Source organism: Streptomyces sp. NPDC001714 (assembly GCF_042892755.1).
Taxonomy (GTDB): Bacteria; Actinomycetota; Actinomycetes; order Streptomycetales; family Streptomycetaceae; genus Streptomyces.
Genome location: NZ_JBIAUL010000022.1, coordinates 1 through 56,233 on the forward strand (window position 1 = coordinate 1; position 56,233 = coordinate 56,233).

Consider the following 56,233-nt stretch of genomic DNA (forward strand, 5'->3'; position numbering starts at 1 on the left):
CTGTGCCAGAAGATCCCGCGCCATCGACGCCATCTGCTCCGCGAACCGACCCCAGTCCACGCCGTCCTCCGCCACTCGTCACGTCCGGACAAGCCTCATACCCGGTCTCGGGCGAGACTCGCCACCACATCGCGGACGGATACCCGCGGCGGGCAGGAAGATGGCGCCAGGTGCTGCTGACTCGTCCTTGTGGCGGGGCGGACGACAGGCGAACGGACTGCCGAACCGGAGATCAAGTTGTTCGGGCCGGCAGTCCGAATGAAGTGCGGACGGGCCCCGGAGTCCTCCAGGGCCCTGTTTCAGGGGCCTCGCTGCCAGCCTTCGGCGGGTTGAGCCGCGCGAGCCGGGCGAGAGCCCCGCCTGCCTGGAATCAGCCGGCCAGGCGGCTGCGCAGCAGAGCCTTGCCCAGGTCTGCGCCCTTACGGCTGTCCGCCTGTGCCTTGGTGAACAACTCGACCAGTTGCTCGTCCTTCGCCCGCTCGGCGTCCTTGATGTAGGTGTCCAGCCGGAGGGCGTTCTCCAGGCAGCTCTCGACGTACCAGAGAAGGTTGTAGTCCTTGTCCTGGGTTCCGGTGATGCCTCCGGTCTCCGTGGCACTGGCCATCGTCGCATCACTCCATTCCGTGGTGTCGAAGCGGGCGCTTGGCCCGCCGGCATTGTCGTCCGGACCGGTCGAGTACCCCGGAGGGACACGACGCACCACGGGGAGCCGACCGACAACCTCGTCGGCGTTGCGGGGGACCTGACCGTTCAGCCGCCGTGGCCTGGCCGTCGAGGACCTGCTCACCGCCCACGACCCGGGTTTCACACCGGACCCCTTGGACACCCGGGACGAGAGGGGCAACGGGGACAGGACGGATGAACCGGACCTCAACAGGCCGGACTCAGAAGGAAGATGAACCGCCGTGACTGCGGAAGCCGGCGACCGAACCGCCGTTCGCCGACCCGAAACGGGCTGGGCGAAGGCACGCCGCCTGCGCGGGAAAGCCGTACGCACCTGTCTGCGCGCGACGCTCGACAACAGCGCGGGACGGTTGCGGCAGGGAGACGACTGGAACGTCGTACGGGGCGAGGACTGACCGCTTTCGCACGCGCACGCCGGTAGTGCTCTGTCACCAGCGCTCTGTCACCCTGTCGTGCGCACGGTCGGACGCCGGTTCCCGAACGGCGGCGGCACCCGACCGGGTGGACATCGCCCGGAGCGGCGGGAGGTCCCGTCCGAACAGGGAACCACTGTCAGCTGGGCGGGACCCACCCGGCCCGGACATGACCAGCGAGGGGCGGACAGACGATGGGGCATGGCGGAGACGCGATCGCGGAACTGATGACGGACCACCGGGAGGTCGAGGAGATGTTCGCCCGCATCCAGGCGATGCCGGCCGGCGGGCAGGAACTCCGTGACGTCGTGGACGAGGTCACCATCGAACTCGTACGGCATTCGATCGCCGAGGAGGAGTACCTCTACCCGGCGGTGCGCGAGCACATCGCAGGCGGCGACCGCATCGCGGACAAGGAGATCGCGGACCACGGCCGGGTCGAGAAGCTCCTCAAGGAGCTGGAGAAGAAGGACACCGACGACCCGAAGATGGGCCCGTTGCTGCAGCAGCTCATGGACGAGGTCTCGGCCCATGTCCAGGACGAGGAGGACAACCTCTTCCCCGCGCTGCGGCAGGCATGTACGGCGGAGACGCTGAACGACCTCGGGGACAAGATCCGCCGGGCCAAGTCCATGGCCCCGACCCGCCCGCATCCCTCGGCCCCAACCACCCCGCCCGCCAACAAGCTCCTGGCCCCGGGCGCCGGCCTGGTGGACCGGGCCCGCGACCTCATCACAGGCCGCGGCAAGTCCTGACCCCGCAGGAGCCGGTTGCGGGCCGGGCGGCTCCCGCCCGGGTTCCCGATCAGGAGTCCGGGCGCGCGGCGGGCCGTGACGAGGCTCAGTCTCTCTTCGGGTTCGGCTGAACACGCTGTGGGGTCCCAAGCGGGGCAGCGCGGCCCCGCGACACAGCTCGCGGGACCGAGCTGCCGGACACTGGCGAGCACGCTCCCGAGGGACCGACCGTGGCGGTGTCGGTCACTGGGCGTCCTTCTCGAACTCGGCGCGGTCGAAGCGGTGTCCGCGCCTGACGGTGTACGTGATGGTGCGCAGGTTGCCGATGTCCTGGAGGGGGTTCTCGTCCAGGACGGCGAAGTTGGCGAGTTTGCCGGGTTCGACGGTGCCCATGTCCGCCTCGGTGCCGGCGGCGCGGGCGCCGACGAGGGTGGCCGAGCGCAGGACGTCGGCGGCGGGGATGCCGCAGCGGTCGGCGAGGAAGGCGAGTTCGCCGTACAGGGCGGGGAAGGGGTCCCCGGGGTCGGTCTCGTGGTCGGTGCCGGTGCAGACCGCGACTCCGGCGCGGTACGCCTGGGCGGTGACGGCGGCGGCCAACTCGGCGTTGCGGGCGGCCCGTTCAATGGATTCGACGGTGTCGCCGCGGAGTTCGTCGCTGGTCCACATCGACGCGGTGGCGTCCAGGACCGTGCCCCGGCGGCGCATCTCTGCGAAGAGGGCAGCCAGTTGCGGGTCGTCGCCCGCAGCGAAACGGTCGTGGTCGACAGGCGGTTTGGTCTTGTAGCTGCTGAGGGGACCGATGGGGCCCTCGAAGGCGAGCAGGGTGACGTGGGAGACGCTGTCGACGCCCGCTGCGACGACCTCGCCGGGCGCGGCCGGGAAGACGGTGGCGTGCGCCCAGACGGCGATGCCCTGGCGGTGTGCCTCGGCGGTGACGGCTGCGACGGTCGCGGCGTCCAGGTCGGCGTAGACCTTGATCGCGGCGGCGTGGGTGCCGCGGGCGAGGGCGACGGCGATGGGCAGGTCGGTGTCGGGGGTGACGGCCTGCATCCAGGGGACGGCGCCGGGAACGGCGCCGCGGGAGACCTCGTGGGTGCGGGGGTCGTCGAAGAAGGAGGGCCCGGCCATGAGGGCGGCGTAGCGGATGTCCGGGCCGGGGATCTCGCCGACCAGGGTGGCCCGGGCGAGGTCGCCGATGTGGCGCAGGTCGTCGGCCATGTCGCGGACGGCGGTGACCCCGCTGTGCACCAGACGGCGGAGCACCGCTTCGGCGACGGGCCGGTCGGGCGGGGTGGCCAGGTGCTGGTGGGTGTCGATGAGGCCGGGGACGACGAACCGTCCGTCGAGGTCGACCCGGGGGGCGTCGGCGGCGTGCGGGGGCAGCGGGTCGGCGTCGTCGGCGACGGTGTGCAGGCGGGCGCCGTCGGTGACGATCGTGGTGTTCGGCCGCAGCGGGCCGCCAGTGCCGTCGAAGAGGGTGGCGCCGCGGTAGACCGTGACGGTTCCGGCGGGCGGAGCGGCCCAGGGGGTCGGGGCGCCCGGGGGCAGGTCGGTCATGGTCACCCTTCGGTCCGCTGGGCTTTGTTACGCTGTGCGTAACAGCTGTATCGTGTGGCGAAAACCCAGGTAACTGTACTCTGCAGCCGGCAGACCGGCGCAAGGGCCCGTACCGGACAGGACGCGCCGGGCCGCGGTCGTCGCGGTACCGGGGACGAGAGGGAAGAGCCACCGTCATGCCCGACGCATCCGTCGCCCCGGGGCCGCCCCGGTCGGCCGTGGACAAGGCCCTCGACCTGGTCGAGGCCGTTTCACGCGCGCCGCACCCCGTGCGGCTGACCGACCTCGCCGCCGAGGTCGGACTGCACCGCGCCACCGCCTACCGGATCCTGCTGGACCTGGTCCGGCGGGGCTGGGTACTGCGGGCCGGTGACCGCTATCTGCCGGGCGCCGCCGTGCTGCGGATGTCCGCGTCGGCCGCGGGCAACTCGCTGACCGCGCTGGCCCGTCCGGTGCTGGAGCGGTTGTCGGCCACGACCTCGATGATGGTCAACCTCCAGGTGCTGGAGGAGGGCGGCGGCCGGGTGATCGACGTGGTCAGACCCGAACGGCTCGCCATGATCAGCCATCTGCGCGGCGAACTGCTGCCCGTACGACGGTTCGCCGGGCCGCAGGCCCTGGTCGCCGCGCTCGAACCGGAGGCGCGCAAGCGGTGGTTGGGCAGGCTGCCCGGGGACGACCCGGACCTCACGGACCTCACGCGGGAGCTGGCCGAGGTGGCTCGGACCGGTGTCGCTGTGGAGCACGGCCGTAACGACAAGCTGGTGGCCTCCGTCAGCCGGGCGGTCGTGCCCGCCCCCGGGGCACCGGTGTGCGCACTGACGGTCGTGGGGCCGGAGTCTGAGTTCGACGGCCCGAAACTGGCCGCCGTGGAGCGGGAGTTGACCGCGGCCGCCGATGAACTGGTGGCGGCGCTGACCGTAGACGGAGCGGAGGCGGGCCGGTGAGCGGTGTGCTGGTGCTGGACCGCCGGCAGACGGCCGCCGCGCTGGAGCCGGCCGCCGTGCTCGAAGCGGTGGGCCGGGCGCTCGTCGCCGTCGCCCGTGGCGAGGTCTCCGTTCCGCCGCGGATCGCCGCCCTGACGCCGGCCGGCCTGCTGGGCGCGATGCCCGGGTACGTCACCGGGCTGGGCCTGGCCGCGAAGCTGGTGACCGTGACCGCGGATCCGTCCCACCCCGGACGGAGTTTCCACCGCGGGCTCGTGGTCCTGTTCGACGAGCACGACGGGCAGGCTCTCGCACTGGTGGACGCCGAGGCGCTGACCGAGGTCCGGACGGCGGCGTCCGCCACGCGGAGCGCGCTGGCCCTGGCCGCACGGCCGGGTCTGGAACGGGTGGCGGTGGTGGGGACGGGGGCGCAGGCGCGCGCCCAGTTGGCGTTGCTCGCCGCCGTCCGGCCGGAGGCGGAGGTCGCCGTGGCCGGCCGTGACCCGGTGCGGGCGGGTGAGGCGGCCGTGCTGTTCCCGGGTGCGCGGGTCGCCACGGGCATCGAGGACGCGGTGCGCACGGCCGACGTGGTGTTCTGCTGCACCGGCGCCACCGCTCCCGTCGTCCGCCGGGAGTGGCTCTCCCCGGGTACTCATGTCTCCTCGGTCGGCGGCTCGCACGGGCCCGAGCTGGACCCCGGCACGGTGCGGGACGCGGCCCTGTTCGCCGAGTGGACCGGCGCGGCCGCATCGCCGCCGCCGGCGGGCGCCCACGAACTCCAGGACCTGCCCCCGGGACGGCCCGTCACCCTCCTCGGCTCCGTCCTCGCCGGCGACCATCCGGGGCGGGACGGCGACACCGAGGCCCTCACGGTCTTCAAGTCCACCGGGCACGCGGCGCTGGACGTCGCGGCGGTCCGGGTGGCCTACGACGTGGCACGGGCGCGCGGGTCGGGGGTGCGGGTGGACCTGTGACGGACCGCCGGGACCGTCCTGCTTCGACAAGACTCTTTGTTTCACAGTACATCTAGATGCATAAAGCGGTTATGGACAACCGGATCGAAGAGCGGGCCGCCGACGGCCGACCGGGCGGCGAGGCTGGTCTCTCCGGGGCCCCGGAGCAACTGATGGCCGCCGTCGAGCAGTTGGTACGGCATGTACGGCACAGCGCCACCGCCGGTGGCCTGAGCACCGCCGCCTCCTCGGCGCTGGCCCGGCTGGGCCGGGAGGGTCCGCTGCGGCTGACCGAACTGGCCCGAGCCGAAGGCGTCTCACAGCCGGGGATGACCCAGCTCATCGGCCGGCTGGAGCGCGCGGGGCTGGTGGCACGGAACGCCGACAGCAAACCGACGGGCGGGGTGTCCTCGTGGAGATCACCGCGACCGGCCTCGACGTGTTCCGGCGGCGCCGCGCCGAACGCACCCATGCCCTGCAGGAGCTGATCGAGGAACTGACCGAGCCGGAACAACGGGCCGTACGGCTCGCCCTGCCCGCCCTGGCCCGCGCGATCGAGGAACGCCGGGCACGCGACTGAGGCGCCCGCGAACCTGCGCGCCGCCAGGAGCAACGCCCTCCGGCATCCGCCCCGTCCAGGCCATCCGTTCCCGTCCATTCCGGCCGTCCCGCCCATTCCGTCCGTCTCAGATTGGGCGAGTACATCGCGGACCTTCGGGCTCCGTTGGAGATCAGTCAGGAGCAGCTCGCCGACAAGACCGGCATCAGCCGGCGCACCATCCAGCGCATCGAATCCGGCGAAGGCGACCCGCGCTACAGCGAACTCATCCGCATCGCCGCCGCCCTCCGCGAAGACGTGGACGTGCTCATCAGCGGCCCACCAGAAGGCCCCGCCAGGCCGCCACAGGAGTAGCGGACGGACGGGGCCAGTCGGCCGCTGGTTCACACCGGCCAGGACGCCTCCGGTGAGTCCAGCCACGCCAGGTGCTCGCCATCCCACGTCACCGTGAGCCCGAACCGGTCGTAGTCAGGCTCGCCGAGATCCGGCCACCAGTGCAGGGCACTCTCAACTTCGTCCCACAGTCGGCGCGGTCCGGACTGCCAGACGTCTGTGTCCCCGATCTCGCGGAACATCACGCACGCCCAGGAGCGGTCGTCCAGCCCGTAGAACCAGACCGGCCGGTCGCCACCGCGGCTGGCGGCCGGCACCTGGTAGCAGTTGCGCACGTGCAGGCCGATGGCGAACGTCCGGGCGTCGAAACGGTTCTCGCCGAGCAGGTCGGCCTCCGTGACCTTCGTCGTCGACCGGTCAGCACTGGCGATGCCGCCGGCCGGGACGTAGACCGCGTGCCCGTCGAAGTGGCGCCGCTGCGCCCGGAGCTTCATGAACTCCGCGGCCCGCGTGAACCGGCCCTCGACACCGTGCTCGCTTCGGCAGAGCCGGGCGATGGCGTCCCCGTTGCTGTAGTCGGTGCCCCATGGGGACACGATCATCCCGTCGAGACGCAGCTGCTCCAGCCACGCTGCCGGGATGCGCCGCAGGCCGGCCGTGGCGATGATCCGGTCGTACGGTGCTCCGGCCGGGTCCCCGAGCGCGCCGTCCCGTGTGAGAACGGTGCCCAGCAGGTTGCGCGCACCAAGGCAGTCCCGGGCGGCGTCCGCCACCTTGGCATCGATCTCAATGCTGGTGACGTGGTCCGGGCCCAGGCGGTGCGCGAGCAGCCCGCAGTTCCACCCGGTGCCCGTACCGATCTCCAGCACCTTGTGCCCGGGCTCTACGACCAGGTCCGCCAGCATGCGGAAGACCACCGAGGGCATCGACGCCGACGAGGTCGACTCACCGTCGGGGCCCGTCCCGGCGCCGTCGTCCCACTGGGTGACGATCGGGATGTCCTCGTAGGCATACCGGTGCCACGTCTCCGGGTCCTTGCGCCGGTCGACCTCGACGGGCCGCCGGGCGTCCATGTCGAACGGCCAGATGACGTCAGGCAGGAAGCTGGCTCTCGGCACGGCTGCGAACGAGGGCTGCCAGTCGGGGAGCATGGCCCCAGCACTCAGGAGGTAGCGGGCCAGTCCGGCCCGCTCCTCCGACATGACGGTCTGCGCCATCAGCCGATGAACCGCGGGCCACCGTCGGGGGACGGCGGGTCGGACGGCCCTGGCCACGGCTCGCCGGGCAGGCCGTCGCCGTCGCCCTCTCCTCCGCCACCGTTCGCGAGGTGCTTCATCTCCATGCCGACTCCCTCGACGGTCCGTCTCATCGTGGCCCTTCCCGATGGGGTGAACTGTGACTCTCAGCGATAGTTGGCCAGTCTCAGTGCTACTTGGCCGCAAGGGTGCCCTGGTGGTTTGTCCTGGGCGCTCGCGCGGTCCCTAGAGGCTGTCGCCCCGGGTCACCTGGCAGGGGCTGACGGGCCGAGGGCCGGCAGTCTGTCCAGGTGCCGGGGGCGTAAGGGCGCGATAAAACGTAGGAGTGAGGGACGAGGGCACCCCTGATGAGGGTGCACGGCCACAGCATGTAGCGAGACCGGGGATCGACTACCAGGCGTTGTTCGCGGTCACCCCCAGCCCCTATATGGTGCTGGGCCCAGACCTGGTGATCGCCGACGTCAACGACGCGGCTTGCCGGGTGACCGGCCGCACCCGGGAGGATCTGCTCGGCCGATACCTCTTCGACGCCTTCCCTGAAAATCCGGCGGACCCGGGCGCTGAGGGGGTGCGGATTCTGCATGACTCCCTGCACCGCGTCTTGCGCACGAAGGAGACGGACGCGGTGGCGGTGCAGAAGTACGACATTCCCGTCGCCGACCAGCCGGGCATGTTCGAGGAGCGGTGGTGGTCCGCGATCAACACCCCAGTGCTCGGGCCGGACGGACAGGTGGCGTGGATCATCCACCGGGGGGAGGACGTGACCGAGTTCCTCCTCTCCCACCCCCGCCCGCGAGAAGGCAGGGTGTTCAGCAACATGGAGGCGATAGAGGCCGAACTGTTCGAGCGGGCGCGCGAACTCCAGCGGTTGAACGAGGAACTGCGCCAAGCCAACGCCCGGGACCGCCAGGTCGCCCTCACCTTGCAGGAGGCGATGCTCCGCTCGCCTCACCTGGCCCGGCACCGGGACACCGCGGTGCGCTACCTGCCCGCCGCCGGGTCACTGAACGTGTGCGGCGACTGGTACGAAGTGGTCGACCTGCCCGAGAACAGATTCGCCGTCGCGGTCGGCGACGTCGTCGGCCATGGCCTGGAGGCAGCCACCGTCATGGGCATGCTCCGTAGCGCACTGTCCGCCTCCATCCGCGCCGTGGACGGGCCAGCGAGGGCCTTGGACTGCCTCGGCCTGTATGCACGCTACGTGGAGGGCGCGCTGGCCACCACCGTCGTCCAAGCCGTCGTCGACAGCCACGCTCGCCGCATTACGTACAGCTGCGCCGGCCACCCGCCACCCGTGCTGGTCCACCCTGACGGCACCTACGACTTGCTCGATCAAGCCACCGACCCTCCGCTGGGCGCCCGCCCCGAACCCGTCCCCCGCCCTCAGGCCGACCTGACCTTCACTCCCGGCGACACCTTCGTGCTCTACACCGACGGCCTCATCGAACGCCGCGGCGAGGACATCGACGCCGGCCTCCAACGCCTCACCGACGCGCTCGCCCGCTATGCCCGCCACAGCCCCGAACACCTCGCCGACGCCCTGCTCGCGCACCTCGGCGTCAGCAGCGGCGCCCGCGACGACATCGCCCTGATCGTCCTCCGTCTATGACATGCACCACCAGCTGAGCGAAATAGGTGGCGAACCCCGCCAACGCGCCACATCGAAGTCGGGGCCCCGATCGCCAACTATCTCTGAGCAAAATGGCCAACCGCCATTGAGCGCCGACCGCCCACCAGCGCACTTTCCAGCCTCTCTAGCCACCTATCGCTGGGGGCCACAACCAGCACCTGTGCCGGTCAGCGATAGTTTGCCCGCGTAGCGCTGGGACAGCGCGGTACGGCTGGGGAACCCGGTCGCCGCCTGACGGTCGAAGTCGCCGCCCTTGGTAGTGCCGGAGGATGAGTGACTCACCTGCCCCTACATAAGGTGTGCGAATCTGACCGACGGCAGAGGCTAGGGAACGGGTGACGACGCGGGAGGCACGCGATGCGTGAGCACTACCACGAGGAACTGGAGTCGATCACTGATGGGCTCATAGAGATGGCGAACCTCGTCGGCTCGGCCATCGGCCGTGCCACCACCGCCCTCCTCGATGGCGATCTACAAGTCGCCGAGAACGTGATATCAGGTGATGCGGAGGTCGATGGTCTACAGCGCGACTTGGAGGACCGCGCGATCGCACTGTTGGCGCGGCAACAGCCGGTCGCCACAGACCTACGGATCGTGGTCACCTCTCTGCGTATGAGTGCCGATCTCGAACGGTCGGGAGATCTCGCCCAGCACGTGGCCAAGCTGGCCCGGCTGCGCTATCCCGATCGGGCGATTCCGCGTGACTTGCGCCGCACGATCCTGGAAATGGGCCAGCTTGCACAGCGTCTGATGGCCCAGACCGCCGAGGTGCTCATCACCCGCGACGTGGACGCGGCGCTTCAGATGGAGCGGGACGACGACCGCATGGATGAACTGCACCGTGCGATCTTCCAGCACCTTATGGACGACCGGTGGCATCACGGGGTCGAGACAGCGGTCGATACGACGCTTATAGGCCGCTACTACGAGCGCTTCGGCGATCACGCTGTGGCGGTAGCCCGACGTGTGGTCTTCCTCGTTACCGGTGAGCAGGCGGACGACCTGCTAACCGAACCGCCCACGATCGCCTGACCGATCCCAGGGCACTCGCGACGCAGGGAAACCCGGCTGGCATAGGGCTGGCCGGGCTCACGAACGGAGGCCCGGACCACATCACTGTTCCTGGGACCTCCGCGTTTCCAGGTTACGCCCGCTCCGGCTGGTTAAGCCTGCTCCCGACGATCGGCATGCCGCCGGATGACCGCAACCGCAGATCGGCCAAGTTGCTGCGCGGTCACCGATGTCCCGGCGTCAACAACACCCTCACCACACAGGCGGTGATGGTCGTCTCGCCGGTCGAGCGTCCCGTCGCCTCCTCCGCCTACGGCTTCCTGCGGTTCATCGGCGGCGGCCTGGCCCCGTACGTCGCCGGGAAGCTGGCCGACGCGACCGACCTCAGCGTGCCGTTCTACCTGGGCGCAGGCACCTTCCTGCTGGCGATCCCCGTGCTGGCCGGCGGGCACCGGCTGCTGCGGGACGCGGAGGCCCGCCTGGCCGAAGGCGAGCCGGCCGTCCCCACGCTCACACCCGTCGGGCGCCAGGCCTCGGCCGGCACGGGTCCGGTCGTCGTGGCCGTCGGCGCCCACCAGCAGGCCGCGGCCATCGTGGACGCCGCCGCCCGGCTCGCGCGGGACACCGGCAGCCCGTTGGAGGTGGTGCACGTCCAGCGGACCGCCGTCGTCGAGGAGCTGGCGGCGGACACCGAGACCCCCGACGAGGCCCGGGCCGCGGTCGTCGCCCATCTCGACCGGCTCGCCGCCCAGGGGTTCGCCGCCACCGGCCAGATCCTGGACAGCGTCGGCGACCACGCCGCCGCCGGCCGGGTCCTCGCCCGGCATGCCGCCGAGGTCCACGCCCGTGCCGTGGCCGTGGGCCGCTCACCGCGCGGGCCGCTCGCCCAGTTCGCCGACGGCAGCCTCACCACCGCGCTCGCCCACGCCGCGACCTGCACGGTCGTCCTGGTCGACCCGGCCGACGCGCCGCTTCCGCTGACCGCGTCGACACTCGTCGAGCTCCGCGAGCGGCCGGATGAGTACACCGAGCCCTGCTCCGTCGCCTCCCTGCGGCTGCCCGACGGAAGCGTCCGCGCGTGGGGCAGCGGCTGGGAGCCCGTCGAGCACCTTGCCGCCGGCCCCCGCCTGATCGACCTGCTCTCCGCGTCGTCAGCCACTCCCCCGCTCACCGATATGCCGTACGGCGGCGTCCATTTCGACCCGCTGGCCCGCACCGTCTCGCTCTGGGCGGTGCAGACCGTGGCCGGCGTCCACAACTGGCCGTTGCCGGGCTGGGAGGACTGGGTCCTGGACTTCCGCGGCGACGACCACACCCGGCAGGCCGGACTGCTGCCCGCGGACTTCCCCTTCCCGTCGCCGCCGCTCGCGGCCGCGCTCCGGAGGCTCGGCGACGACCTCAGCGCCCAACTGCCCGACATGAGCGTGCCCCTGGCCCGCGCCATGGGTGCCCCCGGCCCCGAGGGCACCACCCCCGTGGTGAACCCCGCTGCGCTGGTACCGCACGAACCGGCCGATCCCACCCCGGCCGAACTGGCCGCACTGCGTGGGGCGATCGATGCGCTGGTCACAGGGGCGGAGGTCGACTGACCCGGCTCGGCTCGGTTCTCCGGTCCGCGCCGAGTCATGTCATGTCATGTCATACCGAACCCGAACACGATGTCGGGCCAGTCCGTGTCAGGTGTCCCGTCGTCGAGCGCCTCACCGATCGTCCGCTCTTCGTATCTGAAGTGGGATTCCATGATCGCCGCCAGTCCGTCGAGTTCACGCCCGATCGCTTCCAGGGTGGGGCCACGCGGTTCGGCAGCCCGGTCGCCGAGTTCGCTCATCCGGGACAGGATCGAGGAGATCAGTGCATGGTCCTCGACGAGATTCGCGATCGTCGCGGCGAGATCCGGGCGTTCCCGGAGCAATTGGGCGAACATCCCGTTGTCCTCACCCTGATGGTGCGAGGTCAACGCGGTGCAGAAAGCCAGGCAATGGGTGAGCAGCACGTCGTCACCCAACGGCCGGTGTCTGAGACCTGTCCTGATCTCACGGATCTGGCGACGCAGTTCTTCATGCGCCAGCGCAAGTTGCCGGCTCAAGGCGACTGCACGGTCGCCGTCACGGGAAGCCATGGATGGCCGCCCCTTCGATTCCGCACCTCCATGCCTGACGCAGACCGTCACCGGCACGCGATGCTGCCGCCATCCGATCACGCGACGCCGTGGAACAGCAAGCAGGTTGCCCGGTCGGCCCAAGCACCACTGATCAGGAGCACGTACTCGGACACGGCACGGCCGGGTGTCGTGGAGTCACGGATGGAACCGCCAGCGGCCTTCAGAAATGACATCCACCTTGTCGTCCCTGACGCGAACGGCCGTCTCGTCGTCGATGAAGTAGATCGGGAAGTCCGCCCGTGCAGCGATGCGATCGGCCCAGGCGTCGTCCCGCTCGGGGAAATCCGGCGAGTAGAGGTGGGGCTTGAGGTACCAGTCGAAGAGGCCGAACGGCGGCTCCACGGTCGTCGCGCCGAGCACGTGGAGGTCCCTGGTGTCCCCGATGACGTCGGCGGAGTGTGCGGTGAGATGACGGCTGAAGATCATTGATCCGGCGCTGAGCCCCACATAGACCCGGCTCTCCAGCGCCTCCAGGAAGCCGTCGGCCAGGCCGTTGCCGGTGATGCTGCGCGCGAGGTGGTAGTGGCTGCCGCCCCCGACATAGATGACGTCGGCGTTGAGCAGTCGGTCCAGCACCATCTGCCGGGGCAGGCCGTTCAGCTCCAGGATGTCGAACTCCCGCCAGCCGAGGCCGTGCAGCCGGTTCAGGTCCGCGACGAGCCACCCGTGGTCCCCGGGCTCGGCGACGGATGCCGTGGGAACGTACACGACGTTCGCCGACCCGAACGGCTTTCCCAGCATGTCCCGCAGCGCATCCCGCAGCGTCTCGTTGCGCAGGCCACTCGCCGTCAGCAGAAAGTTCATCGGGTGAGCCAAGCACGACTGACGGGCTGGCGCAACGACTCCAGGATCTGCCGGAACTGTCATGGAACGGCTGCATCAGGAACAGGCACCCGGCTTGTTCTTCGGCCTCGGGCCGGCCTTGACGGTGCAGCCGGCGGGCCTGAGTGTGAGTGGCCGAATCGGGATGCGCCGTCCTGGTCGTGAGAAGGCCGCCCGGGTCATCCGAGCACCCGGAGGATCTGATCCCGGGGACGGATCTCGTTCAGGCCCCGGCGTCTGGTCTGTCGTGGCTGCGGACTGTCCCGGGTGTGGAGCGGCCGTCGTGTCGCGCTCTCCGCCGGCACGGCTCAACCCGCGACGGATCCGTACTTCGGTATCCCCTTGTGGCTCCAGATCGAGACCCGGCATGGGTGGATGTGGGCGTTCGACCTCGAGCATCCAGACCTGACCCGTCGTCTTGTCCAGGCGCCGCTGCGGGGACGAGCGCTCTGGTACGACATCGGGCAGACGATGACGATGGTGGCCCGCGTTCCGGCAACGGTCCAGGCCATCGCTGTCACGGCGTGTTGCGCAGGGTTGCGCGCCAGGCCGCGACAGTGGAACCTCGCAACCCGGCCAGTGTGTGTTTCTGGTCTCCGGTCGCTGTTGATCAGATACGGGTTGGCGTCGGCTCCGCAGGATTGATGTCGCGGCGGAGGTGTTCTGGGGAGGGGACGAGTAATGCAGACGGCGTTCGACGAGTCCGAGCGGCAGGCGTGGGCGGGGCGGGCCGATGCCTATGCTGCGAGTTTTGCCAAGCTCTGCGCATATCCGGTGCCTGAGCTCCTCGACGCTGCTGGAGTCAGGGAGAGTGTGCGGGTCCTCGATGTGGGGACGGGTACGGGCACCGCCGCCGCACTTGCGTATGGGCGGGGAGCGGAGGTGACGGCGGTGGACGCCGAACCTGGCATGGTCGCCCGGGCCGCGCTGGCGGCTCCGGAAGCCGACGTACGGCTTGCCGCACTGCCCCAGCTGCCGTTTGCCGACGACGAGTTCGACGCCACGGTCGGCAACTTCGTCCTCAACCATGTCGGACGGCCTCGGCAAGCCCTGGCGGAGTTGCGACGGGTGACGCGTCCTGGCGGCCGGATGGCCGTCACTGTCTGGAGGGCTCCCGCGGCCGCCGGGCAGACGCTACTGGGCAGGGCTGTCCAAGCGGCAGGCGTCACCCGTCCGGCTCACCTGCCGGCTCTTGCTCCCGAAGACGACTTCCCCCGTACCGAACAGGGCCTCGCCGTCCTGCTCGGTGAGGCGGGTCTGACGGACGTCGTCTGCGACACCGTGACCTGGGACCACCAGACAACTGCTGAGGAGTGGTGGAGCGGACCAGCCGCCGGAGTGGCGACGATCGGCCGGATCGTGACAAGTCAGAACCCGGTGGTCATTGACCAGATCAGAAGCCACTTTGAGTCGTTGTGCGCGGAGTTCACCGGTCCGGGCGGTGTACTGGTCTTGCCTCACGCAGCCCTGATCGCACATGGCCAGGCTTGACGTCGCCCTGCCCACGTGGGTGATCAGCGTTTCCGAGTGCTGAATCAACCGTTCGCAGTCCGTCGCGTGACGTCGGGCGCGCTTCATCCAGGCAAGGCCGCGTTCGACGACCAAGCGGCGGGGCAGCACGACGAAGCCGGTGTCGTGCTTCCATGCATGCCGACGCCAGAGGCCCTTGAGGCCACGATCAACTGCGGACCGGCTCACATAGGCGACCGCCGTCGCCCCCGGCTCCGACCGCTCGAAACGCCCAGCGATCCGCGGCCCCAGACCTGCCAGCTCCGCACCCCGCAGCTCCACCTGATACGAAGTCACCACACGACGATCATTGCAGGCAAAATGCCCCATCTGGCAAGTGCCGCCGCAGCACCAGGGAGACCCCGCATGGCTGACTGTTATCCGTACCGAATCGCGGCCAGGAGAGGTGACCTGACGCTGATCTGGCGGCCGGGAGCGGGCGATGCCGCCGATGAGCTCGTCGTTGACGAACTTGGAAGGCTCCTCGCGTTCCATGACCTCAAGACGCTGCAGGAATACTGTGATCGCAACGGCTGGGAGCTCGTCCGGGAGGGCGGAGGCACTCTCGATCTGAGCGTCATACGGCGGTGGGTCGAGCACCCCAGCCTTGGCTCAGTCCCGGCAGGACTGCTGCTGGACGCCTGGAACTTCTTCGAAGACCTCTCCCACAGCCTGAAGGCCGGCCCACCCCTTCCCTCCCAAGGATCGATCCACAACAGCGCCTACGAAAAGATTTTCGGCGGCGAAGCTCTCGAACCGACCGCCGGCGACGGAGCCTGGACGGCGGAGGAGACCGCGGCCGTGCGTGAACTCCTCCGCGCGGGACTGGACCTTTGGGAACAGGCCGTGCACAGGTCCAGCACCGGCTGATCGATTCGACGAGTCTTCCGCGCGCACCCAGCTCAACTGCCGCTACAGCACTAGACCATTGTCACTGTGGGTAATTTCCGATCGGGTTCCGGTCAAGGTCCTGCCCGCACCTCTCGCTGTTCCGCGCTGACCGGTGACCCGGTTTACCCGCCATTCACCCGCCGCGAAAGGGGACCGACGGACCGCCCGCACGGCCGTGGACACCGACCTCGACCTCGCTCACCTTCGGCAGGGGCGAGCGTCACGCCGATGGCAGGGTGAGTTTGGCGGCCACGGCGTCGAGGACCCAGTCCAGGCCGGTCGCGAAGGATGTCTCGGCGTCCACGTCCGTCCCGTCGTGCACGGCCTTGGCCAGCGCCGGGAAGCGGCCCGTGGCCAGCATCCTCGTCACATGCGGGCCGTGAGCGCGCTGCCAGTCGCGCTTGGACAGGCCCGTGGCGCGCTCCGCCCGCAGGTTCGCGATCTCGCGCCTGATCGCGCCGGTCCAGTATGCGCTGACCGTCTCCACGGCCCGCATGACGGTGTCGACGTCGGCGAGGCCGTCGAGGGTGGCCAGCGTGGCCTCGGTCACGGCGAGGCCGTTCGGGCCCAGGGCCGGGCGGCCGCCGAGCAGGTCGGCCAGCCATTCATGGCGGAGGGCGGCCTGCCTGGTGCGGTGGGCGAGGACGCGCAGCGCCTCCCGCCAGTCACCCGGCTGCTCCTCGGGGAGGATCTCGCCCTGGACCTCGTCCACCATGAGGTCGAACAGCTCCTCCTTGGTGGAGATGTATCCGTACAGCCGCATCGGGCCGGCGTTCAGCCGGGCGGCGACCTTGCGCACGGACACCGCCTCCAGCCCGCCCTCGTCGGCCAGCGCGACGGCGGCGGCGACGATCCGCTCCCGGTCGAGAGGCACAGGGCGAGTCGGCGGCTCCGGCCGGTCCCAGACAGTCATGGTCACATCGTACGGTTGCCATGCACCGTACCGAGAAAATACAGTGTATCGACATGAGACAGCGCATCGCCGTGGTGGGCAGTGGCCCTGGCGGCCTCACCTTCGCCCGTGTCCTGCACCGCCATGACTACCCCGTCACCGTCCTCGAACGCGATCCCGCCCCCGACACGCGTCCCCCGGGCGGCACGCTGGACCTGCACGAAGGGCTGGGCCAGCTCGCGCTGGACAAGGCGGGGCTGCTGTCGGAGTTCCAGGCGCTGTCCCGCCCCGAGGGTCAGGCCATGCGCATCCTGGACCCGGACGGGACCGTCCTGCGCGACTGGCGCCCCCGCCCGGACGACCGGGCCAATCCCGAGATCGACCGCCGGCACCTCCGTGACCTGCTGCTCGGCCCGCTCGACGTACGGTGGGGGCGGGGCGTGACGCAGGTGGTACCGGGGACCCGGGACGGCGTACTCGTCCATTTCGCGGACGGGCGGCAGGAGACGTTCGACCTCGTGGTCGGCGCGGACGGCGCCTGGTCCCGGACCCGCCCGGCGGTCTCGCCGGTGACTCCGCACTACACCGGCGTCACCACGGTCGAGACCTCCCTGGACGACGTCGACACCCGCCACCCCGACCTCGCCCGGATGATCGGCGACGGCTCCGTGGCCGTGTACGGCGTGAACCGAAAGCTCGTCGCCCAGCGCAACAGCGGCGGTCACGTCAAGGTGTACGCCCAGTTCCGCGCGCCGCTGGACTGGCACACAAACCTGGACCTGGCCGACGTCAAGGCCGTGCGGTCGAGTCTGCTGGCCCTGTTCGACGGCTGGGCCGCTCCCGTCCTCGACCTCCTCCACCACGGCGCCGCCTTCGCCCACCGCCCCCTCTACGTCCTGCCCGTGTCCCACACCTGGACCCACGTCCCCGGCGTGACGCTCCTGGGCGACGCCGCCCATCTGATGCCTCCACTCGGGGCGGGCGCGAACCTCGCGATGCTGGAGGGCGCCGAACTCGCCGACTCCCTCGCCACCGGCACCGGAGACCCGGACGACGCCGTCCGCGCCTTCGAGGAACAGATGTGGGCACGAGCCGGCCGATGGGCGAAGATCACGACGGCCGGCCTGGAACGCCTGGTGAGCCCGGACCCCACCGCAGCCCTCGCCCTCTTCGACCAAGTCCAGCCATCCTGACTGCCAAGCGGAGAGCACCAGCCAAATTGTCATGCCTTCCCCAGCCGCCGAGGGACTGCGGTCACCGTGACCGGTCTCCGGGGGCGTAGTGCCGCCAGGTTCCTCCGGCCTCGGCGGCGAGTTGGGCGGAGGTGTCGTCGTGGTAGCCGAGCATGCGGGCGACCACGGGGGCGGGGACCTGGAGTACGAGGCGGCGGATCGTCGACCCAGCCCGGCCAGGGCGTACCCCACGCCGAACCGGCGGCGCACGATCTCAGTGTTCCTGGCCGGCGTCCAGCACTGGGCGGACCCGAAGCGACCGGGCCGGCGTCCAGCACGGCTTCCAGGTGACAGAGTTGTTCCGCAGCCGGTGCCCGCCGCCACCGGTTCGCCGACATCCGGGTCACCTGAACCGGCGGGTCACCTCCCGGTCACCTGCCCCGGCCTCGATCAGATCGGCGGCTGCGAGCCGGACCTGCTCACGCCGAGACCGTTCCTCGGCCGTCAGTCCACCGCCGTCGGGATACCTCATCGTCCGGGCACAGCGCGGCCCACGACAGCTGTCACCGGTCGCGCCCCGCCGCGTGGTGCGGCCCGCGAGCATCCCTGCGGGGGATCCGATACAGGACACACAGGCGAAGCGGCCCCTCGGGCACGCTCGGATCCTCGAAGTCGTCGGCCGGATCCCGGGTCATGCCGATCCGCCGCATCACTGCCTGGGAACGAAGGTTGTGGACGGTCGTCGACGCCACCACCTCCGGCAGCCCGAGGACCTCGAAGCCGAAAGCCAGACAGGCCAGGGCAGCCTCAGTGGCATAACCGTGCCCCCACGCCGAACGCATCAAGCGCCAACCGACATCCACCCCCGTGAACGGCATGTCCTTGCCCACCTCGTCCAAACCGGCACGGCCGATGAACTCACCAGTCCCCCTTGCTTCGAGCGCCCACCACCCAAAGGCCCGCTCCTCGAACTCGGCCTGCATGAGTGCCACCGCGGCATCGCTTTGCTCCCGCGTCAGCAGTCCCCCCAAGTGTTCTCGGACTTCAGGATCGGCGTTCATAGCCGCCCACGGTTCGAGGTCGGACTCCCGCCACCGACGGAGCAGAAGACGGTCAGTTCGCAGCTCTGTCATGCCATCCAGTCAATCCGATCAAGATCAGGGTGTCGATCGGTGCACCTGGTGGTCGAGGACGGCCGGATCGTTCGCATGCACCTGTACGAGGACACGCTGACCGTCGCCGAGGCGTTCAACGCCGGCTGAGCGGAGGGCACTCAGGGATCCCGCGGGACTGGGCCTCCGCGGCCAACAAGCGCTGAGCCACGCCGCGCCTGCTCCGTTTCATCGGCGACCGCCGCGCCCACGGCCGCCGTTGGACCGGCGCCCTCGAACACCGTGAGGGTCCGCTCCCGTCCGTCGGGGGCCCGAAGACCCATCAGCTCAATCCGCTTACTCGACCGACTCCGACTCCGACTCCGACAACGCCGCGACCGACTAGGTCAGCCTCGGTTCGGCTCGGTCACGCCCTGAGCGGGTGCGGCGGGGCGGTCCGGCTCCGCGGGTTCCTGGACGGTGACCACCTTCGAGGGGCGGTCGCCGCGGTCCAGGAGGCCGCCGGTGACGGCCAGCCCCAGACCTGCCACCGCGAGGGCCGCGCCGACCAGGTTGGGCGCCGCCCAGCCCCAGCCCGCAGAGATGACCAGGCCGCCGAGCCAGGCGCCGGCCGCGTTGGCCATGTTGAAGGCGGAGTGGTTGGAGGCGGCCGCCATCGTGGGGGCGTCCTTCGCGTTGATCATCAGCAGCATCTGGACGGGCGTGGTGATGAGCGCGCCCATCGCGCCGATGAAGGTGACCGTCACCAGGGCCGGCACCGTGCTGTGGACGGTGAAGTAGAACGTCACCAGCGCGGCCCCCAGCAGGACGATCCCGGCGTACAGGGTCGGGCGCAGGGCGCGGTCGGTCAGGGGGCCGGCGAGCAGGGTGCCGAGGGTCATGCCGACGCCGTAGAGGGCGAGGACCCAGGTGGTGGAGGCGTCGGAGAGGCCCGTCAGGTGCGTCAGCATCGGGACGAGATAGCTGTAGACGGCGAAGAAGCCGCCGAACCCGACGACGGCGGTGGCCAGGCCGATGAAGACCTGCCGGTTGCCCATCGCGCGCAGTTCCTGCCGGATGCCGGCCTGCGGGCCCCGCGACTGGTGGGGTACGAGCAGGGCGAGCGCGAGGAGCGCCACGAGGCCGATGACGGCGACCGCGCAGTAGGCGTACCGCCAGCCCAGGTGCTGGCCGAGGGCGGTGCCGGCGGGGACGCCGACGATGTTGGCGATGGTGAGGCCGAGGAAGACCCGGGAGACGGCGCGTGCCGCGCGGTCGGCGGCCACCAGCCGGGAGGCGACGACAGCGCCCACACCGAAGAGGGCGCCGTGCGGCAGTCCGGCCAGGAAGCGGGCGGCGAACAGCAGGCCGAAGTCAGGGGCGAGCGCGGACGCCGTGTTGCCCACCACGAAGAGCCCGGTCAGCAGGAGCAGCAGCCGTTTGTGGGGCACGCGGGCGCCGATGCCGGTCAGCAGCGGGGCGCCGATGACGACGCCGAGGGCGTAGGCGGAGACGAGGTTGCCGGCGTGCGGCACCGACACCCCGACGCCGTCCGCGATCTGGGGCAGCAGGCCCATGGTGGCGAACTCGGTGGTGCCGATGCCGAACGTGACGACGGCAAGGGCCAGCAGAGCCAGAGGCATGGTGAGCGGGGGAACCTTTCGGGGACGGCGGGTTCGGGAGGGATGCCCGGACGGAAGCGAATGGCTTCTTCGCCCTCCGTGGCCGGCCGCACCGAGCGCCCTTGCCCAGTCCACCCCAAGAACGTTGCAGCGGGATGCGGCCGGCGTGCATTCCTGAATCGGCTCACGCGACGGGGTGACCTGTGTCACGTGAGGGAGTGTCGGCTGGGCCTACTGCTGTGCGGTGGCCCGCCGGCACTCCGCGCACAGTCCCCACCAGGTGATCTCGGCCTCGTCGACGGCGACGCGCACGTCGGCGCCTTCCTCGCCCTGCTCGGCCAGGGGTTCGACCCGCTGACGGCCGCGCGCGGCGCCAACGCGGCGGCGGCCTTCTCGGTGACCCGTCGCGGCCCGGCCACGGCGCCCGGCCGGACGGAGCTGGCCGCGTTCCTGGCCGGCGACCCGCCCGCCGGGCAACTCGCCTGAATCTCCCGGGCCTTGACGCGCTTCGAGTCCGGTCCCGGGAAGAGAGTCGCGCCGCCGGGTCGTTGAACGCGGAGCCGCGGTCGGCGGTTGGCCGGCCCGCGGCTCGTCGGCCAGGGCTTCTCTCAGCGAGGAAGAACGGTGATCACGCGATGAAGGCGGTGCGGTTCCACGCGTACGGCGGGATCGAGGTGCTGCGGGTGGAGGAGGTCGAACGGCCGGCGCCGGGCCCGGGGCAGGTGCTGGTCGAGGTCCGCGCGGCCGGGATCCAGCCCGGTGAGGTGATGATCCGCGAGGGTGCCCGGCACGGACGCTGGCCCGCGACGTTCCCCTCCGGGCAGGGCAGCGATCTGGCCGGGGTCGTGGTGGCGGCAGGACCCGAGGTGCGCGGCTTCGCGGTGGGCGACGAGGTCCTCGGTTTCACCCACGGCAGGGCGAGCCACGCGGAGTACGTCGTGGCCGAGGACGTCAACCTCGTGTCCCGTCCGGAGGGACTGCCCTGGGAGGTGGCCGGATCGCTGTACGTGGCCGGCACCACCGCGTACGCCGCCGTGTTCGCGGTGGACCTGCGGCCGGAGGAGACCGTCGTGGTGTCCGGCGCGGCCGGTGGCGTGGGGTCAATCGCCGTACAGCTCGCGCGGCGGCGCGGTGCCACCGTCGTCGGGCTGGCGAGCGAGGCGAACCACGCCTGGCTGGCGGCCCACGGCGTCGTGCCGGTCGGCTACGGGGAGGGTGCGGCCGAGCGGATCCGGAAGGCCGCCGGGGGCAAGGACGTCGACGCGTTCATCGACACCTTCGGCGACGGCTACGTGGACATGGCCGTGGACCTGGGCGTACGGCCCGAACGGATCAACACCATCCGCGACTGGTCGGCCGCGGCCCGGGTCGGCGCCCGGACCTACGGGGAGGGGTCGGCCGCGGCCGCGGTCGTGGTCGGTGAACTCGCGCGGCTCGCCGCACGGGGCGAGCTGGACGTCCCGATCGCCCGCGTCTACCCGCTGGAACAGGTGCGGGAGGCGTTCCGTGAGCTGGAGCAGGGGCACCCCCAGGGCAAGATCGTGCTCCGGCCGTAGTGCACGCTCCGGTCCTGCGGCGGCCGGCGGCTCCCGGGGCTGAGCGGGCGGGGCGCAGCGGGCATGCTGGAACCATGATGGTGCTCGCCGTGCTCTTCGCCGTCCTGGGTGCCGTCAGCAACGCGGCGGGCACGGCCTTCCAGCGCAAGGCCGCGTCGGCCGTGCCCGGCCGCAGTGGGCTTCGCCTGCTGCTGGCACTCATGCGGCGGCCGGCCTGGGCCGTCGGTATCGTCGGCGTGGCGGGGGCCGCGGTCTTCCAGGCGCTCGCCCTGGTCAACGGGCCCATGGCGCTGGTCCAGCCCCTGTTCATGCTGGAACTGCCGTTCGCGCTGCTGATCGCCGTGCCGCTGATGCATCGCAGGCCCAGTCCGGAGGGCTGGCGGACGATCGCCGTGGTGGTGGCCGGCCTGGCCCTGCTGCTCGCCTCGGCGGCCCCGTCCGGCGGCCGTCAGCAGGCGTCCATGCAGCGCTGGATCCCGGCCCTCGCTCTCACCCTGGGCGCCATCGCCGTCACCGTGCTGCTCGTGCGGTCCTCGTCGTCGCCGCTGTTTCGCGCGGCGGCGCTGGCCACGGGGGCCGCGATCGGCAACGCGCTGACCGCCGCGCTCATGAAGTCGGCCACCGGCCGTCTCGCCGACGACGGCCTGGCCGCCTTCCTCACCGCCTGGCAGACCTACGGCTTCGCGCTCACCGGGATCGCGGCGCTGCTGCTCCTGGAGAACGCGCTGCAGGCCGGTCCGCTCGTCGCCTCCCAGCCCGCGCTGACGATCGGCGACGCGGCGGTGAGCCTGCTCCTCGGCGTCGCCCTGTTCGACGAGTCGGTCCGCACCGGGTGGTGGCTGCTGCCCGAGGTGGCCGGCGCCGGCCTGATCCTGTGGGGCGTGACCCGGCTGACCCGTGTCGTCCCGCACCTCGTCGACGTCATGCGGTGAAAGGGACCACAGGATCGCCGCGGGTACGTCCGCACGGTCGGCCGCGCGGTCGATACCGTCGGGCCGGCGGCAGTTCAGTGGCTGTTACACGGGCCGCTGTCCGTCGCGCCGACGACCGGTGCGATGATCATAGGGTGGGGCTGGAAGAACTCGTTCGGCGCCGGACGCGCCGACCCGTCACGCCGTGATTTGGCGTCCCTGACCACCGAGAAGACCTTCCAGGCCCCCGGAAGGGGAAACAGAGTGTCCGTGTTCCAGCGCATCCTCGTCGCCGTCGATCCCAGCCCCGCCCGCCGCTCCGCCGTACGGCTGGCCGGCGAGCTGGCCCGGCTGACGGACGCCGAGGTCCGCGTCGTACACGTCATCGCCTCCGCCGCGTCCGTCGCCGCGATCGTGCCTCTGGAGGAGGACGCCGAGGCCAAGGCCGTCCTCGACGAGTCGCTGACGGCCCTGCGCGACCAGGGCGTCAAGGCCGAGGGGACCCTCGTCAGGGGGCTTACCACCCAGGTCGCGACCACCATCGCCGACACCGCCGAGGAGTTCGCGGCCGATCTCATCGTCCTGAGCCCCCACCACCGGAGCTCCGTCGAGGCGCTGTTCGACCCGCGGGTCAGCGACGCCGTGGCGCACCGCACCAACACGGCGATCCTGCTGGCCCCGGAGGGCCACGAAGAGGACTGACCGGCCACCGCCCCGGGGCCCGCTGCGGATTCTTCGGCCGCGGAGGGCTCCGGGTTTTCGGGCCGTACCGGTGCGGTGGGCGCTGTGCTGAGCGATCTGCTGGTGCCGCGACATGCCGTCTGCCGACCGCGGCGCCGTCGTGGCCGGTCGCGCAGTTCCTCCCCCGGCCTTCGGCCGGGGTACCCCCAGCGCCCCCTCGGGGGCGCGTTGCGCTACCGGCGGCGCCAGGGCAGCGCCTCCTGTTCGTCGGTGTCGGCGTCCATGCGCTGCAGGGCGGTGTTGACGGCCTCGCCGATGGCGGCGAACTGGGTGACCTGCTCGGGGGTGAGGGCGTCGAAGACGGCTCGGCGGACCGCCTCGACATGGCCGGGGGCCGCGCGCTCCAGGAGGCTCATGCCGGCCGGGGTGAGGACGGCGTGCTGGTTGCGGCGGTTGACGGTGTCCTCGCGGCGGTCGACGTAGCCGGCCTCCTGGAGGCGGGTCACCGCATGCGTGAGGCGGCTTCGGGTGATCTTCAGGCGTTCGGCCAGCTCGGACATGGTCAGGCTGTGGTCCTGGACCGAGGACAGGTGGACGAGCAGGGTGTAGTCGGCGTGCGTCATCCCCGCGTCCCGCCGCAGCTGGCGGTTCAGGTGGTCGGACAGATGCGTGGAGAACTGGACGTAGGCGAGCCACGCCCGTCGTTCCTCGGGGTTCAGCCAGCGTGGCGTCGTGGTCATGGGCGCAGCCTAACCACTGACGTTTGAATATTCAAACCTCTTGCGAGCGGCCGCACCGAGGAGTCCTCGCCTCCTCGGTGCGGCCCGGCTCAGGCGCGGACGTACTCCGCGAGGTGCTGTGCGGTGAGGGTGGAACGGGCGGTCACCAGGTCGGCCGGGGTGCCCTCGAAGACGATGCGGCCGCCGTCGTGGCCGGCGCCCGGGCCGAGGTCGATGATCCAGTCGGCGTGGGCCATGACCGCCTGGTGGTGTTCCACGACGATGACCGACTTGCCGGAGTCGACCAGCCGGTCCAGCAGCCCGAGGAGCTGCTCGACGTCGGCGAGATGCAGGCCCGCGGTCGGCTCGTCGAGGACGTAGACGCCGCCCCTGTCGGCCATGTGCGTGGCGAGCTTGAGGCGCTGGCGCTCACCGCCGGACAGGGTGGTGAGCGGCTGGCCGATGGTGAGGTAGCCGAGGCCGACGTCCGTGAGCCGCTGGAGGATGCGGTGGGCGGCCGGGGTGTGCGCCTCGCCCGCGGCGAAGAACTCCTCGGCCTCGGTCACCGGCATCGCGAGCACCTCGCTGATGTCGCGGCCGCCGAGGTGGTAGTCGAGGACGGACGCCTCGAACCGCTTCCCGTCGCAGTCCTCGCAGGTGGTGGCGACGCCGGCCATCATCGCCAGGTCGGTGTAGATCACGCCGGCGCCGTTGCAGGTGGGGCAGGCGCCCTCGGAGTTGGAGCTGAACAGGGCCGGCTTGACGCCGTTCTCCTTGGCGAAGGCCTTGCGGATCGGGTCGAGCAGTCCGGTGTACGTCGCCGGGTTGCTGCGCCGGGAGCCGCGGATGGCGCCCTGGTCCACGGAGATCACCCCGGCGCCGGCCGGGATCGAGCCGTGCACCAGGGAGCTCTTGCCGGAGCCCGCGACACCGGTCACGACGGCCAGGACGCCGAGCGGGATGTCGACGTCGACGCCCTGGAGGTTGTGCGTGCTCGCGCCGCGGATCTCGAGCGTGCCGGTGGGCTTGCGGACCGTGCCCTTGAGGGCGGCCCGGTCGTCGAAGTGGCGGCCGGTGATGGTGCCGCCGGTGCGCAGGGCCTCGACGGTGCCCTCGAAGCAGACCGTGCCGCCGCCCGCCCCGGCGCCGGGGCCGAGGTCGACGACGTGGTCGGCGATGGCGATGACCTCCGGCTTGTGCTCCACGACGAGCACGGTGTTGCCCTTGTCGCGCAGCCGCAGCAGCAGGCCGTTCATGCGCTGGATGTCGTGCGGGTGCAGGCCGGTGGTGGGCTCGTCGAAGACGTAGGTGACGTCGGTGAGCGAGGAGCCGAGGTGGCGGATCATCTTGGTGCGCTGGGCCTCGCCGCCGGACAGGGTGCCGGCCGGCCGGTCGAGCGAGAGATAGCCGAGGCCGATCTCCACGAACGACTCCAGGGTGTGCCGGAGGGTGGCGAGGAGCGGTGCGACCGAGGGTTCGTCGAGGCCGCGCACCCACTCGGCGAGGTCGCTGATCTGCATCGCGCAGGCGTCGGCGATGCTGATCCCGTCGATCTTCGAGGAACGGGCGCCCTCACTCAGCCGGGTGCCGTCGCAGTCCGGGCAGGTGGCGAAGGTGACCGCGCGCTCCACGAACTCACGGATGTGCGGCTGCATCGACTCCTTGTCCTTGGAGAGCATCGACTTCTGGATGCGCGGGATCAGACCCTCGTAGGTCATGTTGATGCCCGCGATCTTCATCCGGGTCGGCTCCCGGTGCAGGAAGTCCTGCAGCTCCTTCTTGGTGAACTTGCTGATCGGCTTGTCCGGGTCGAAGAAGCCGGACTCGATGTAGAGGCGGGAGTTCCAGCCGCCGCCCTTGTAGCCGGGGACGGTGATCGCGCCCTCGTTCAGGGACAGCGTCTCGTCGTAGAGCTGGGCGAGGTCGAGGTCGGTGACGGCGCCCCGGCCCTCGCAGCGCGGGCACATGCCGCCGGTGATGCTGAAGCTGCGGCGCTCCTTCACCTTCTGCCCGGCGCGTTCGACGGTGACGGCACCCGCCCCGCTGATCGAGGCGATGTTGAAGGAGAACGCCTTGGGCGAGCCTATGTGCGGTGTGCCGAGGCGGCTGAAGAGGATGCGCAGCAGGGCGTTGGCGTCGGTGGCGGTGCCGACGGTGGAGCGCGGGTCGCCGCCCATCCGCTGCTGGTCGACGATGATCGCGGTGGTCAGTCCCTCGAGGACGTCCACCTCGGGGCGGGCCAGGTTGGGCATGAAGCCCTGGACGAAGGCGGGGTAGGTCTCGTTGATCAGCCGCTGCGACTCGGCGGCGATGGTGTCGAACACCAGCGAGCTCTTGCCCGAGCCGGAGACTCCGGTGAAGACCGTCAGCCGGCGCTTCGGGATCTCGATGCTGACGTCCTTGAGGTTGTTCTCCCGCGCGCCGTGCACGCGGATCAGGCCGTGGCTGTCGGCCACGTGCGGCGTGGACGTCGTCTTCTCGGTCTCTCTGGCCATGCTCAAACCCGTCTCCGTCTGCTGCGCGGGGCTTCGGTCGATCGCCGCCACGCTAGCCGGGGAGGAAGACTAACGCTTCTCCATTCCTGACCGGCCTCGCCGCCCCCGGTCATGGGGGGCGATGCCGGGGCGGCTCCGTCGCAGGTCGGGTTCCGGGTCGGCAGCGCGCCGTCGACGGTGAACGCCCCGCTCCAGGCGAGGTGCAGCAGGCGGCCGTCCCGGGTCGTCCATCCACCTGTGGATCGCCGGGCCGGTCCCGGCCGAAGTCGGGGGCGGAGAGGGCCTCGATGAACTCGGCGAAGCAGCCGTCCACCGCGAGCCGACCGACGGCACCCGGGACAGGTCGTCGCAGTCACCGCGCCAGGCGGGGCTGGTCAGCCAGTCGCGCACGAGTCCCCGGGGTCCAGGAAGTGCACCGCACGGCCGGCCGGCTGGAGTGACGTCACGTGAGGCTCCCTGGGAGGTACCGGAGTTGGTGTGGCGTCGCGGCAGCCGGAGGTGGCGGGATCACGACCGGCACGATCCGCGCCACGGACACGGCGGGGATGTGACCGAACGGGCCGGCCCGCGTTCTCCCGCTTCTCCCGGGTGTTCGGCTACGAAGATTTTGCGTTCTCGCGGGGTGTCCATGAACCGGCCCTCACCTGCACCGAGTCCGGTTTGTCCGCCCGTACGCCGCACAGGTAACGGCGAGTTCACCCGGCTTCCCTTCCTTGAAAGTCTACGCGCGTGGTGTCATGCCCACGCTCACCCACCCCCCACGTGAGCGTCTATTCGACTAGGAGTCACGTCCATGCTGTCGAAGCTTCTCGGTCGCGCGGGTGTCGCCCTGGCGGCCAGTGCGGTCGTGGTCGCCACCGCGGTCCCCGCGAACGCAGCGAGCTACTCCGCGTTCGCCTTCTCGCTCAGCAGCAGCGAGCCCACGATCTACGACTTCATCAACTCGGCCACCAGCTCGCTCGACATGACGATGTACGAGCTGGAGGACACCACGGCCGTCAACGACCTCATAGCCCTGAAGAACAAGGGCGTCACCGTGCGGGTCGTCCTGGACCAGGCGCACAAGAGCGCCAACAACTCCGCCTACACCTCCCTCACGAACGCGGGCGTGGGCGTGGTGTGGTCGCCGTCCGGCTTCGTCTACACGCACCAGAAGACCATCACGGTCGACGGCACCAAGTCGCTGGTCCTGACCGGCAACCTGACCTCCCAGTACTACTCGACCGGCCGGGACTACGGCGTCTTCACCGACGACACCCGGGACGTCGCGGCGATCGAGAAGGTCTTCAACGCCGACTACGCCGGCACCTCGATCACCCCCACCGACGGCGACCACCTGCTCTGGTCCCCCACCGACTCGCGCAGCCGCCTGCTGACCGTGATCAACGCCGCCACCAAGACGCTCGACGTCGAGGAGCTGGAGTTCAGCGACAGCACGGTGGTCAACGCCATCGTCGCCAGAGCCAAGGCGGGCGTGAAGGTGCGCGTCGTCCTCGAGACCCCGTCCGACTACTCCAGCGAGGTCTCCTCGATCAAGTCCGCCGGCGGCACGGTCGTCGGCTACTCCGACCCCGCCGGCTTCTACATCCACGCCAAAGCCATGGTCGCCGACTACGGCCTGTCCACCCAGGAGGTGGAGGCCGGTTCCATGAACATCAGCAGCAACTCCCTCTCCAACAACCGTGAGCTGGGCATCATCCTCACGGGCACCGGGGTGGCGCAGTCGGTGGCCACGACCGTCGAGACCACGTTCAACAGCGACTACTCGGGCGGCACCGCCGCGTAGCGGTCCGGGTTCACGGCCTGTCCCGGCCGTGCTTCGGCACGGCCGGGACAGGTGTTGCCCGCCGCCGCGTCACCCGTCAGCATGGTGACGTGAATCTGGAGCATGTCTTCGTCTGCGGGCACCCGGCCCTCGACTTCGCCGCCACCCTCAGGGCGCGCCGCACGGCCGGCTTCGAGATGTTCGTCTCGCCCGAGCGTCTGGACTCCTGGTACGTCGAGTCCGGACTCGTCGACGCCGTCTCCCCCAGCCAGGACGACGACGTGGCGCGGGCCGTCGCCGTACGCGAGGCCCTGTACCGGCTCCTCACCGCCCGCCGCCTGGGCACGCCGTACGACACGGAGTCCCTGGCCGTGGTCAACGGCGCCGCCCGCAAGCCGTCGGCGACACCCCAGCTCACCGTGGAGGGACGGTGGACCGTCGCGGCACCGGAAGCCGCGCTGTCGAGCGTCGCGCGGCTGGCCGTGGAGCTGCTGAGCGGGCCGGACGCGCCGCTGCTCAAGGAGTGCGGCAACCCCGAGTGCACCCGCGTCTACATAGACCGCTCCCGGGGCATGCGCCGCCATTGGTGCGGCATGGAGTCCTGCGGCAACCGGATCAAGGCGGCCGCGTACCGGGCCCGGAAGAAGCAGGCCCAGGGCACCGCGTGACCGGCCGAGCAGGTGACCGGTCGGCTCCTCCCGCGGGTTCGGCTCGCGCCCCGCGCTTCCTGCACGTGGCCGTAATCTTGCGCACGTGAACGCCGAGATCGTCCCAGAACTTCTGGACGCCCCGCAGCCCCGGCCACAGTCGCTCCTGCTCGCCTTCTTCGGCAACCACGTACTGGAGCAGGGGCCGCTGGCCGTCTACTCGGGCAGCATCATCACGGTTCTGGGCCGGGCGGGCGTCGGCGAGCAGGCCGTACGCTCCACGCTCACCCGCATGGTCAACCGGAACCTGCTGCAACGCCAACGGCAGGGCCGCAAGACGTACTTCGGCCTGACGCCCCTCGCCACCCAGATCCTGCACGACGGACGGCGCCGCATCTGGGAGACCGGCGCCGTCAACGACGACTGGGACGGCTCCTGGACCCTGCTCGGCTTCTCGCTGCCGGAGTCGTGGCAGCGCCAGCGGCACGATCTGCGTTCCCAGCTCGGCTGGTCGGGTTTCGGGCCGCTCTACAGCGGCCTGTGGATCGCGCCCGGCCGGGTGGACGTCTGCGCCGTCGTGGCCGAACTCGGGCTCTCCGCCCACGTGAAGATCTTCCACGCGCTGGCCGACGAGGCGACGGACATCGACCTCATGATCCGCGACACCTGGGACCTGGAGTCGGTCGCGGCCCGGTACGAGGACTTCCGCACCCGCTGGGAGGCGTGGTGCGCCGGCCCGGGAGACGACCCGGTCGTCACCCGGCTGCGGCTGGTCAGCGAGTGGCTGGGCATCATCCGCACCGATCCGCGGCTCCCCGTCCGGCACCTGCCCGCCGACTGGCCGGCCCACGAGGCGGAGACGGCGTTCCACCGTGTCGCGGCCGAGACCGAGGCCCCGGCCCGCCGGATGGCCGCGGCCCTGCTGGAGACCGCGCCCCTGTGACCCGCCGCGCGTGCTGGAGGGGGTGTGCGGTCTGTGCAGAATCCCTGGTCAGCCCAGATCACCGGGCGATCTATGCTGCTGGGGGCAGGAAGTTCGCCAGACCGTCGAAGGAGAGGGTGGTCCCCGGGTACGGCGACGCTCCCTGTCCGGCATCCGCACCGTGTCCGTCTCTCCCGAGGAAGCCCCGTTGAACTTCTGGTCGATCTATGAACACGGCTTCGCGCGCGTCGCCTCGTGCACGGGCCACACCGTCATCGCCGACCCGCTCGCCAACGCCGAGGCGGTCCTGCGGCAGGCCCGTCGCTGCGCCGAGGAGGGTGTCGCGGTGGCGGTCTTCCCCGAGCTCGGCCTGACCGGCTACTCGATCGAGGACCTGCTGCTCCAGGACGCGGTGCTCGACCAGGTCGAGGAGGCCGTCGAGGCGGTGCGGGCCGGTTCGGCCGGACTGCTGCCGGTCCTCGTCGTCGGCGCCCCGCTGCGGCACCGCAACCGGGTCTACAACTGCGCGGTGTTCGTGCACCGCGGCCGGATCCTCGGGGTCGCCCCCAAGTCGTACCCGCCGAACTACCGGGAGTTCTACGAGCGGCGCCAGATCGCCGCGGGCGACGACGAGCGGGGCGGCACCGTCCGGATCGGCGGCGAGAGCGTGCCGTTCGGGGTGGACCTGCTGTTCGAGGCGGAGGACGTCCCCGGTCTCGTCCTGCACGCCGAGGTCTGCGAGGACATGTGGGTGCCGGTGCCGCCCAGCGCGGAGGCGGCGCTGGCCGGCGCGACCGTGCTGCTCAACCTCTCGGGCAGCCCGATCACGGTCGGCCGGGCGGAGGACCGGAAGCTGCTGTGCCGCTCCGCGTCGCAGCGCTGTCTCGCCGCGTACGTCTACGCGGCGGCCGGGCTCGGCGAGTCCTCGACGGACCTGTCCTGGGACGGCCAGACCATGATCTACGAGAACGGCGCGCTGCTGGCCGAGACGGACCGGTTCCCGCTGGACGACCAGTACGCGGTGGCCGACGTGGACCTGGACCTGCTGCGGCAGGAACGGGCCCGGATGGGCTCGTTCGACGACAACCGCCGTACCCACGCGGCCCGCACCGGCGACTTCCGGACCGTTGCCTTCCGGCTCGACCCGCCGGCGGCCGACCTCGGGCTGCGCCGCCGGGTGGAGCGCTTCCCCTTCGTGCCGGCCGACCCGCAGCGGCTGGCCCAGGACTGCTACGAGGCGTACAACATCCAGGTCGCCGCGCTCCAGCAGCGGCTGGCCGCGATCGGCGGCCCGAAGGTGGTCATCGGCGTCTCCGGCGGCCTCGACTCCACGCACGCACTGATCGTCGCCGCCCGTGCCATGGACCGCGCGGGGCGCCCGCGCAGCGACATCCTCGCCTTCACCCTGCCGGGCTTCGCGACCGGCGAGCACACCAAGGGCAACGCCCACCGCCTGATGAACTCGCTCGGCGTGACCGCGGCCGAGCTGGACATCACGCCGACCGCGCGGCTGATGCTGCAGGAGATGGGCCATCCGTTCGCCGCCGGCGAGCCGGTCTACGACGTGACCTTCGAGAACGTGCAGGCGGGTCTGCGCACCGACTACCTGTTCCGGCTGGCCAACCAGCGCGGTGGCATCGTCCTCGGTACGGGCGATCTCTCGGAGCTGGCGCTGGGCTGGTCGACGTACGGCGTCGGCGACCAGATGAGCCACTACAACGTCAACTCCGGGGTGCCGAAGACGCTGATCCAGCACCTGATCCGCTGGGTCATCAGCAGCGAGCAGTTCGACGCGGAGACCGGCAGGACCCTGGCTGCGATCCTCGACACGGAGATCAGCCCGGAGCTGGTGCCGGGTGAGGAGCTGCAGTCCACCGAGTCCAAGATCGGCCCGTACGCGCTGCACGACTTCACGCTCTACCAGGTGCTGCGGCACGGGTTCCGGCCGGCGAAGATCGCCTTCCTGGCCTGGCACGCCTGGCACGACCGGGACGCGGGCGCCTGGCCGCCCGGCTTCCCCGAGGCCGAGCGCAAGGCGTACGACCTGGCGGAGATCCGGCACTGGCTGGAGTACTTCTGCCGTCGCTTCTTCGCCTTCGCCCAGTTCAAGCGCTCGGCGATGCCGAACGGACCGAAGGTCTCGGCGGGCGGTTCGCTCTCCCCGCGCGGCGACTGGCGTGCTCCGTCGGACAGTTCGGCGAAGGCCTGGCTGCACGATCTGGCCCGCGTCCCGGAGTAGCCGCGGGTCCGGTCCGTCACGCGCGGAGCCCGGCACCCGGTCCGTCGGGTCCGGTCCGTCACGCGCGGAGCCCCGCACCCGGTCCGTCGGGTGCGGGGCTCCGCGCGTGGGCCCGGGTCCGGTCCGCGTCAGTCCCCGGCCGGGTGCATGACGAGGCAGGTGGTGGTCGCGTGGGCGATCAGTTTCCCGCGCTCGTCGCGCACCTTTCCCTCGGCCGTGGCGGTGGAGCGGCCGACGTGGATGACGTTTCCCTCGGCCGTGAGGGTCTGGCCCCCGGTGTGGGCGGCACGGATGTAGTTGACCTTGAGTTCGAGGGTCGTGTAGCCGACACCGGCGGGCAGCGTGGTGTGTACGGCACAGCCCATCGCGGAGTCGAGGAGGGTGGCCGCGATGCCGCCGTGGACGATGCCGAGGGGGTTGGCGAAGTCGGGGCGGGTGTCGAGCGAGATCACCATGCGGCCGTGCTCCACCTCCTCGAAGCGCATGCCGAGCAGCCGGCCGATGGACGGGGTCACGGTGTCGGTCGGCCGCGCGGACTGTATCCAGCGCATCAGTTCGAGGCCGGACAGGGCGGCGAGGTCGGTGGTGGACACGGATGGCTCCTCGGGGTGCTCGTGGTGGTGCGGGCCGGTCCGCCTGCCGGGCGGGCCGCAGTGGTGGTCACCGGTCGTGGAAGGCGTGGGTCAGCAGTTCGCGCAGTTCGGCGGCGGCCGCGTCCAACGGCGCGGTCGTCCGCTCGGCACGGCACATGATCACGGCACCTTCGAGGGCGGCGATCACGAAGGCCGCCAGCCGGGCGCTGCGCGCCGCTGGGAGACCGTGCCGGCGAAAGTGCACGGCCAGCGCCTCCTGCCAGCGGGCGAAGACGGCGGCGGCGGAGCGGGCCAGCTGGGGTGCCTCGTCGTTGGTCTCCGCGGCCACGGCCACGACCGGGCAGCCGACGCGGTAGCCGCTCTCCGCCAGCCGCTCCCGCCACAGCGCGAAGAAGGAGTCGACCGCCGCCAAGGGGTCCGCGGCCTCCATGGCGGCGTCGATCCACCTCGCCATGTGGTCACCCGACCGGGTCACCGCCTCCTCGATCAACTGTGCGCGCCCACCGGGAAAGTGGTGGTAGACGGAGCCGCGGGGCGCGCCGGTACGGGCGAGGACCCGGTCGATGCTGGTCGCGCCGGCGCCGTACTCGCGCAGCAGCTCCGAGGCGCCGCGGAGCATCCGTTCGCGGCTGTCGCTCACCCGTGGACTCATGCGGCCACGACTCCTCTCCGGGAGACACATCACGCCCTTACCTCGCGGTAACTTATGGTGTGTGCCATAGAACATGCAAGGGCGGACAGGGGGCACCCGCCCCGGGTTTGTGGTCGGCACCGCGGTCGGGGTAGAATCGATCTTGAGCGAGGCACCCAACTGCGGGTGGCGCGCGTTGCGTTGGTGGTCCAAGGAAAGACGCCCCGCTTCCTGCGGGGAAATGCAGGTGCAAGGCCTGCCCGGCGCTCCACTCGAAGGGCCCCGCCCCTGATCCGTCAGGGGCGGGGCCCTTCGTATGCGCGGCCCACGCCGTCGGCCGAGCGCACTCTGACGGCCGAACATCCGACCGGCACCCGGACGGAGCCCCGTAGCGGAGCAAACCACCTGGTCAGGGTCTTCACCAAGGCACGGCAGACCTGCCGCGGGGCCCGTGACCGGTTGCGGGGCCGCACCCCGCTTTCCAGGGTGGGCACAAGACAGCAGTTCTCGAAAGGAACCCCATGCCCGCCCTAGTCTCCCGCGGCCTCCTCGTCTCCCCCCTGGTCTGTGCCGCCCTGGTTCTCGGCCCGGCGGCCGCCTCCGCAGCCGCCGCCGAAGCGGGCCGAGAATCGACGGGACCCGGTGTCGCGCAGACGGCTCTGCGGTCCGGCACCGATCTCGCCACGCTCCTCGACCGGATCGGCGGAGCGGACACGACGCGCTACGACCGCGCACTGACACCCCTGCTGGACACACTGCCCAACCTCGTCACGGCGCAGGGCGACCGCATCGACCCGGCGCGGGCCGCCGCCTACGCGAAGGCGCTGCGCGAGTGGAGCAGCACGGTCCAGGAGCGGCTGCGGCACCTGGACGCCGGCTCCGCCGACCGCGCGCACCGGGCCGCGCCCCGTGCGGCGGACCCCGTCTCGGACCTGGTGAACGCGATCCAGGCCGCCGTCGACAGCCTGCTCACCTCGCTGACCTCGCTCGATCTCGGCGGGGTGGTGGGCGCCGTCACCGGGCTGCTGGCTCCCATCCTCGCCGCGGTCGCCGGTCTCCTCGGCGCCGTGCCCTCGCTGCCGGCGCTCCCCTCGGCGGACAGCCTCGTCGCCACGACGACCGTCGCTCCCTGAGGACCTGATACGGCGTCGGCGCGGTCTGCGCCGCCGGGCCGTCCGGAGATCCGGACGGCCCTCCGGCGCGCCCGGTGCCTCCCGGAGCCGTCAGTGCTCGTTCCAGTCCGGGACCGTCGGCAGTACCTGCTCCGCGACCCGCACCAGGGCCGTGTCGTCCGGCGGCACGTCGTCCTGCCGCCAGAGCGCGACTTCGAGCGTGCCCTTGCCGTCGTCCTTGCCGTGCTTGGAGACCAGGAGGCAGCGCGCGGTGCCGCCGGGGCCCGTGCTCGCCTTGCCGCCGCCGAGGTCGAAGCCGATGGAGATGGTCGGGCTGGAGTAGAGGACGGCGGGGTGCCCGAGGACCGTGGTCCTGCGGGCGTCGCCCATCAGGTCGCCCACCGTGGAGACGGTCATGTCGTCGTACGACGCCGTCAGCTTCACGGAGTACGTGTCCAGGGTCACCGTCGCCTCGGGTTCGGCGATCTTCGTGCCGCCGGCGAGCGTGAGCCACTCCCCGCTGCCGTCGGCGGTCTCGACCCGTTCCTGCGAGGTTCCCAGCAGCGCCGGCAGGTCAGGCCGGTTGAGCGCCTTGCACAACCGGGCGCCGGAGACATAGCGGGCCGGCAGGTGGTCGTCCGGCTTCGAGCAGGCCGCCGGTTCGCTCGACGTGTCCTTCTGGGGGAAGAACTCCTTCTGCGCCCACAGAGCGCCGACGACCACGGCGAACAACGCCACCGCCGCGAGCGCCTGAAGCCCCGGTCTGCCGTCCTTTTCGGGCTCGGCGAAGCCCTCGGTCATGTCCCCCACCCCCGCTGTGCGTCCCCTGTGCGCGGTGGAGCCTAACTGATGTTCACGGGGAAGGCACGCGCCGCGCACACCTCTAGGTGGCATGGGGTTCCGCCGGAAGTGTTTGATGGCGAGAGCACTCTGAAAGCCGGAGGCAGCAGGGGGTTGCGGTGACCGACGGACGGGTCGTCCAGGCGGGCGGGAGCGCACTGGTGGTGCGTCGCAGACCGCGGGAGCGGACGCGCGCGGCGGTGCTCGTCCTGCACGGCGGGCAGGAGAACGGACGCCGTCCGGCGCGTTCCTGGCAGCCGGCCGCGCTGCGCATGCTCCCCTTCCTCGGCGCCGCCGCCTCGGTCTCCTCGCCCCGCGACGTGCTGATCGGTCAGGTGCGCTACCGCTACCAGGGCTGGAACGACGCCGCCGACCCGCTCCAGGACACTTTGCGCGCCCTCGACGAGCTGCGCGGCCTGGCCGGCGACGCGTCCGTGGTGCTGGTCGGCCACTCGATGGGCGGCCGGGCGGCGTTGCGCGCGGCTGCCGATCCCTCGGTACGCGGTGTGCTCGCGCTGGCGCCCTGGTGTCCGCCCGGTGACCCCGTGGACGATCTCACCGGGACGAGGATCGTCGTCCTGCACGGCGACCGTGACCGGACCACCGCTCCCGCCGACTCGGCCGCGTATGTGCGGCAGGCCCGTTCGGCCGGTGCACAGGCCGGGATGGTGCTGCTCAGGGGCGGTGATCACGCGATGCTCCGGCGCGGTCGTGACTGGCACCGCGCCTCCGCCGCCGCCATCAGGCGGTTGCTGCGGCCCGAGCGCGGGCTCGACGGGTGGACCGCCGAGGCCTGCGCGTCGGACGAACCGCTTCTGCGCTGACCCGCGCCTTGGTAGGGTGCCTCGCCCCCACGGGACATCCATCCAGAGGACTGCTGATGCCGATCGCACGATCGTTCAGGTTTGTCGCGTACCTGACAGTCACCTTCCTTGTTCTCGCGCTGTTCGGCACCGCCCCGGCCACCGCCGGTGCGCAGTCCGCGCAGCCCGCCGCGTCGGCCACCGGCACCTGGCAGCCGCCGCTGTCCACCCGCGGCCGCTACATCGTCGACGCCGTCGGCAACCGGTTCCGCCTGAAGGCCGCCAACTGGGACGGCGCACAAGGCTCCTGGACGGGCAGCGGCAGCAGCACCGATCCCGCGAACCACCACGCCGGCCAGGACTCCTACGGCATCCCTCTCGGCCTGGACCGCGCGTCCCTGTCGCAGCTCCTCTCGGACTTCCAGGCACTCGGCATCAACAGCATCCGGCTGCCGTTCTCCAACGAGATGATCCATACGACCACTCCGGTGCCGGACGCCGCGGTCACCGCCAACCCCCAGTTGCGCGGCAAGACCCCGCTGGAGGTCTACGATGCCGTCGTGACCGCGCTCACCGGCGCGGGCTTCGCCGTCATCCTCAACAACCACACCAACACCTCCCGTTGGTGCTGCGGCGTCGACGGCAACGAGCGCTGGAACAGCAGCCAGCCGACCCGGCAGTGGGCCGACGACTGGGTCTTCATGGCCCGCCGTTACGCCGCGAACTCCCGTGTCGTCGGAGCCGACCTGTACAACGAGGTGCGCCGGGACGTGCTCGACGACCCCAACTGGGGCCTGGGCGACGACCACGACTGGTACGCGGCGGCCCAGCTCGCCGCCGACCGCATCCTCACCGAGGCGAACCCGAACCTCCTCATCGTCATCGAGGGCATCAACTGGACCGGCCTGCCGGTCGACGGACTCCCCCACGGCCGCCCCATGCTCACCCCGGTACGTACCCTCTCCAACACCCTCGTCGACGCCCACAAGCTGGTCTACTCGGCCCACTTCTACGGCTACACCGGCCCGCACCACAGCGGCGCCACCGGCATCGGCGAGACCAGTGACCCGCGCTACCAGGACCTGAGCCGCGACGAGTTGTACCAGGCCCTCGCCGACGAGGCGTTCTTCGTCACCACCGAGGGCAAGCACTACACCGCGCCGGTCTGGATCAGCGAGTTCGGCATCGGTGCCGGCGAGACGGGCACGGCCGCCCGCACCTGGTTCGGCAACATCACCGACTACTTCGCCGACCACGACGCCGACTTCGCCTACTGGCCGCTGGTCGGCTGGACCGGCCACGACGACTGGGCGCTGCTGAACTACAACACCTCCGGGCACCGGTCCGGCATCCTCGACGGAGGCGACTGGCGGGCGACCGCGTGGGGCCACCTCATGGCCTCCGCCGGCCGCACCGGGTACGTCGAGCCGGGGACGACCTGGCGCATGCTGTCCACGGATCACGGCGACCAGGTCGAGTCGCTGCGCGTGCGGGCGGTTGGCGACTGGGACTCGGGCGCCTACAAGGCGGTCTGCCCGGACGGGCTGCGGCTGATCGGTCTCGCGCACTCCGGCGGGCGTGGTCTGTGCACCGACGCGACTGCCGGAGACCTGCGCGGCACGGGCAACGCCCAGACGGTGGTCACGGACGAGCGGTACGTCCCGGCGGGCGGCGACTGGGCCTCCGGGTACACCAAACTGCAGTGCCCGGCGGGCCAGTTCGTCATCGGCTACAGCCGTCGCGGGGAGCGGGTGTCGGCAGTGCTGTGCGCGCCCGCGCGCGCCACGTCGAGCGCCGGCGGCCGGACGGTGTGGTTCGACCGTTCCGACAACCGCCCCGCCGACGGGGCGGGCGACGACTTCGCGTACGGCGCCTACAAGGGCCAGTGCGCCGCCGGCGAGTACCTCGCGGGCGTCGCCTTCACCACCCGGGTGGGGAGCGCACAGGGGCCGGCCGCCGCCCTGTGTGTCCCCCTGCCGACCTGATCGGATCCGCCGGTCACCGGGCCGCCGCACCGGTCCCCGGTTCACCTGGCTCTCCTGGTCGCCCGTCCCCGGGACGACGTCGTGCCTGACGCGTGCCGTGCCGATGGCCGGATCCCCCGTCGGGACCGGCAGCCGCCCTTCGGACTCGTGGGTCATGGCATCCAGGAGCTGGTGCCGCGTCATACCCGTGTCCGTGGTTCCGGGCGGTCAGCCGGCGCGGACGGCCGGTGGTCTTCGGGCGGCGATGGTCTTGCGGAGGCGGTCCCGCGCGTCGGTGGGGGCGTCCGCGGTCACCAGCGCCTCCGCGGCCGCGCCCGCGACCGGCGCCACGTCGAGGACCCGGGGGCGGGCCAGCGGTGCCTCGACGGCCAGGCGGGCGCCGATGTGGTCCCGGAGCAGCAGCTGGTCGTTCTGCAGGGTGCCGCCGCCCAGCACCACCGGGGTCGGGGTGTGCAGCAGTCGCAGGCGGCGGAGCAACGCCGTGACCATGGCGACGATCTCGTCGCCGAGGCGTTCCACGATGCCCCGCGCCACGGCGTCGCCGCTCTCGGCGGTCGCGAAGACCACGGGCGCCAGGCCGTGCAGTGCGGTCACCGGGATCTCACCGGCGCTCACGGCCAGCGCGACGGCCTCCACGCTGTCCAGGCCGAAGTGTGCCGGCAGTTCCTGGCGCAGCCGGGTGGCCGGTCCCCGTCCGTCGCCCGCGCGGACCGCGGCGCCCAGGCCGGCCCGGGCCACGGCCAGCCCGCCGCCCCAGTCCCCGGTGATGTCACCGAGGGAGAGGAAGCGGGCCGAGCGGCCGCCCGGATGGACGGCGGCCGCGTTGATACCGGCGCCGGAGACGACCGCCACTCCCCAGCCGTCCGGCGCCCCGGCCCGCAGGACGGCCAGGGTGTCGTTGCGGACCAGGACCTGGTCCGCAACGCCCAGCGCGGTCAACTGCCGTAGCGCCAGCCGCTCCTGGGCCCGGCGGTCGACGTTCGCGAGGAAGTACGCGCCGACCGAGATGGAGGTCGTGGCGGGCAGGCCCGCCTGCGTGAGCGCGTGCCGGCCGAGGCGGGCGAGCCGTTCGGTGGTGGTCTCCATGCCCTCGGTGTGCGGGCGGGTGCCCGCGCCGCGCACCCAGGACAGCAGCCGGCCCTCGGTGTCGGCGAGGACGAGGTCGGTCTTGGAGTTCCCGCCGTCGACGCCCACCACCAGCTCAGGCATCGGCGGCCTCGCTCGCGAAGAACCGGGGCAGGTGGGCGCGGTTGGCCTCCAGCAGGGCGTCGAGGAGCCCGGCGGCGAGACCCCATTCGCGTACCAGCGGGTTGGCCACCAGCGCCCGCCGGGCCACCGTACGGTCCCCGGTCAGGGCCGCCTCGATCGCGAGCGTCTCGTAGGCGGTGACCGCCTGGACCAGCCCGAGCATCTCGGGCGGCAACGGCGGCACGGGCACCGGGTGCGGCCCGTCCGCGTCGACGTCGGCGGCCACTTCGACCACGGCCTCGTCGGGCAGCCCGGCCAGCAGCCCGTCGTTGCGGACGTTGAGGTAGTGATGGGCGCCGTCGCCGGTGAGGAGACTGGTGACCAGGGCGGCCGCGGCCTCGCTGTAGTAAGCCCCGCCGCGCTGCTCCAGCAGGTCGGGCTTGTGGTCCAGGGCGGGGTCGGCGTAGAGGGTGAGCAGTTCCTTCTCGATGGCGAGGACCCGCTCGGCCCGGTGGCCGCCCGCCCGCTGGGCGCCTACCTCCTGCTGCGTGCAGTAGAAGTAGTGGAGGTAGTACGAGGGAATGGCGCCGAGGTCGCGCAGGGCCCCGGCGGGGACGCGGAGCTCCGTGGCGAGTTCGTCGAGGGCGGGCCCGCTCAGCAGTTCCGGCAGGCGGTCCACACCGTCGACGGTGACCGAGCGGATCCAGGACAGGTGGTTGAGACCCGCGTGGCCGAGCCTGACCCGGCCGGGGTCGGTGCCGAGCCGGGCGGCCAGCTGCCGCTGGAACTTGATCGCCACGTTGCACAGGCCGACCGCGCGGTGGCCCGCGTCGAGCAGGGCCCGGGTTACGATGCCGACCGGGTTGGTGAAGTCGACGATCCAGGCGCCGGGCAGCGCCCGGCGGCGGACCTCCTCCGCGATGTCGAGCACCACCGGCACGGTGCGCAGGGCCTTGGCGAAGCCGCCGGGGCCGGTGGTCTCCTGGCCGAGCAGGCCGAACCGGTTCGGGAGGGTCTCGTCGACCAGCCGGGCGGCCTGGCCGCCCACCCGCAGCTGGACGAGGACCGCGGCGGCCCCGTCCACCGCCTCGGCGAGGTCGGTCGTGGTGGTCAGCCGGCCGGGGAAGCCCTGGCGGGCGAGGATACGGCGGGCCAGGCCGCCGATGACGGTGAGGCGCGCGGCGTCGATGTCGTGCAGGACGAGTTCGTCGACCGGCAGCACGTCGGCGCGCCGGGCGAAGCCCTCGATGAGTTCGGGCGTGTAGGTACTGCCACCGCCGACAACGGTGATCTTCACTCGTACTCCTGTGGGAGAGGTGGGGGCGGCTCGGCCCCGGGAGGTCGGCCCCGGAGGGCTCAGCCCTTGACGCCGGTCAGCGCGATGCCCTCGACGAAGACCTTCTGCGCCAGGAAGAACAGCACCAGGACCGGCAGCAGGAACATCAGCGAGGCCGCCATCTGCAGCTGGTAGGCGTTCTGGTGCCCGTTCTTGGCGAGCTGGCTGAGGGCCACCGCGAGGGTCTGGCCGGTGTCGCTGTTGCCCGTGTAGAGCAGGGGGTTGTAGAAGTCGTTCCAGGCGTAGAGGAAGGCGAACAGGCCCACGGCGGCGATCGCCGGGCGGGCCATCGGGATCAGCACCCGCCACAGGATGCGCAGTTCGCCCGCGCCGTCCACGCGGGCCGCCTCGGTGAACTCGTCAGGGATCGTGAGGAAGAACTGGCGCAGCAGGAAGATGCTGAACGCGTCGCCGAAGAACGACGGCACGATCAGCGGCTTGAGCGTGCCGATCCAGCCGGCGTGCGCGTACATGACGTACAGCGGCAGGCTGGTGACCTGGGCCGGGATCATCATCGCGGCCAGGACGACCAGGAAGGCCGCCTCCCGGCCGCGCCACTTCAGCCGGGCCAGCGCGTAGGCCACCGGCACCGAGGAGACGACCACGCCGATCGTGGACAGCCCGGCGTAGAGCATGGTGTTGAACAGGTCACGGCCGAACGGCATGGCCCTGAAAACCTCGCCGAAGTTGCCGAACTCCCAGGGCGAGGGCCACAGCGAGCCGGTGCCGGCCTGGTGCTGGGTCATGAACGCGGTGAGCACGCCGATCGTCAGCGGGAGGAGGAAGCACAGGGCCACGGCGACGGCGGGCGCGTGCTCGGCGATCACGTACAGCGCGCGGCGCCCGGCCCGGGACCTGGTCAGGGGAACAGTGCTCATCGGCCACCGCCCGAGTAGTGCACGAAACGGCGCGAGGCGCGGATGAAGACCACGGTCGCCGCGAAGATGACGAGGAACAGCAGCCAGGCCATGGCCGAGGCGTAGCCGGTCTTGAAGTACGCGAAGCCCTGCCGGTACAGCTCGGTCGAGTAGAACAGCAGCGAGTTGGCGGGATAGCCGATCAGGTCGTTGCTGGACGAGGTGGCGTTCGCGGAACTGGAGGCGACGAACGCCTCGGTGAAGTACTGGAAGGTGTAGATCATCCCGGTGAGCAGCGCGAAGAAGATCACCGGGGAGATCGCGGGGAGGGTGACGCTGCGGAACTTCTGCAGCGTGCCCGCGCCGTCGAGTTCGGCGGCCTCGTACAGCTCACGCGGTACGTCGAGCATGGCGGCGGAGAAGATCACCATGACGTTGCCGCTCGCCCACAGCGCCATCAGGACGAGGCTGGGCTTGGACCAGGCGGGGTCGGAGAACCAGCCCGGGCCGTCGACGCCCACCCAGCCCAGCATCCGGTTGAGCGGGCCGACCGGATTGAGCAGCACGATGAACGACAGGGCGGCGGCCACCACGGGCACCATCGACGGCAGGAAGAACAGCGTGCGGTACACCGCCCGGCCGCGCTTGACCCGGATGATCACCCAGGCGGTGAACATGGCCCAGGCGGTGCGCAGCGGCACCATGACGACGACCATCCACAGGGTGTTGCGCACGGCTACCCAGAAGGTGTCGGACTGGGTGAATAGGGCGCGGTAGTTGCGCAGTCCGACGAACTGCACCGGGCGGTAGGAGCCGGCCTGGAAGTCGGTGAGCGAGTAGTAGAGCGTGGCGGCCACCGGGTAGAGCACGAAGACGCAGAACCCGATGACGAACGGGGACAGGAAGGCGAGCACGACCCACCAGCGGGCCCCGCTCGCGCGCCGCCGCCCGCCCCGGGCGGCGCGCGTGCGCGCGGTGCCCGGGGCCTCGCCGACGGGGGCGAGAGTGGTCGTCATCTCTACTGCCCGCTCTCGGAGTTGAGGTCGTCGATCTTCTTCCCGACCCCGGTCAGACCGCTCGCTGCGCTGCTCACCTTGCCCTGCTCGTAGTCGAGGAGGAACGCGCGCCAGGTGTCCATGTCCTCGATGCCGGCCGGGGTGAGCGTCTTGTAGGTGGAGTTCTTGTTCTCGAAGACGTCGACGAACGGCTTCCAGTGCGGGTCGTTCCGCTTGTCCCAGGCCTTGAGCGCGGCGAACGTGGTCGGGATGTTGTAGACCGTGTCCGCGAGGGTGTTCAGGAAGGTCGTGTCGGTGGTGAGCTGCTGGAGCGCGAAGAACGCCTCCTGCTTGTGCCGCGAGCCGGCGGACAGGTAGGCGACCGTGCCGAGCGTGCTGCCCGCGCCGTACGTGCCCGACGTGCCGTCCAGGACCGGCATCGGCACCACGCCGTAGTCGAAGTCCTTCTTCTCCGAGGCGATCTCACCGACGTGCCACTCGCCGTCGTACTCCATGGCCGCGGCACCGGTCAGCAGCGGGTTGCCGGCGTCGTCGGCGTGCGGCTGGTAACGGCCCACGAACTTCTGGACGTCGGCCTCGCCGTAGTAGCCGATCAGGTCCTTGTCCCACGCCAGCAGTTGCTGCCACTTGGCGTCGGAGGCGAAGGTGGTCTTCCCGTCCTTGCCGTAGAACTCGGTCCCGCTGTGCGCGCCGGTGAACAGGTACCGGTTGACGTCGTAGTCGGAGCGGGGCACGAAGCCGTACGTCTTGATGGAGCCGTCCGTGTTCTTGACGGTCAGCTTCTTGGCGTCGGCGGTCAGTTCGGCGAGGGTCTGCGGGGGCTTGGTGATGCCGGCCGCCTTGAACATCTGCTTGTTGTAGTAGAGCGCGAAGGCGTCGGTCAGCAGCGGAAGCGCGCACTGCTTGCCCTCGTAGCGGGTGTAGGCGAGGGTCGCGGCCGGGAAGGTCGTGGCCGTGTCGATCTTCGCGGAGGACAGATAGGGGCCCAGGTCGGCGACCGTGCCGTTGTAACAGAACTTCGCCACGTTGTCGGGCGCGGAGCTGATGAAGACGTCCGGGGGATCGCCCGCGGCGACCGCCTTGGCGTAGGCGGCGTCGTCCTTGTTCGGCACGAACTTCACGGTCAGCCACGGGTACTTGGTGTGCAGCCGGTTCAGGGTCGCCTTGAACGCGGCCACCTCGTTGGGGAGGTGGTTGAAGGTCCAGACGGTGACGGTGGTGGGCTGGTGCGAGGCGCCCGCGGAGATGGCGGTGTCGGGTTGTGACGACGAGGGCCCGGTGGACGTGCAGCCGGCCAGCAGCAGCACTCCGGCGGCCGCGGCGGACACGGCCCCGGTGATAGGTTTGAACACTGATCGTCCTTCCTCGGAGACGGGATTCCCTGGGTGACGGATCGGTCGTCGGTCGACGGGCACGGCAATGCCCGGTGACCTGAAGCGGCGGCGCTGTCCGGCAAGACGGCGTCGCCGCGGTGTCTCTCAGGACAGAGCCGAGGGCTCGGCCTGGGGGACGGGGGTGGTGGCGGCGGCGAAGGCGGTCTCGCGGGCCAGCTTCGCCGACATGGTGGTCGCTCCGGTGAGCACGGCGTCCTGGCCGAGCCCGGAGGCGACGATGGGCGGCCGGAACGTACTGAAATCGGCCAGGTGGCGGGCGACGGGCTCGAGCAGCAGATCGCCGTTGGCGCCGATGGCGCCGCCCAGCACGATCAGCGCCGGGTCGATCAGGGGGACGACACAGGCCACCACGTAGGCGACGCTGCGGGCGGTGTCGTCCACGATCTCCAGCGCGCCGGGGTCGCCGGCGCGGGCGAGTTCGAAGACGGTGAGCGGACTGCCGTCGCCCGGCAGGCCCAGCCGGCGGGCCTCGGCGCTGATGTGGCGGGCGCCCAGGTGTTCCTGTACCGGATCCCGGCGCTGCCCCACCGGCGCGATCATGCGGTCGCTCGGCAGGTAGCCGGCCTCACCCGCGACGCCCGTGGCGCCCCTCCGGACCCGGCCGTCCACCACCAGCCCGAGACCGAGCCCGACGCCCAGGCTGACCAGGACGAAGTCGTCGGTCTCGGTGCCGAGGCCATGGGTGCGCTCGGCCAGCGCCGCGAGATTCACGTCGTTCTCCAGGACCAGGGGTACGGGGATCGCCCGGCCGAGCGCCTCGCCCAGTCCGCTCCCCGCGTCGGGCAGCCCGGTGGTGTACGACAGCTGACGTCCGTCGGGGCCGACCGCGGCCGGCAGCCCGGCGACGACCTGGGTGATCTCCCCGAGCTCCCGGCCGACCTGCCCGGCCAGGTCCACGCACATGTCCAGGATCTGCCCGACGAACGCCTCGGCGCCCCGCTCCCCGTGCTGCTCGCACTCGGCACGTGCCCGCACCCGGCCCGTGACGTCGGCGACCGCGGCACGGATCCTGCGGTGCCCGACGTCCACGCCGATCGCGAAGGCGCAGTCGGCGTTCACCCCGTACTGCGCGGGCGCCGGACCCTTGCGGCCGGTCACCGGGCCCACCTCGGTGATGACCCCGCGCTCCAGCAGCAGGCCGACCGCGGCGGCGACCGTCGGCCGGGAGAGCGGGATCCGCCCCGCCAGATCGGTGGTCGTGACAGGGCCCGCCTCGTCGATCGCCTCCAGGACGGCACGGCCGTTGAGCGAACGCAGCAGCCGCTGCGGACCTGCTGGATAACGGCGGGTCACGGTGCCCTCATCTCGCCATCGACGGCCTGTGCGAAAGGCCTGCAAGCGTCTGTAAGAAAGAAAGTTGCTTATTTATACGCTCGGACCCTGGCGGGAAACAACCCTTCGGGCGCGATCACCGGATCCCCCGGACTCGTCGAGCCCTCTCAGCAAGGGGACGAGTGGAGGTTCACAGTGCGCGAGCCAGTCCCCCGCCCGGTGCTGGCGCGGTCAGGTCGTCGTCGTGCGGCGATGCGCCGGGGCTCTCGGCGGTGGCCGAGAGGATGGACTGCTGGAGGCGGCGCAGGCGCGCCGACGGCTCCAGTCCCAGGTCCTTGACGAGGAGGGTGCGCAGCTGCCGGTAGACGAGGAGGGCCTCGCCGCGTCGGCCGGAGCGGTAGAGGGCGAGCATGAACTGCGCGTGCAGGTTCTCGTGGGAGCGGTAGCGGCTGGTCAGGACGGTGAGTTCGGCGAGCAGTTCGCGGTGCCGGCCGAGCCGGAGGTCTGCCTCGATGCGCACGTCCAGCGCGCACAGCCGGCTCTCCTCCAGGCGCCGCGCCTCCATGGCGAGGTGGGTCCCGTTGGGTACGTCGGCGAAGGGCGGACCGCTCCACAGGTCCAGCGCCCGGCGCAGCGTGCCGGCCGCGCCGGCGAAGTTCCCGTCGTCCATGGCCCGAAAGCCCTGCTCGCACAGCCGCTCGAACTGCCGGATGTCGCTGCCGCCGTCTCCGGCGGCGAGCAGATAGCCGCCCGGCAGGGTCGTCAGCACGTCCTTCGCGGACCGGGCGGCCGCGCACTCGGAATCCGCGCCCCGGCGCAGCGCCGCCGCGATGAGTTCCCTGAGCTGGAGCACATAGGTCTGCAGGGTGGTGCGGGCGCTGCGGGGTGGAGTGCCCGCCCAGAGCTCCTCCATCAGGGTCGGGACGGGCACGACCCGGTCGGCGTGCAGTGCCAGCAGGGCCAGCAGCTGGCGGGGCTTCGGTGCGGTCGGGGCGATGGAGGCCCCGTTCTCCCTCACGTTCAGTGCACCCAGCAGCCCGATGTCCACACGCGTCTCCCTGACCTTCTCATCTGACACTCCGCCAGTAGAAAACAGCATGAACGGTCTGTCAACAGACTGCCGACCAGACCGTTTCCGGAAACCTGCCGGAGAACGACCGCAGGTGTGCGCTTCGCCCTCTCCGGTTGCCGAAGTCGCAGCGTAAAGCCACTACTTCGGCAACCGGAGGGGCGGTTCACCGTCGGCCCGATCCCTGGAAACGGTCACGGATTCAGGCTGAATCCCGCCCTCACTGGGCGCCACAAAAGGACCATCCGGTCGGTTACTTGGCCGTCGCCCAGGTCAGGTGTCCTGCCCGCCGGTGCCGATGGGAACGGCGAGGAGCACGATGCCGAGCGCCAGGACCGCCAGTCCGCACCAGGAGACAGCCGGCAGACGCTCGCCCAGGACCGTGACTCCCAGGACCGCGGCCACGGCCGGCTCGGCCGGCGTCAGGGTCGTCGCGGCCTGGGGAGTGGCGTGGCGCAGGCCGTGCCCGAACAGGCGGTAGCAGAGGAAGGTGGTGATCACCCCCAGGTACAGCACGATCAGCGCGGCTCGCGCCGTCAGCAGCCCGCCGACGGCGCCCCACACCACAACCGGCAGCACCAGCAGTCCCGCTCCTGCGAACATCACGCCCATCACGGCGCCGGAGGCATGTCCGCAGGCGATGAGCTGCCCGCCGGCCAGGGCGTACACGGCGTACGACAGGCCCGCGAGCCCTGCCAGCAGGACGCCGACGACGTCCACGGGGGCGCCGTCACCGGCGAGTTGCGGACCGAGGACCAGCACCGTGCAGCCGAGGACGGCCGCCGCGGTCGCGGTGGCCCAGCGGGCCGAGGGTCGCGACCGGCGGGTGAACCAGGCCAGGAGGCCTGCGAGGACGGGGGCGCCGCCGAGCGCGATCACGGTGGCCACGGCGACGCCCGTACGCGCCACGGCGGGATAGAAGGCGAGCGGGTACCTGGCCACCGCGAGGGCGCCCACGGCCAGCAGCCGGCGTTCGCCACCGGTGCAGATCCCGGGCAGGGAGCGACTGCCGGGTGCGGTCAGGAACAGGAGCACGCCGCCGAGGGCCAGGCCGGCGGCGCCGATGGCGGCGGCCGGGATCCCGGCGGGGGCGAGGGAACCGGCGGTACCGGTGGTGCCCCACAGCACGGCGGCCGTGAGGATCGGGAGCGGACCGGTGAACCGGCCGGAGTGGCGGCTACGCGAGCGTGCGTCGGCAGCGCCGCCCGGCGCACGGGAAGACGGGGATGAGGTGTCGTTCGGCGCAGTCGTGGACTTCCGTCGTCGAATACCGTCTGCGGACTGGTTTCGATACGGGCGCACGACACGTGCCCCTGGCCGCCTCGAAGGCAGGGCCCGGAGCGTGGCTTCGAACCGACAGCGGGTGCGCCCGTCAGGCGCAGAGCGGCGGCAGAACGACGTGCCAGTAGGTGTTCACGGGGCGACCGTACAGGGGCCGCCACCGGGACCTGGCCGGCGCGGTCTCCGGTCGGCGCGCGAACCCCTGATCCGCCGCAGTCGGCACGGCTGCTCCCCCGCCTCGGCACGGCCGCCGTCGCCGACCGTTCCTGTCGGTCTCTTGATCGTCGGCATCCGTCCACCGCACGTCGATGACATGGTCGACGTCACTTGTCGTATGGTTCGACCAAGTTTTGGCCAACGTGCGTCGATATCGTTTCCCGGTGCCTGGCCGTGGGACAGACTCACCCGCGGAGGGGGGACGAGCACGGCCGTTTCACGCCGGCCGTGCCATCCCGCAGTGTCGCGTCGCCCAGGGGAAGGCGACGAGCAGACCAGCGGAGGAATGCATGACGCAGTCGCTTCCGGGGCAGCGCCCTGCCCAGGAGCAGGCTTTCACCGGGCACGGGCGGCCACCCGTCGTGGTGATCGGCGCCGGGCCGTACGGCCTTTCGGTGGCCGCCCACTTGCGGGCGGCGGGGGCGCCGGTGCGTGTCTTCGGTGACGTGATGGGCAGTTGGCGGCACGCCATGGCCACCGGGATGTACCTGAAATCGACGCCGGACGCGACCGACCTGTCGGCTCCCGAGCCCGGCGGCCGGCTGGCGGACTTCCGGCGCGCGCACAGCGAACCGGAACTGACCGAGCTGACACCGATCCCGTGCGACGTCTTCGTCCGGTACGGGCAGTGGTTCCAGAAGCGGTACGTCGGCGAGGTCGAGCCGGCCCGGGTGACGGCGGTCGAGCGGCCGGCGGAGGGGCCCGGCTTCGTCGTCGGACTGGACGACGGGAAGGAGATGGCGGCCTCGGCCGTCGTGGTGGCGACCGGGCTGAACGGTCTCGCCCATGTCCCGGCCGAGTTGCGGCAGCTCGCGCCCGAGGGGCCGGGTCCGCGGGCACGTGTGTCGCACACCAGCCACCACACGGATCTGTCCGTGTACGCGGGACGGCGGGTGGCCGTCGTCGGCGGTGGTCAGTCCGCGCTGGAGAGCGCCGCGCTGCTGCACGAGGCGGGTGCCGAGGCTCAGGTCCTGGTGCGGGAACGGAGGGTGCTGTGGGGCATGACGCCCGAGCTGGCCCGGCCCTGGACGCAGCGGGTGGCCAAGCCGGCCTCGCCGCTCGGCGCGGGCTGGATCCTGGCCGGTGTCTGCGCGTCACCCGGTGCTGTGCGGTGGCTGCCCGCGGCGGCCCGGCTGCTGCTGTTCCGGCGGGCGCTCGGCCCGTCGGGCGGCTGGTGGCTGCGGGACCGGGTGATGGGGGTCGTACCGGTGCACACCTCGCGCCGGATCACGGGTGCCGTGGTCCAGGGGCCGGAGGTGCGCCTGGATGTCGCAGGCCCCGGGGGCGAGCGCGAGTCCCTCGCGGTCGACCATGTGCTGGCGGCCACCGGTTACCGGCTGGACCTGGACGCGCTGCCGTTCCTGTCCCCCACGGTGCGGCGCGCCGTGGCATGCGTGCCGGGTTCGAAGGCGCCCGCGCTGCGGGGGACGTTCGAGTCGTCGGTGCCCGGCCTGTACTTCACCGGTTCGCTCGCGGCCCCGATGTTCGGGCCGATGATGCGGTTCGTGGCGGGCACGGAGTTCGCCGCCGTCCGCATCGCCCGGCACGTCGCGGCCGCCTGAGAGGCCCGTCGGCCGGTTCTGGCGGGCCCGTCAGCCGATCCTGGCGAGCGGGTCCGCCGTACCGGGTGCCGGAGCGTCGTCGGCGCGGGCCGACAGCACCGACTGCCGTATCCGGCCCAGCACGGCCGAGGGTTCCAGGCCCTGGTCGCGCACCAGGGTGGTGCGCAGTCGCCGGTAGGCGTCCAGGGCGTCGCTCCGGCGGCCCGAGCGGTGCAGGGCGAGCATGAGCTGGCCGCACAGGCTCTCGTGGGTGGGGTGCCGGTCGGCCAGCACGGTGAGTTCGGAGATCAGCTCGCGGTGCCGGCCGAGCCGCAGGTCGGCCTCGATGCGCTGGTCCAGCGCGCACAGCCGGCTCTCCTCCAAGGCCCGGACCCGGGTGCGCAGGTGCTCCCCCGCGGTGACGTCGGCCAGGGCCGGCCCCCGCCACAGGTCGAGCGCGGCGCGCAGCAGCCGGGCCGCCTCGCGCTGGTCCCCGGCCTCCCTCGTCCGGTATCCGGTCGCGGCGATCCGCTCGAACTCCCGGACGTCGCTGGTGCCTTCACCGCTGTCGAGCAGATAGCCGCCGGGTACGGTGCGCAGGACCTGCTTGGCGGTGCGCGCGCCCTCGCCGTCCCGGGCCCCTTGCAGCGCCGGGGCGATGAGGTCGCGCAGGTGCATGACGTACGTCTGCAGGATGGAGTGTGCGCTGCGCGGTGGCTGTCGTCCCCAGAGCTCCTCGGTCAGGGTGCCGACGGTCACCGCCCGGTCGGCGTGCAGCGCGAGCACGGCGAGCACCTGGCGCGGCTTGGGCGCGGTCGGGATGATGGAGACGCCGTTCTCCCGCACGTCGAGAGCGCCGAGTACGCCGATGTCCATGCCGTCCCCCTGCTCGTCCGCCACCGTGGGTCGGGCGGGGCGGTTCCTGGGCCCCGAGTCAAAAACGGCGCGGACGGTTTGTCAAACCGAACTCCGGCCGGTTGGCGCGCCGTTGCCCCGAAGCCAGGAGTCGGAGAGCGCGACGCTCTGGAACTGGTCGCTGCGCGCGGCGAGTTGGGGCAGCATCAGGGACCAGAACTGCTCGACGTGCCGGGGTGAGATCCGGCCGCGGTCCTCCGCGGCGAGCACTTCGAAGCCGACCGTCGCGGCGACTATCACGGCGGCCACCCGGTCCGGTGACACCCCGTCGGCCAGCTCCCCCGCGTGCTGCGCTCGCAGCAGCTCTTCGCACACCCAGGCACGCCACCAGCAACCGAAGCCCATGCCGTTCTTGCGGGAGGGATCGACGCTCAGCTTGAATCCGGCGCGGACGACGACGTCGGTGGCGACCGCGGCCAGGACCTCCCGGGTGACCGTGACCAGCAGGTGCAGTGCGGAGGCGGTCGACGGGCGCCGGTCGGCGACCAGTTGCTCGACGGCCCGCCGGGCCGTGCTCTCCACCTCGATCGCGAGGGCGTCCTTGCTGGGAAAGTGGAAGTGCAGCGCTCCGGCGCTCACTCCGGCCCGCCTGCTGATCGCGGGCAGCGAGGACAGCGCGTACCCGTCGGTGGCGAAGATCTCGGCGGCGGCAAGAACGAGGGCCTGCCGGGTTCTGGCCGCCCGAAGCTGCTTGACCATCGCGTCCCCCTGTTGTTCCGGGCGGATCCGGAATTGGACGGTCCGATTCCCCCTGGCCTGCGGCATTGCGATTCGAGAACCCTAGCAAACAGCATGATTGGTAGGTTTGTCGGCGTTCAGGACTCGGCCGGACGGCCACGGCTGTACTCGCTCGCGGCCGGATACGCCGACTGCGGCACGTAACAAACCAGGCAGATGGTTTGGTTCGAGGCTGGTCAGGCCTCGGCGGGCACCGGCGATTCCTGCCGACGGCGCTCGGCTTCCTCGATGACCCGGGCACCCCGGTCGGGCGCGGTGTCCAGCCGGATCAGGGCGGCGGGAGTGGCTATGGCCGGCAGTACGTGGTTGTAGAGGACGGAGATCCGGTCGTTGAGATCGGTCCAGTCGGAGACCACCTCCGACATGAACTGGGTCCCGATCCAGGCCCCTAGGAAGCACTCGGCGGTCTCGCGCGGTGTGACGTGCGGCAGCACTTCGCCGCGCTCCTTGGCCTCCACGAGCTTGTCCGTCACCAGTTCGGTCCAGGCGGGCCAGGCGCTGCCGAACAGGGAGCGCCCCTGGAGGTCGGCGGAGAGCCGTATGCCGGCGAGGAGAATGACCTCCTTGGGGATCCGGTGGGCCAGCGTCATGCCGATGTCCACCCACTCCTGGAGCTTCAGCTCGCGCGGCAGCCAGTAGTCGTCGCTGATCTGGGCGTTGATCACGCCTCGCGCGAGGGCTTCCTTGGAGTCGAAGTGGAAGTACAGGGCACCCTTGGTGACTCCGGCCCGCTCGAGGATCTCGGAGATCGTGGCTGCCGTGTAGCCGCGCTCCGCGAAGACCGCGGCGGCGGCCTCGACAACAGCGCGTCGGGTCCGAATCGCACGCTCCTGACGCGCCATGGGGACCCCTCCTCGGTCAAAACAAAACCGGACGTGACGTACCTTACCCCAATCGGGGGTCGGCATTTCGGCCGCACGGGACCGATTCCCGGTCGGTCCCGCCGCTGTCCCGATCCGGAGCCGGAGCGTCGGTGCGGGACCTGTCGGGAAGTTCACCAGGCGGTGCGCCCGTCGTCCACGGTCAGTGTGGCACCCGTGACGAAGCTCGTCTGTCACCGCATGGCCGGGCGGCGGTCTGCGCGACCTCCTCGGGTGGGCGGCACGGGCCTGCGGGGCGCGGCTGCAGGCGTGCACCTCGTTGGCGGGGGAACCTCGAACCAGTCGTCGACCACACCTTTTCGCCGTCGCGGGCGGTGCGGACGACGGTCGCCCCTGCCGGGCGAACACCCGGGCCGCAGCGTCCCCCGATGCCGCCGCCCGCGCCGGTGATCAGCCGGCGAGGGAGTCGGCGTCCTGCCAGACGGTGCCGAGCGCGGCCTCGCGGTCGAGGGTGCGCAGGCGCTCCTCGTCGATCTCGGCGAGGCCGCCGACCAGGTGCCGGACGCCGAGTTCGCGCATCAGCTCCCGCTGGAAGCCGTGTTCGAAGGTGCTGGGGCGGCCCACGAAGGGCACGTCCAGCTCTCTGGCGTGACCGGCGAAACGGGCGACGTCGTCGATGAAGAGGACCTGGTGGTAGTCGAGGCCGAAGCGGTCCCGGACGATCTCCCGGATGCCGGGGCGGAAGTCGTCGGTGCAGACGTAGTGCGGGGCGGTGAACAGGTGCTCCCAGGCGCCCAGATGACGACGGAAGTGGGACTCGTCGAGGCCGCCGTAACAGATGACGTCCAGGCCGAGGCCGCGCAGCCGGTGCAGGAGTTCCTCGGCACCGTCGAGGATGTGCACGGGATGGTCGCGCACGTAGTGTTCGCGTTCGGCGAAGTAGTCGGCGATGGCCTCCTGCTCGCTCACCGTGGCACCGGTCTCCTCCAGCAGCACCTTCGCGGCCGCGAGCCGGGACTGCGAAAAGAGCCGCTGCTCCAGCTCCCGGGTGTACACGCCGCCGTACTTGAGGACGAGCCGGTGCAGGACGGGACTGAAGCTGTCGTTGAGCAGGACGCCGTCGATGTTGACGGCGGCGAGGCGCAGGGTGCGCAGTGGTTCCATCCGGGTCTCCCTCTCGCAGTCCGTTCGACAATCATGCAGGGGCTGCCGAAGTGAGGTGGGGTTCAGATGCCGCGACGGGCGAGCCGACTCCTGGGGAGGTGGCCAAAAGAGACCGTTGGACAGGTTTCCACGACAGCGGTACGGACCCCGGTGCCATCGACAACAACTCGTCGACATCTGCCATTTAGTCCGTTTTTCGCCGTGCCTTCAGCGTGGTTGAGCGCAAAAATACTTGGCCAAACCACTACTGAGCGGAGTCATGCATGGATCGAGTCGAACCACGCTTGGTGAATCCTTTACCTAGTGGCCGACCCGAGAAAACCGGTAGGTCCGTATCTTATAGGCGTCGAACAGAGCTTCAAGCCAACGAAGAGCTTTCCGACGGGGGGTCGTCGATGAGTCTGTCCGCCAGCGAGATCGGAGTCGCTCTGCCCGTACTGCCTCGGCTGACCACCACGGTTCCCAAGGAGTACGTCCACCGCGCGTCCCTCGCCGAGGTGTTCCTCACCGGCTGCACCGCCCAGGACGACGGACTGCGGTTCTCCCTCACCGGACAGTGGCCCCGCGCCCACACGTTCTTCAACAGCGCCGACGGTTCGAGCCATGACCCGCTCCAGGCCGCAGAGACGTTTCGGCAGGCCGGCATGTTCGTGACGCACGCGGAGCACGGCGTACCGCTCGGCCATCACTTCGTGCTGTGGTCGCTCAGTTGCCACACCGATCTGGAGCGGCTGCGGATCGCCTCCCGCCCCACCGACTTCGAACTCGACGTGTCCTGCCCGGACTCCGCACCGCGCGGCCGGGCGTCCGCGCGCCGGATGGGCATCGGGTTCACCCTGCGACGGGACGGCGTGCCCGTGGCCCACGGGGAGGGGCAGTACTCCATCGTCACGCCCCCGGTCTATTCCCGGCTGCGCGCCAACCGCCCCGAGCGGCAAGGCGTTTTGGACGGTCCGGTCGTCGCGGCCGACCCGATGCCACCGGCGGCCGTGGGCCGCACCTCCCCCGCCGACGTGGTGCTGACGGCCACGGACGCGCCGGACCGGTGGCTGCTCACCCCGGACCTGGACCACCCGATCCTGTTCGACCACGGCGGCGACCACCTGCCCGGCATGGTCCTGATGGAGGGCGCCCGGCAGGCCGCCTGCGCCCGGCTGGCGCCCCGCACGCTGGTCCCGGCGAGCATGTCCACCTCGTTCAATCGCTACGTCGAACTGGACAGCCCCTGCTGGATCGACGTCACGGCCGTGACGGCCAGGGGCGACGGCACGGCGACCGTGGACGTCGTCGGCGTGCAGGACGGCGAGGTCGTCTTCACGTCCACGGTGAGCGGACCGGTCGTCCAGTCCTGATACGAGGCGTGGCCGTGGCACACGGCCGCGGCCGGGCCTCGCGAGGAGCCCGACCGCGGATGTCTCTCACCGGTCAGCGACGGTGGCTGAAGGCATGCCGGTCCTCCGCGGCGGGGTGGGCGACGGCGCGCCGCTCGTCCCCGGGACGGTGAGCGAAGACGTGCCGCTCGTCCGCGTCGCGGCGGTGGTGCATTCCCCAGGAGGCGGAGTCGACGTAGCGCCCGCGGTCGTTGCGCAGCGTGGCGGTGTCGGCGTCGCGGTTCCACACGGAGGAGCGGCGGTCCTGGTACAGGTCCGTCCGGGTGTCCCGGCCCTCCCCGGTGTGCACGCGGACCGTGGCGCCGCCCGCCAGCCGGTAGTGGCGGAAGGTGTAGCTGCGGCCCTCGGCGTCCGACAGCGACCAGCCGCTGAGGTTCACGTCCCGGCGCGAGGTGTTGGTGACGTCCACCCACTCCCGGTTCAGGGCACGGCCGGAGTAGACCGCCCGGCGCTTCAGGTCGTGCCGTACGGCACTGATGACGATCGCGTCGCGGTGCGGCTCCGCGGGGCGGGCGGCGGTCGCCGCGGCCGGCAGGGCCGTGACGCCCACCAGGGCTGCCGCCACGGTGACGGCGGAACCGAGACGGCGGGCGGTCGCGGAAACGGAAACGGACACGTGGTCCCCCTTCGCGGGGTTCGAGCACACTCCAGCCGCGCGCAGCGCGAAGCCGCAGGCCGCGAGGGGTGTGTGGGGCGAGATGGCGACCGGTCGGCCGCGCAGCCACACCCTGCGCCCCCGCCGGGCGCACACCGGGCGACACACGGCGTCTATTACGGATCCTTCGCTTTCCTATGACTCTAGGTTGTAACGTCCATTTATTAGTTGAATGGGTGGATTTGGTGCCTCTTAACCCCCTTACGCCCCGCAGGCAACGGCTTCGGCCGCCATCGACCCCTGGGTGAACAGCGCCTGGCTCACCCGAAAGTGAGTAACAGTCAGCGCCCGATCGGCTCCGGGGAGAAGCCGATCTTCCGGGCGTCACGAGGAATTTCCAAACTGGTTGGTAACAAGGGGGGTTCGGGAGAAAGCGTTTGCCGCTACGTTTTGGCGTGCCTCATTGGCATGCCCACACCCCTCAGCGCACACCTCCCCGTAGGAGACTCCCCCATGCGCAGACTCGTTGCCTGTCTGGCGGCCGCCGTCGCCGCTCTCGGCGGGCTCACGGCGACGGCCACCCCGGCCGCGGCGGCCGGCTCGGGCACGTTCAGCGTGCTCTCGTACAACGTCGCCGGACTCCCGGAAGGCCTGTCGAGCGCGCCCACCCCGCGCGACACCAGCACCACGGAGATCGGCAAACGCATCGCGCCGTACGACATCGTCAACGTCCAGGAGGACTTCAACTACCACGCCTACCTGTACGCCACCGACACCCACCCCTACCGCACCGCCACCAGCGGCGGGGCGGGCATCGGCAGCGGCCTCAACACCGTCTCCGCCTACGACTGGGACGAGGACGACTTCCAGCGCGTCGGCTGGAACTCCTGCCAGATCGACTCGGGCGACTGCCTCACGCCCAAGGGCTTCACCTTCATGCGCGAGCGGCTCGCCGAGGGCGTCTACGTCGACTTCTACAACCTGCACACCAACGCGGGCACGAACGACGGCGACGAGGCCTCCCGGGCCGACAACCTCAGCCAGCTGACCGCCTTCATCAGCACCCACTCGGCGGGCAACGCCGTCGTGGTGATGGGTGACACCAACACCCGGTACACCCGCTCCGCCGACACCATCGCCGAGTTCGCCTCGGCCAACGGGCTCACCGACGCCTGGGTGCAGCTGATCCGCGGCGGCAGCGCGCCGGCCAAGGGCAGCGACGCGCTGGTCTGCGACCAGTCCGGGGCGACCGTGCCCAACACCTGCGAGGTCGTCGACAAGGTCCTGTACCGCAGCAGCAAGCTGGTGAACCTGAACGCGACCT

51 protein-coding genes and 3 pseudogenes (1 of these 54 cut by a window edge) are annotated in these 56,233 nt (G+C 71.2%); 26 read left to right on the top strand and 28 right to left on the bottom strand.

Annotated features, from left to right (window positions below; genetic code table 11):
• Positions 1–370: 370 nt before the first annotated feature.
• Complete coding sequence (locus ACFY0P_RS41520; RefSeq protein WP_388925903.1) at positions 371–604, bottom strand: hypothetical protein; 234 nt, start codon at positions 602–604, stop codon at positions 371–373.
• A gap of 301 nt (positions 605–905) precedes the next feature.
• Between ACFY0P_RS41520 and ACFY0P_RS41525 the strand changes: the two genes are divergently transcribed.
• Together ACFY0P_RS41525 and ACFY0P_RS41530 are read left to right on the top strand one after the other, a co-directional pair.
• Positions 906–1,079, top strand: coding sequence for a hypothetical protein (locus ACFY0P_RS41525; RefSeq protein ID WP_388925906.1), 174 nt, complete (start codon positions 906–908; stop codon positions 1,077–1,079).
• Positions 1,080–1,291: 212 nt separating this feature from the next.
• Positions 1,292–1,852, top strand: a complete 561-nt coding sequence (locus ACFY0P_RS41530) for a hemerythrin domain-containing protein (RefSeq protein WP_388925909.1) — start codon at positions 1,292–1,294, stop codon at positions 1,850–1,852.
• A gap of 222 nt (positions 1,853–2,074) precedes the next feature.
• Here the strand turns inward: ACFY0P_RS41530 and ACFY0P_RS41535 are convergent, their stop codons facing one another.
• A complete protein-coding gene (locus ACFY0P_RS41535) occupies positions 2,075–3,388 on the bottom strand; it encodes an amidohydrolase family protein (RefSeq protein ID WP_388925912.1) in 1,314 nt (437 codons plus the stop codon).
• A 176-nt stretch (positions 3,389–3,564) separates the two neighbouring features.
• On the opposite strand from ACFY0P_RS41535, the gene ACFY0P_RS41540 reads away from it, so the two are divergent.
• The 4 genes and pseudogenes from ACFY0P_RS41540 (at position 3,565) to ACFY0P_RS41555 (ending at position 6,180) form a co-directional block, all read left to right on the top strand.
• Complete coding sequence (locus ACFY0P_RS41540) at positions 3,565–4,335, top strand: IclR family transcriptional regulator (protein WP_388925915.1); 771 nt, start codon at positions 3,565–3,567, stop codon at positions 4,333–4,335.
• Positions 4,332–5,288: an ornithine cyclodeaminase family protein gene (locus tag ACFY0P_RS41545; protein ID WP_388925918.1), complete on the top strand. Its 957-nt coding sequence runs from the start codon at positions 4,332–4,334 to the stop codon at positions 5,286–5,288. Before ACFY0P_RS41540 ends, ACFY0P_RS41545 begins: the two co-directional genes overlap by 4 nt.
• 152 nt (positions 5,289–5,440) lie before the next feature.
• Positions 5,441–5,847 (top strand): annotated as a pseudogene (locus ACFY0P_RS41550) (MarR family winged helix-turn-helix transcriptional regulator).
• Positions 5,848–5,958: 111 nt separating this feature from the next.
• The gene (locus tag ACFY0P_RS41555) at positions 5,959–6,180 is read left to right on the top strand and encodes a helix-turn-helix transcriptional regulator (protein WP_388925921.1); all 222 of its coding nucleotides are present in this window, start codon (positions 5,959–5,961) and stop codon (positions 6,178–6,180) included.
• A 29-nt stretch (positions 6,181–6,209) separates the two neighbouring features.
• On the opposite strand, the gene ACFY0P_RS41560 is transcribed toward ACFY0P_RS41555, so the two are convergent.
• A complete protein-coding gene (locus ACFY0P_RS41560) occupies positions 6,210–7,376 on the bottom strand; it encodes a protein-L-isoaspartate(D-aspartate) O-methyltransferase (RefSeq protein WP_388925924.1) in 1,167 nt (388 codons plus the stop codon).
• Positions 7,376–7,501, bottom strand: a complete 126-nt coding sequence (locus ACFY0P_RS41565) for a hypothetical protein (protein WP_388925927.1) — start codon at positions 7,499–7,501, stop codon at positions 7,376–7,378. Before ACFY0P_RS41565 ends, ACFY0P_RS41560 begins: the two co-directional genes overlap by 1 nt.
• A gap of 314 nt (positions 7,502–7,815) precedes the next feature.
• Here ACFY0P_RS41565 and ACFY0P_RS41570 point away from each other — a divergent pair, with 314 nt between their 5' ends.
• The 3 genes and pseudogenes from ACFY0P_RS41570 to ACFY0P_RS41580 form a co-directional block, all read left to right on the top strand.
• Entirely contained in the window at positions 7,816–9,024 is a 1,209-nt protein-coding gene (locus ACFY0P_RS41570) for a PP2C family protein-serine/threonine phosphatase (protein ID WP_388925930.1), read from the top strand.
• A gap of 378 nt (positions 9,025–9,402) precedes the next feature.
• Complete coding sequence (phoU, locus tag ACFY0P_RS41575) at positions 9,403–10,077, top strand: phosphate signaling complex protein PhoU (RefSeq protein ID WP_388925933.1); 675 nt, start codon at positions 9,403–9,405, stop codon at positions 10,075–10,077.
• A 215-nt stretch (positions 10,078–10,292) separates the two neighbouring features.
• A pseudogene (locus ACFY0P_RS41580) lies at positions 10,293–11,063 on the top strand (universal stress protein); the annotation flags it as partial.
• 626 nt (positions 11,064–11,689) lie between these two features.
• Here ACFY0P_RS41580 and ACFY0P_RS41585 read toward each other — a convergent pair.
• Together ACFY0P_RS41585 and ACFY0P_RS41590 are read right to left on the bottom strand one after the other, a co-directional pair.
• Positions 11,690–12,175, bottom strand: a complete 486-nt coding sequence (locus tag ACFY0P_RS41585; RefSeq protein ID WP_388925936.1) for a hemerythrin domain-containing protein — start codon at positions 12,173–12,175, stop codon at positions 11,690–11,692.
• A 177-nt stretch (positions 12,176–12,352) separates the two neighbouring features.
• A complete protein-coding gene (locus ACFY0P_RS41590; protein WP_388925939.1) occupies positions 12,353–13,021 on the bottom strand; it encodes a Type 1 glutamine amidotransferase-like domain-containing protein in 669 nt (222 codons plus the stop codon).
• 699 nt (positions 13,022–13,720) lie between these two features.
• Here ACFY0P_RS41590 and ACFY0P_RS41595 point away from each other — a divergent pair.
• Positions 13,721–14,530 carry a class I SAM-dependent methyltransferase gene (locus ACFY0P_RS41595; RefSeq protein ID WP_388925942.1) on the top strand — a complete coding sequence of 270 codons (810 nt, stop codon included), beginning with the start codon at positions 13,721–13,723 and terminating at the stop codon, positions 14,528–14,530.
• Between the two features lie 18 nt (positions 14,531–14,548).
• Here ACFY0P_RS41595 and ACFY0P_RS41600 read toward each other — a convergent pair.
• Positions 14,549–14,668 (bottom strand): annotated as a pseudogene (locus ACFY0P_RS41600) (IS5/IS1182 family transposase); the annotation flags it as partial.
• 246 nt (positions 14,669–14,914) lie between these two features.
• On the opposite strand from ACFY0P_RS41600, the gene ACFY0P_RS41605 reads away from it, so the two are divergent.
• Positions 14,915–15,418 (top strand): hypothetical protein, encoded by a 504-nt coding sequence (locus ACFY0P_RS41605; RefSeq protein WP_388925945.1) that lies wholly within the window; start codon positions 14,915–14,917, stop codon positions 15,416–15,418.
• Positions 15,419–15,659: 241 nt separating this feature from the next.
• Here the strand turns inward: ACFY0P_RS41605 and ACFY0P_RS41610 are convergent, their stop codons facing one another.
• Positions 15,660–16,352 carry a TetR/AcrR family transcriptional regulator gene (locus tag ACFY0P_RS41610; RefSeq protein WP_388925948.1) on the bottom strand — a complete coding sequence of 231 codons (693 nt, stop codon included), beginning with the start codon at positions 16,350–16,352 and terminating at the stop codon, positions 15,660–15,662.
• Between the two features lie 53 nt (positions 16,353–16,405).
• Here ACFY0P_RS41610 and ACFY0P_RS41615 point away from each other — a divergent pair, with 53 nt between their 5' ends.
• Complete coding sequence (locus ACFY0P_RS41615; protein WP_388925951.1) at positions 16,406–17,524, top strand: FAD-dependent oxidoreductase; 1,119 nt, start codon at positions 16,406–16,408, stop codon at positions 17,522–17,524.
• A 542-nt stretch (positions 17,525–18,066) separates the two neighbouring features.
• On the opposite strand, the gene ACFY0P_RS41620 is transcribed toward ACFY0P_RS41615, so the two are convergent.
• Entirely contained in the window at positions 18,067–18,636 is a 570-nt protein-coding gene (locus tag ACFY0P_RS41620) for a GNAT family N-acetyltransferase (protein WP_388925954.1), read from the bottom strand.
• Between the two features lie 365 nt (positions 18,637–19,001).
• A complete protein-coding gene (locus tag ACFY0P_RS41625; RefSeq protein ID WP_388925957.1) occupies positions 19,002–20,237 on the bottom strand; it encodes an MFS transporter in 1,236 nt (411 codons plus the stop codon).
• Between the two features lie 189 nt (positions 20,238–20,426).
• Between ACFY0P_RS41625 and ACFY0P_RS41630 the strand changes: the two genes are divergently transcribed.
• From ACFY0P_RS41630 to ACFY0P_RS41645, 4 genes are all read left to right on the top strand, one after another.
• Positions 20,427–20,702: a hypothetical protein gene (locus ACFY0P_RS41630; RefSeq protein ID WP_388925960.1), complete on the top strand. Its 276-nt coding sequence runs from the start codon at positions 20,427–20,429 to the stop codon at positions 20,700–20,702.
• Between the two features lie 149 nt (positions 20,703–20,851).
• Complete coding sequence (locus ACFY0P_RS41635; protein ID WP_388925963.1) at positions 20,852–21,772, top strand: NADP-dependent oxidoreductase; 921 nt, start codon at positions 20,852–20,854, stop codon at positions 21,770–21,772.
• A 74-nt stretch (positions 21,773–21,846) separates the two neighbouring features.
• A complete protein-coding gene (locus ACFY0P_RS41640) occupies positions 21,847–22,704 on the top strand; it encodes a DMT family transporter (RefSeq protein WP_388925966.1) in 858 nt (285 codons plus the stop codon).
• A 243-nt stretch (positions 22,705–22,947) separates the two neighbouring features.
• Positions 22,948–23,385 carry a universal stress protein gene (locus tag ACFY0P_RS41645; protein ID WP_388925969.1) on the top strand — a complete coding sequence of 146 codons (438 nt, stop codon included), beginning with the start codon at positions 22,948–22,950 and terminating at the stop codon, positions 23,383–23,385.
• A 212-nt stretch (positions 23,386–23,597) separates the two neighbouring features.
• Here ACFY0P_RS41645 and ACFY0P_RS41650 read toward each other — a convergent pair whose 3' ends face one another.
• Both ACFY0P_RS41650 and ACFY0P_RS41655 read right to left on the bottom strand, forming a co-directional pair.
• Entirely contained in the window at positions 23,598–24,104 is a 507-nt protein-coding gene (locus ACFY0P_RS41650; protein ID WP_388925972.1) for a MarR family winged helix-turn-helix transcriptional regulator, read from the bottom strand.
• An 89-nt stretch (positions 24,105–24,193) separates the two neighbouring features.
• The gene (locus ACFY0P_RS41655) at positions 24,194–26,578 is read right to left on the bottom strand and encodes an ATP-binding cassette domain-containing protein (RefSeq protein WP_388925975.1); all 2,385 of its coding nucleotides are present in this window, start codon (positions 26,576–26,578) and stop codon (positions 24,194–24,196) included.
• Between the two features lie 793 nt (positions 26,579–27,371).
• On the opposite strand from ACFY0P_RS41655, the gene ACFY0P_RS41660 reads away from it, so the two are divergent.
• The 4 genes from ACFY0P_RS41660 to ACFY0P_RS41675 all read left to right on the top strand — a co-directional run bounded on the left by ACFY0P_RS41660 (position 27,372) and on the right by ACFY0P_RS41675 (position 32,151).
• Positions 27,372–28,364 (top strand): phospholipase D-like domain-containing protein, encoded by a 993-nt coding sequence (locus ACFY0P_RS41660; RefSeq protein ID WP_388925978.1) that lies wholly within the window; start codon positions 27,372–27,374, stop codon positions 28,362–28,364.
• Positions 28,365–28,453: 89 nt separating this feature from the next.
• A complete protein-coding gene (locus ACFY0P_RS41665) occupies positions 28,454–29,011 on the top strand; it encodes a CGNR zinc finger domain-containing protein (protein WP_388925981.1) in 558 nt (185 codons plus the stop codon).
• An 85-nt stretch (positions 29,012–29,096) separates the two neighbouring features.
• Complete coding sequence (locus tag ACFY0P_RS41670) at positions 29,097–29,933, top strand: PaaX family transcriptional regulator C-terminal domain-containing protein (protein ID WP_388925983.1); 837 nt, start codon at positions 29,097–29,099, stop codon at positions 29,931–29,933.
• A gap of 187 nt (positions 29,934–30,120) precedes the next feature.
• Entirely contained in the window at positions 30,121–32,151 is a 2,031-nt protein-coding gene (locus ACFY0P_RS41675; RefSeq protein ID WP_388925986.1) for an NAD(+) synthase, read from the top strand.
• A gap of 128 nt (positions 32,152–32,279) precedes the next feature.
• Here ACFY0P_RS41675 and ACFY0P_RS41680 read toward each other — a convergent pair whose 3' ends face one another.
• Together ACFY0P_RS41680 and ACFY0P_RS41685 are read right to left on the bottom strand one after the other, a co-directional pair.
• A complete protein-coding gene (locus tag ACFY0P_RS41680) occupies positions 32,280–32,744 on the bottom strand; it encodes a PaaI family thioesterase (protein ID WP_388925989.1) in 465 nt (154 codons plus the stop codon).
• 67 nt (positions 32,745–32,811) lie between these two features.
• Positions 32,812–33,396: a TetR/AcrR family transcriptional regulator gene (locus ACFY0P_RS41685; protein WP_388925992.1), complete on the bottom strand. Its 585-nt coding sequence runs from the start codon at positions 33,394–33,396 to the stop codon at positions 32,812–32,814.
• A 500-nt stretch (positions 33,397–33,896) separates the two neighbouring features.
• Here ACFY0P_RS41685 and ACFY0P_RS41690 point away from each other — a divergent pair, with 500 nt between their 5' ends.
• Positions 33,897–34,508: a hypothetical protein gene (locus ACFY0P_RS41690; RefSeq protein WP_388925995.1), complete on the top strand. Its 612-nt coding sequence runs from the start codon at positions 33,897–33,899 to the stop codon at positions 34,506–34,508.
• A gap of 90 nt (positions 34,509–34,598) precedes the next feature.
• On the opposite strand, the gene ACFY0P_RS41695 is transcribed toward ACFY0P_RS41690, so the two are convergent.
• On the bottom strand, positions 34,599–35,288 hold the full coding sequence (locus ACFY0P_RS41695) for a DUF6215 domain-containing protein (protein ID WP_388925998.1): 690 nt from the start codon (positions 35,286–35,288) through the stop codon (positions 34,599–34,601).
• A gap of 158 nt (positions 35,289–35,446) precedes the next feature.
• On the opposite strand from ACFY0P_RS41695, the gene ACFY0P_RS41700 reads away from it, so the two are divergent.
• Positions 35,447–36,151 (top strand): alpha/beta fold hydrolase, encoded by a 705-nt coding sequence (locus ACFY0P_RS41700; RefSeq protein ID WP_388926001.1) that lies wholly within the window; start codon positions 35,447–35,449, stop codon positions 36,149–36,151.
• Positions 36,152–36,207: 56 nt separating this feature from the next.
• A complete protein-coding gene (locus ACFY0P_RS41705) occupies positions 36,208–38,115 on the top strand; it encodes a glycoside hydrolase family 5 protein (RefSeq protein ID WP_388926004.1) in 1,908 nt (635 codons plus the stop codon).
• A gap of 207 nt (positions 38,116–38,322) precedes the next feature.
• Here ACFY0P_RS41705 and ACFY0P_RS41710 read toward each other — a convergent pair whose 3' ends face one another.
• From ACFY0P_RS41710 to ACFY0P_RS41745, 8 genes are all read right to left on the bottom strand, one after another.
• Complete coding sequence (locus ACFY0P_RS41710) at positions 38,323–39,324, bottom strand: N-acetylglucosamine kinase (protein ID WP_388926007.1); 1,002 nt, start codon at positions 39,322–39,324, stop codon at positions 38,323–38,325.
• Positions 39,317–40,600, bottom strand: a complete 1,284-nt coding sequence (locus ACFY0P_RS41715) for a 6-phospho-beta-glucosidase (RefSeq protein ID WP_388926009.1) — start codon at positions 40,598–40,600, stop codon at positions 39,317–39,319. The genes ACFY0P_RS41710 and ACFY0P_RS41715 overlap by 8 nt, the downstream gene beginning before the upstream one ends.
• Positions 40,601–40,659: 59 nt before the next feature.
• Positions 40,660–41,517, bottom strand: coding sequence for a carbohydrate ABC transporter permease (locus tag ACFY0P_RS41720; RefSeq protein ID WP_388926012.1), 858 nt, complete (start codon positions 41,515–41,517; stop codon positions 40,660–40,662).
• A complete protein-coding gene (locus ACFY0P_RS41725; RefSeq protein WP_388926015.1) occupies positions 41,514–42,512 on the bottom strand; it encodes a carbohydrate ABC transporter permease in 999 nt (332 codons plus the stop codon). The genes ACFY0P_RS41720 and ACFY0P_RS41725 overlap by 4 nt, the downstream gene beginning before the upstream one ends.
• 2 nt (positions 42,513–42,514) lie before the next feature.
• Positions 42,515–43,864 carry an ABC transporter substrate-binding protein gene (locus ACFY0P_RS41730; RefSeq protein ID WP_388926018.1) on the bottom strand — a complete coding sequence of 450 codons (1,350 nt, stop codon included), beginning with the start codon at positions 43,862–43,864 and terminating at the stop codon, positions 42,515–42,517.
• Positions 43,865–43,990: 126 nt separating this feature from the next.
• Positions 43,991–45,199 (bottom strand): ROK family transcriptional regulator, encoded by a 1,209-nt coding sequence (locus ACFY0P_RS41735; RefSeq protein ID WP_388926021.1) that lies wholly within the window; start codon positions 45,197–45,199, stop codon positions 43,991–43,993.
• A gap of 169 nt (positions 45,200–45,368) precedes the next feature.
• A complete protein-coding gene (locus tag ACFY0P_RS41740; protein WP_388926369.1) occupies positions 45,369–46,226 on the bottom strand; it encodes a BTAD domain-containing putative transcriptional regulator in 858 nt (285 codons plus the stop codon).
• Between the two features lie 294 nt (positions 46,227–46,520).
• On the bottom strand, positions 46,521–47,516 hold the full coding sequence (locus tag ACFY0P_RS41745) for a DMT family transporter (RefSeq protein WP_388926372.1): 996 nt from the start codon (positions 47,514–47,516) through the stop codon (positions 46,521–46,523).
• Positions 47,517–48,034: 518 nt separating this feature from the next.
• Between ACFY0P_RS41745 and ACFY0P_RS41750 the strand changes: the two genes are divergently transcribed.
• Positions 48,035–49,306: an FAD-dependent oxidoreductase gene (locus ACFY0P_RS41750; protein WP_388926024.1), complete on the top strand. Its 1,272-nt coding sequence runs from the start codon at positions 48,035–48,037 to the stop codon at positions 49,304–49,306.
• A gap of 30 nt (positions 49,307–49,336) precedes the next feature.
• Here ACFY0P_RS41750 and ACFY0P_RS41755 read toward each other — a convergent pair whose 3' ends face one another.
• The 4 genes from ACFY0P_RS41755 to ACFY0P_RS41770 form a co-directional block, all read right to left on the bottom strand.
• Positions 49,337–50,161, bottom strand: coding sequence for a BTAD domain-containing putative transcriptional regulator (locus ACFY0P_RS41755; RefSeq protein WP_388926027.1), 825 nt, complete (start codon positions 50,159–50,161; stop codon positions 49,337–49,339).
• Between the two features lie 81 nt (positions 50,162–50,242).
• Complete coding sequence (locus ACFY0P_RS41760; protein WP_388926030.1) at positions 50,243–50,899, bottom strand: ScbR family autoregulator-binding transcription factor; 657 nt, start codon at positions 50,897–50,899, stop codon at positions 50,243–50,245.
• Between the two features lie 215 nt (positions 50,900–51,114).
• Positions 51,115–51,780, bottom strand: coding sequence for a ScbR family autoregulator-binding transcription factor (locus tag ACFY0P_RS41765; RefSeq protein WP_388926033.1), 666 nt, complete (start codon positions 51,778–51,780; stop codon positions 51,115–51,117).
• A 429-nt stretch (positions 51,781–52,209) separates the two neighbouring features.
• On the bottom strand, positions 52,210–52,923 hold the full coding sequence (locus tag ACFY0P_RS41770; protein ID WP_388926036.1) for an HAD family phosphatase: 714 nt from the start codon (positions 52,921–52,923) through the stop codon (positions 52,210–52,212).
• Positions 52,924–53,318: 395 nt separating this feature from the next.
• On the opposite strand from ACFY0P_RS41770, the gene ACFY0P_RS41775 reads away from it, so the two are divergent.
• Complete coding sequence (locus ACFY0P_RS41775) at positions 53,319–54,275, top strand: ScbA/BarX family gamma-butyrolactone biosynthesis protein (RefSeq protein WP_388926039.1); 957 nt, start codon at positions 53,319–53,321, stop codon at positions 54,273–54,275.
• Positions 54,276–54,348: 73 nt separating this feature from the next.
• Here ACFY0P_RS41775 and ACFY0P_RS41780 read toward each other — a convergent pair whose 3' ends face one another.
• Positions 54,349–54,930, bottom strand: coding sequence for a lamin tail domain-containing protein (locus tag ACFY0P_RS41780; protein WP_388926042.1), 582 nt, complete (start codon positions 54,928–54,930; stop codon positions 54,349–54,351).
• 492 nt (positions 54,931–55,422) lie between these two features.
• Between ACFY0P_RS41780 and ACFY0P_RS41785 the strand changes: the two genes are divergently transcribed.
• Positions 55,423–56,233 carry the 5' portion of a jacalin-like lectin gene (locus tag ACFY0P_RS41785; protein ID WP_388926045.1) on the top strand. 527 nt of this gene lie beyond the right edge of the window, so only the first 811 of its 1,338 coding nucleotides appear in the window; the start codon lies at positions 55,423–55,425; its stop codon lies beyond the right edge, outside the window.

Excerpts from the sequence above, each read along its gene's own strand:
- ACFY0P_RS41705 (WP_388926004.1), top strand. The coding sequence starts at position 36,208 with ATGCCGATCGCACGATCGTTCAGGTTTGTCGCGTACCTGACAGTCACC.
- ACFY0P_RS41690 (WP_388925995.1), top strand. The coding sequence starts at position 33,897 with ATGCCCGCCCTAGTCTCCCGCGGCCTCCTCGTCTCCCCCCTGGTCTGT.
- ACFY0P_RS41535 (WP_388925912.1), bottom strand. The coding sequence starts at position 3,388 with ATGACCGACCTGCCCCCGGGCGCCCCGACCCCCTGGGCCGCTCCGCCC.
- ACFY0P_RS41625 (WP_388925957.1), bottom strand. The coding sequence starts at position 20,237 with ATGCCTCTGGCTCTGCTGGCCCTTGCCGTCGTCACGTTCGGCATCGGC.
- ACFY0P_RS41755 (WP_388926027.1), bottom strand. The coding sequence starts at position 50,161 with ATGGACATCGGCGTACTCGGCGCTCTCGACGTGCGGGAGAACGGCGTC.
- ACFY0P_RS41750 (WP_388926024.1), top strand. The coding sequence starts at position 48,035 with ATGACGCAGTCGCTTCCGGGGCAGCGCCCTGCCCAGGAGCAGGCTTTC.
- ACFY0P_RS41725 (WP_388926015.1), bottom strand. The coding sequence starts at position 42,512 with ATGACGACCACTCTCGCCCCCGTCGGCGAGGCCCCGGGCACCGCGCGC.
- ACFY0P_RS41520 (WP_388925903.1), bottom strand. The coding sequence starts at position 604 with ATGGCCAGTGCCACGGAGACCGGAGGCATCACCGGAACCCAGGACAAG.
- ACFY0P_RS41610 (WP_388925948.1), bottom strand. The coding sequence starts at position 16,352 with ATGACTGTCTGGGACCGGCCGGAGCCGCCGACTCGCCCTGTGCCTCTC.
- ACFY0P_RS41720 (WP_388926012.1), bottom strand. The coding sequence starts at position 41,517 with ATGAGCACTGTTCCCCTGACCAGGTCCCGGGCCGGGCGCCGCGCGCTG.
- phoU (WP_388925933.1), top strand. The coding sequence starts at position 9,403 with ATGCGTGAGCACTACCACGAGGAACTGGAGTCGATCACTGATGGGCTC.
- ACFY0P_RS41635 (WP_388925963.1), top strand. The coding sequence starts at position 20,852 with ATGAAGGCGGTGCGGTTCCACGCGTACGGCGGGATCGAGGTGCTGCGG.
- ACFY0P_RS41640 (WP_388925966.1), top strand. The coding sequence starts at position 21,847 with ATGATGGTGCTCGCCGTGCTCTTCGCCGTCCTGGGTGCCGTCAGCAAC.
- ACFY0P_RS41615 (WP_388925951.1), top strand. The coding sequence starts at position 16,406 with ATGAGACAGCGCATCGCCGTGGTGGGCAGTGGCCCTGGCGGCCTCACC.
- ACFY0P_RS41565 (WP_388925927.1), bottom strand. The coding sequence starts at position 7,501 with ATGGAGATGAAGCACCTCGCGAACGGTGGCGGAGGAGAGGGCGACGGC.
- ACFY0P_RS41650 (WP_388925972.1), bottom strand. The coding sequence starts at position 24,104 with ATGACCACGACGCCACGCTGGCTGAACCCCGAGGAACGACGGGCGTGG.
- ACFY0P_RS41560 (WP_388925924.1), bottom strand. The coding sequence starts at position 7,376 with ATGGCGCAGACCGTCATGTCGGAGGAGCGGGCCGGACTGGCCCGCTAC.
- ACFY0P_RS41620 (WP_388925954.1), bottom strand. The coding sequence starts at position 18,636 with ATGACAGAGCTGCGAACTGACCGTCTTCTGCTCCGTCGGTGGCGGGAG.
- ACFY0P_RS41585 (WP_388925936.1), bottom strand. The coding sequence starts at position 12,175 with ATGGCTTCCCGTGACGGCGACCGTGCAGTCGCCTTGAGCCGGCAACTT.
- ACFY0P_RS41660 (WP_388925978.1), top strand. The coding sequence starts at position 27,372 with ATGCTGTCGAAGCTTCTCGGTCGCGCGGGTGTCGCCCTGGCGGCCAGT.
- ACFY0P_RS41685 (WP_388925992.1), bottom strand. The coding sequence starts at position 33,396 with ATGAGTCCACGGGTGAGCGACAGCCGCGAACGGATGCTCCGCGGCGCC.
- ACFY0P_RS41765 (WP_388926033.1), bottom strand. The coding sequence starts at position 51,780 with ATGGCGCGTCAGGAGCGTGCGATTCGGACCCGACGCGCTGTTGTCGAG.
- ACFY0P_RS41540 (WP_388925915.1), top strand. The coding sequence starts at position 3,565 with ATGCCCGACGCATCCGTCGCCCCGGGGCCGCCCCGGTCGGCCGTGGAC.
- ACFY0P_RS41595 (WP_388925942.1), top strand. The coding sequence starts at position 13,721 with ATGCAGACGGCGTTCGACGAGTCCGAGCGGCAGGCGTGGGCGGGGCGG.
- ACFY0P_RS41695 (WP_388925998.1), bottom strand. The coding sequence starts at position 35,288 with ATGACCGAGGGCTTCGCCGAGCCCGAAAAGGACGGCAGACCGGGGCTT.
- ACFY0P_RS41530 (WP_388925909.1), top strand. The coding sequence starts at position 1,292 with ATGGGGCATGGCGGAGACGCGATCGCGGAACTGATGACGGACCACCGG.
- ACFY0P_RS41655 (WP_388925975.1), bottom strand. The coding sequence starts at position 26,578 with ATGGCCAGAGAGACCGAGAAGACGACGTCCACGCCGCACGTGGCCGAC.
- ACFY0P_RS41775 (WP_388926039.1), top strand. The coding sequence starts at position 53,319 with ATGAGTCTGTCCGCCAGCGAGATCGGAGTCGCTCTGCCCGTACTGCCT.
- ACFY0P_RS41760 (WP_388926030.1), bottom strand. The coding sequence starts at position 50,899 with ATGGTCAAGCAGCTTCGGGCGGCCAGAACCCGGCAGGCCCTCGTTCTT.
- ACFY0P_RS41710 (WP_388926007.1), bottom strand. The coding sequence starts at position 39,324 with ATGCCTGAGCTGGTGGTGGGCGTCGACGGCGGGAACTCCAAGACCGAC.
- ACFY0P_RS41605 (WP_388925945.1), top strand. The coding sequence starts at position 14,915 with ATGGCTGACTGTTATCCGTACCGAATCGCGGCCAGGAGAGGTGACCTG.
- ACFY0P_RS41590 (WP_388925939.1), bottom strand. The coding sequence starts at position 13,021 with ATGAACTTTCTGCTGACGGCGAGTGGCCTGCGCAACGAGACGCTGCGG.
- ACFY0P_RS41770 (WP_388926036.1), bottom strand. The coding sequence starts at position 52,923 with ATGGAACCACTGCGCACCCTGCGCCTCGCCGCCGTCAACATCGACGGC.